Raw genomic sequence first — 56,071 nt, 5'->3', positions numbered from 1 at the left:
TTCGATTTTCGGCGGCGGGTCCGGGCGCGACTGGACGCTGGGGCGGCGCATGACCTATAATCTGATCGGGTTGGATCTGCTTGTCCAGCGCCCGTTCCTGGGCGTCGGACCCGGCAATTTCTACTACCATTTCACTGATAATGCTTATCGCTACCTGCCCGGCCGGACTTTGCTGGGGCGCGAATTGCACAACATGTATCTTTCCGTCCTGGTTCAATACGGCATTCTGGGCGCCCTGCCGTTTTTCGGTATGATCGGCTATGCCTTCAGCCGCATCAGGGCCGTATGCCGAAACCCGGCGGATGAACGGCTAGGGGTCATGGCGCAGGCGCTTGCCTACGGGTTCGGCGCCTATCTGATCGCCAGCCTGTTCCTGCCGAATGAATACACCAAATATACCTGGCTGCTGCCGGCTTTGTGCACTGCGCTTTATCGTGTGAATGTTCAGGAGCTTGCGCGGAAATGAGAATCCTTGTCGTTGTCAGCGAATTTCCGAAACTCACCGAGACCTTCGCCTATCGCAATGTGGTCGAATATGGCCGGCTTGGCCATGATGCCCGGATCTTTCACATAAAACCCTTCCGAAAGGCAGAGATCGTGCACGGCTTCATCAACGAACTGCTGCCGCGGGCCTTCACTTTTCCCTTTCTCGGCGGCCGGACCCTCGCGGCGCTTCTGGCCGAAACCTTGCGCAGGCCCGGCCTCATGGCGCGGCTCGTCGCACAGATAGCCGTGGCACACAGGCGCGAGCCCCGGCGCGGGCTTGCGGTGGCGGCTCTGTTTCCCAAGGCGGTCGCGCTTGGCCGATGGTGCCGAACGAACGGAGTCCAGCATATTCACGCGGAATTTGCCGGCCACCCCGCGAATGCCGCACTGATCGCATCCCGGCTTGCGGGAACAGAATTCAGCTTTTCGGCCCATGCCAACGACATTTTCGTATCGCAGGCGCTTTTGCCCGAAAAGGCGCGAAAAGCCGCGTTCGTCCGGTCCATAAGCGCCTATAACATTCGCTGGCTGACCAGACTGGCCGGGTTTCCGGCCGACAAGTTGCGTCTGATCCGCTGCGGCGTCGTTCGCGAGACGCTGGATGCGCCAGCGCCGAACCCGCCTGCAACCGACGGGTTGCGAATTCTTTATGTAGGATCGCTGATCAGGAAAAAGGGCGTCGCGCATCTTCTGGACGCCCTCGCGCTGCTTCCGGCAGATATGCGCTGGCAGGCCCGCATCGTCGGTGGCGGCGATCTGGCCAAGGCACTGCAAACCCAGGCCGCGGATCTTGGGCTGTCCGAAAAGGTTCGGTTCGACGGCCCGCAACCCGCCGAGATCGTGGCAGAGGCCTATCGCGATTCCCATGTGCTCGTGGTGCCGTCGATCCCCGGAGAGAATGGCAGGGTAGAGGGGATTCCGGTTGTCCTGATGGAGGCGATGGCGCATGGCCGGGCGGTCGTTGCCAGCAACCTTTCGGGCATTCCCGAACTTGTCGAACCCGGCCGGACCGGTTGGCTTACCCCACCGGGCGATGCGCCGGCGATCGCCGCGGCGCTGGGCGAGATTGCCCGGAACTGGGATGATGCCGCCGCCATCGCCCATGCCGGGCGTGGCCGAATCGCGGACGAATATCTGATCGAGGAAAACGCCGCGGCCCTTGCGCGGGAAATGGAGCGTTCTTGCCGATGACAGTCTTGTTCTGGGCTTCTGCGATTGCGTTGTTTTACAGTCTCTTCGGCTATGGGATGCTTCTTCTGGCCCTGTCGCGGCTTCGCCCAAGACGAACCCCGCCCGCCGGTCCTGGGGACCCGCCGAATGTCAGCTTCCTGGTGGCCGCCTATAACGAGGCGCCGGTGATTGCCGACAAGGTCGAGAATACTCTTGCGCTGAACACAGGCGGGGCGGACATCGAGTTGATCGTCGTCTCTGATGGTTCGGCGGACGAAACCGCCGAGATCGTGCGCAAGGTGGACGACCCCCGAATCACGGTGCTTGAACCCGGTCGTGTGGGCAAGGCGCAGGCGCTTGCCCAAGGACTGAAATGCTGCACCGGCGACATCGTCGTCTTTTCGGATGCCAACGCAATTCTTGAAAAGAATTCCCTGACCGCGATGCTGCGCCACTACGCAGACCCCGAGGTCGGCGGCGTGTGCGGACAGATCACGGTCGAGGGCAAATCGGGCGGTATCGGTTTTGCCGAAAGCCTTTTCTGGCGCTATGATCAACAGCTCAAACACGCTGAGTCGCGCCTGGGCGGGGCCATCTCGGCGCAGGGCTCGGTCTATTCGCTGCGTCGCGCACTTGTCCGTCCGCCGGCGCCGGGATGCACCGACGATTTCGTCATATCGGTCGGCGCCGTCGCGCAGGGCTATCGCCTGGTTTTCGAACCCGATGCCAGCACCGTCGAGAACGTCACCGAGAATGTCGGCAACGAGATGCGTCGGCGCATCCGTTCCAGCGAACGGGGCTGGCGCAGCCTGCTGCAAAACGCCGGCCTGATGAATCCACTGCGCCACGGCTGGTATGCATGGCAGCTTTTCTCGCACAAGCTGATGCGAAGGCTGAACCCTTTTTTCCTGATCCTGCTGTTCGTTTCGAACCTGGCTCTGATGGGTCAAAACCTCTTTTATCTTGCGACCGGACTTTTTCAGATCGCCTTTTACGGGGTCGCGGCAGCCGGACTTGTCTGGCCGCATCTTCGCCGCAACAAGCTGGTGGCTTTGCCTGCCTTCTTCACCTTCGCTCACATCGCGTTGCTGATAGGAATCCTGCGCTGTCTTTTCGGCAGGCAAAGCGTCTTGTGGACGCCATCGCGCGATGGCGGCTGACCCCGCCTCGGGAAAGCGCGCCGTTTTCGTGCTGGGGCTTCAGCGCTCGGGCACGACCTGGGTGGCCAACATGCTGCACGGTTCGGGATCTGTCGCGGCCGTTGCGGCCGAGGATCATCGCGGCGTTCATGAAAGCCTTTTCTTTTCCCATTTTGCCCGCGTCTTCACGCCGCTTTCGGATCGCGATACATGCGCGGCCTTCCGCGCGGCCTTTGTGTCATCCGATTACTGGCTGCTGGGCGGGCTGCCCGATGAAACCCTTGATGACATCATGTCATCGGCCAAGGACCACGCTGCGGTATTCGAGGCGATGATGGATGCCGTTGCCGATCGTCAGCAGGCGCCGCTGTGGCTGGAAAAGTCGCCCCATCACACCCTGCTCGCGCGGGCCCTTGCGCAACGTTTTCCCGCCGCGCGGTTTGTCTGCGTCATCCGGGACAGCCGCACCCTGATCGCGTCACGGCTTTCGGCTTATGGGCGCAGTCCACGGAGGGGACCAGGGCGGTTGGTCGATATCGTGCGAGGCGCACTCGCCAATGCACTTCATACCCGCTATCTGCGCCGCTTTGCGGCTGATGACCCGCGCGCGCATCTGGTCCAATACGATGCGCTCGCCGCCGATCCCGACGGGGGGCGGGCGGCGCTGGTCCGGGCGCTCGATCTTCCGGTGTCACCTGACGCGCTTGTCAGCCGTTTTGCGGCCAATACCAGCCATGATCGCGACCCTTCGACCCGACGTCTGTCCCGCACCGACCGCGCCGCCGTGGCGCTTGGGGACGCATTGGGCCGAATTCTGCCCATTGCCCTTCTTGGCGGGATCGAACGCAAGCGGCGGCAGGCCCGCGGCGCCGACTGGCCGGATTGGGTCTGGAAGCGCAGTGGGTTCAGACCCTGATGGCGTCAACGCAGCCGGACGCGAAACGCCGTGACCGCGACGCCAAGCACCGCCGATCCCGCCAGACCCGAAACCAGCAAGCCGGACAGGGCCGCGCTTTTGCCGTCCAGGGCAGTCCATTGCGACAATAGGGGGCCAAGCCATGCGCCGGCCGCGATCGCCAGGCTTGCCGTCAGCGAGGTGGCCATCAACGGGCGACTGATGCTGGCCGGACGCAGGTCAAGGAACACGTTTTGCCGCCTCAGCCACAGCGCGATTATCAGGACGGGCCCGATCGGGGTGATCACCAGCGACAGCGGAATTCCGGTCAGTCCCAGCCAAGGCACCAGGATCCGGAAAAGCACGGCGCGGATCACCATATCCGCGATCGTGGCGACCAGCGCGATGCGCACGACGGGAAGCGTGTCGTCTGCCAGCACCCGGACATACAACATCCGCACGACCAGCGCGCCGAGGGGCGCAACCGCCATCCAGCGTGTCAGTGTCACGACTTCGGCCCGGATTTCGGCGGCTTCGAACGCGCCGTAGCCCAGCACCAGTTCAATGATACCGGGGGCGTTCACCACCACACCCACCGTCACCGGCAACATCAGCGAGATGCCTGCCCAGACCGCAATGTTGAACCGCGCATCCAGTTCCCGGGTCTCTCCTGCGGCGCTGCGCCGCGACAGATCGGCGAAGACGACCAAGGTCAGCGCCATGGCCAGTGTATTGCCCAACAGCGCGCCCAGACGTTGCGAATATTCCAGCATGGCAACCCCGCCGGGGCCGGTCCACGCGGCGAACGCCGTTTCCAGCCACAGCACCACCATTGCGCCGCCCGCAAGCACGACGGCGGCGGCGGCACGCCGTGAGACCGAACCGGAACGGCGGATGCCGGTCTGTATGGGCGCTGTGCGGCTTAGCCGCAGAGCCATCAGAAGAAGCATTCCGGTAACCAGGACTGCCCCGAACGTATAGGCGCCTGCCGCCAGCTCCGCGAGACCGCCTGTGCCCAGAAGAAGGGCCGCCGCCACGGCGGCACGGGGCAATTGCCGCGACGCCGCAGCGCCTCCGAACTGCTCGCGGACATTGCAATAGGCGGCCAGCGCGACAGTAGCGACGGTCGCCGGCAATGCCAGTGACAGAATTCGCATGACGCGCGTCGCCAGTGCCGCGGTTTGGGCATCGAATTGTGGCGCGACCGATGCGACGATCCATGGCGCCCCGGCAATGAAGATCGCAGCCAGTGCCGTGCCCGCCAGCAAGGCACCGCCCCCCGATCGCATGATGATATGCCAGATCCCGGCGCCGGCGGCGGCCTGCGCCGCGATCAGCGGAATGAAAACGGCCACGACGATCTGGTTGAGCGCCTCGGTCACGGCGGTGATCAGGCGCCGCCCCAGAAGGAAGGCGTCGGCCTGCGGACCGACGCCCATGCGGCGCGCAATCAGGTGAGACACCAGAATCGCCAGCAACAATCCCAGAAACTGGCCGGCAAACTGCGCGCTGCCCGAACCCAAGAGAGACTTGCGCCGGGCCTGCGTCATCGCTGTCATCGGATTTATATGCCTGCTTCCTGTCCGGCCAGTTCGGGCTGCCTCGACTCGATTGACCAGGCCACGCGAGGCGGAATGATCACCCTGCCCAGAGCATACCGTTCAATGACAAATGCGTCGACTTCGTTGACGGGCTTGTAGTTGAAAATTCCCGGCGCTCCGGACTGTGTCAACTTTACGCGCGCCCGGCGCAAGGCGCCGGAATGCAGGCGGATCGCCAAATGCCCATCCGATGGCAGGTCAACCCCCCTCACCGACAATGACGACATATCGATGCGATGAACGAGCGACGGCTTGTTCTGCACGATATCAGAAAGATAGATGTCCTTGAACGCCGAGGTCTTCCCGGTGGAAAATCTTTTCGCGAATTTCACCGATTTCTTCCCGATCCGATGCAGGATGGAGCTTCCGATCCGGACCAGCAGCGAAAGCTCGGCTGCAATATTCACCGGACGATTGACAGCCAGATTGTTCATTCGCGCGCGTATCCGCTTGCTGGCGCCGTGACCGAAGCACGCCTGGGTCGGACCGATCAGCCCGGGCCGAACGTCGAACCGCTTCTCGTATCCCTTGATGCGCCGACTCTCGATCGCCGCGATCTCGGGGCGCACGGGGCGCGGTCCGCAGATATTCATGTCGCCACGAATGATATTCACAAGCTGCGGAAGCTCGTCCAGCCGGACCTCGCGCAGAATCTTTCCAAGTCGAGTTTCGATATTCGCATCGGCGGGCAGGGTGCGATCTGCGGTGATCGCCCGCGCGCGCTTCGGGCACAGGGTCCGGAACTTGATGATCTGGAACGGGCGTTGATTCTTTCCCATCCGCGGCCCGAAATAAAGGATATTCGGACCCTGGGTTATCAAGAGCAGGAAGGCCAGAAGTAGAATTGTCGGGCTGAGTGCAACCAGAAGGAGGGTCGCAACGGCAACATTATAGAGGCGATAACCAAACGGCCACGTATCGCGAAAGCCAATGACGGAACTCATAATAACCTCGATACCGCTAAATTTTTATCTTTCTGATCTTGCAGGCTGGGAGGGCGCTAAGTCAACTCCACGTGAACGGCTGAAACCCGCTTTCTTGCTACCCGAGGACCGCGAAAAAGCGCCGATCAGCGCAGGCCTCTCCTCTTCCAGAAAGAGATGGACAAGGATTTCGGAAATTAAAATATTCATTCAGTTAGGGATAGGTGAAATTCAGGCAACGGTCTTGGGTGGACGGCGCCAGTAGCGTCGTCCATTTCGTGGCAGAAAAGTTTCTGGCAAGGCAAGTGCCGGAGGCTCTTCTTTAAGATTAATTTAAAAACATATTTCCTCCGTGGGTTGAGGTAATCCCAAGCAAATGCAGTTGCTGATTCGCTCGACCCTGGGCCACGACCGGCATCACCCCCGGGATTGTCGATTCTGCCAACCGCAAGTTGAAGCCGTGACCCGGGCGTTTCGAAAAAGTTGGTCACGCCGTTCATCGGTTCCCAAGACGTCGCTGCGCCCTGTGCGCCAATCTGCGAGTTGGTGACGTTGACCGAGCCTGTCGCATCTTCTGGATTTCGCTATGAAAGGGCAAACAGGAGGGCGCAGCATGAACCGCAAGAAGGTCACATTGGCCGAGGTCGCGCGGGTGGCGGGCGTTTCACGGGCGACGGTCTCGCTGGTGGTGCGGAAATCGCCGCTGGTCGCCGATCATACGCGCGAAAAGGTCGAGAAGGTCATGGCCGATCTCGACTATGTCCGCGATATCGGGGCCGCAAGGCTGCGCAACAACAGCAGCCGCACCGTGGGTGTCATCGTGCCGAACCTCGTCAATTCCTTCTTCACCGAATTCCTGTCGGGGGTCGAACAGGTCATGGGCGAGGATGACAGGGTCGTTCTTCTGGCCAACAGCCAGGACGATCCGGTGCGTCAGAACGACATCCTGCAGAGGTTTCGGGGTCATGGCGTCGATGGCGTGATCCTGTGTCCGGCCGAAGGCACCGATCCGGATCTGCCTTTGCGCCTGCGGCATCGCGGCGTGCCCGTGGTGCAGGCCTTGCGGGAGGTCGGCGAAGGGATCACGGATTATGCCGGCGCGGACTACCTCGAGGGCGTGCGCTTGGCGATCCGGCACCTGGTCGGCGGGGGACATCACCGGATAGCCTTTCTGTCGGTGGCCGCGCAGACATCGGCGCGAGAAGAGCGTCTGCGCGGTTTTACGGCCGCGCTTGGCGAAACCGGGGCCTCGTCGGCGGGGATCGTCGAAGCCGAACTGACCTGGGAAGGGGCCGCGCAATCGGCGGCGGCGATGCTGGCGCTGAAGACCAGGCCGACGGCAGTGCTGTGTTTCAACGACGTGCTGGCGGCGGGTCTGATGCTGGGCCTGCGCCGCGCGGGGTGCGAACCGGGCCGCGATCTCGCGGTGGTGGGGCTGGACGATCTGCCTCTGGCCCGGTTGACCTATCCACCCTTGACCAGCGTTGCCATGCAGCCGGACTGCATTGGTGTCAGGGCCGGCCACTTGCTGGCCCGCCGCCTGGCCCAGGCGGATGCGCCGGTTCAGCGGTCCGTGATTCTGCCGAGGCTGATGATAAGAGGAAGCAGCCATCGTGATTGACTTTCCTCCGCACCGATTTTAGATCGTTCTAAACAACGGGAAGCGGCACATCGGCAGGGGAGAGCAGATGTATCAGTTCAACTTCCAGCCCGTCTTCGAGAACCTCGACCTGCTGCTTTACGGGGCGCTGCTGACGGTGCGTTTGTCGCTGGCGGCGATGGTGCTGGGGCTGGCCGTGTCGGTGATGGGTGCGGTTGGCAAGACATCCGGCATCCGGCCGCTGCGCTGGCTCATCGACGTCTATGTCGAGGTCATTCGCAACACGCCCTTCCTTGTCCAGATCTTCTTCATCTTCTTCGGCCTGCCGGCCATCGGCATCAGCATGTCGCCCAACACCGCGGCGCTGGTCGCCCTGGTCATCAATGTCGGTGCCTACGGGACCGAGATCATTCGCGCCGGCATCGAATCGATCCCGCGCGGCCAGATCGAGGCGGGCCGGGCCCTGGGCCTGACCCCGGTGCAGATCTTCAGGTATGTGGTGGTAAAGCCGGCGCTGCGGAACATTTATCCCTCTCTGACCAGCCAATTCATCTACCTGATGCTGACCTCCAGCGTGGTCTCGGTCATCTCGGCCAATGATCTGGCCTCGGCGGGGGCCGATCTGAACGCGCGGACCTTCGCAAGTTTCGAGATCTATCTGGTTCTGACGGTCATGTATTTTCTGCTGGCCCTTGGCTTTTCGACGCTGTTTGCCACGATCCGCCGCGTGTTCTTCACCTATCCTGCGAGTCGCTGATGATCCGCGAATTCTCGGCCTCTGACATCCTGTTCATCGCCTCGGCGGCACGCTGGACCCTGATCCTTTCGGCCATTGCGTTTCTTGGCGGCGCCATCGGCGGGCTGGGCATCGCGCTGGCCCGGACATCGGGCGGCACGCTGCTTCGGCGCGTCGCTGCCGGATTCATCCAGATCTTCCAGGGCACACCGTTGCTGATGCAGTTGTTTCTGGTCTATTTCGGGCTGGCCGTCGTGGGGCTGCCGATCAATCCGCTGCTGGCAGCCGCTGTCGCGCTGACCTTTCACGCCAGTGCCTATCTGGGCGAGATCTGGCGCGGCGCCATCGAGGCCGTGCCCTCGGGTCAGACCGAGGCATCGATGGCGCTGTCGCTGTCCTACACCGACAGGATGCGCCATGTCGTGCTGCCGCAGGCGATGCGGCTGGCGGTGGCGCCGACGGTCGGCTTTCTGGTGCAGCTGATCAAGGGAACCTCGCTGGCCTCGATCATCGGCTTTACCGAACTGACCCGCGCCGGTCAGATCATCAACAACGCCACCTTCAAGCCATTTCTGGTGTTTGGCACGGTGGCCGCGCTTTATTTCATCCTGTGCTGGCCGCTGTCGCTGCTGGCGCGCAGGCTCGAGGCGCGGATGCGCCGTGCCGTCACCCGCTAAACCCATCTCGTCACGGAGGAGAAACTTATGAAACTGACCCGTCGTCTGTTCACGACCCTTGCCGCCTCGGCGCTGGCTGCCGGGCTGGCGCTGCCCGCAACTGCCGCCGATCTGGCCGCCATCGAGAAGGCCGGCACCATCAAGATCGGCATGCTGGTCGATTTTCCGCCCTTCGGCATCCAGGACGCCTCGGGCAATCCCGATGGCTATGATGCCGATGTCGCCAAGGCGCTGGCAAGATATCTGGGCGTCGCGCCACAGATCGTGCCGGTGACGGGGCCGAACCGCATCCCCTACCTGCTGTCGGGGCAGGTCGATGTGCTGGTCGCCTCGCTCGGCATTACCGAAGAACGCGCGCGGAAAGTCGATTTCTCCAAGCCCTATGCCGGGATCAGCATCGCGGTCTATGGTGATAGCGGGCTTGAGGTCAGCGACGCGTCCGGTCTGGCAGGCCAGTCGATCGCCGTCGCCCGCGCCTCGACCCAGGACAGCGGCGTGACCGCCATCGCGCCCGATGGCACGGATATCCGCCGCTTCGACGACGACGCGACAGCGGTCCAGGCGCTGATGTCGGGTCAGGTCAAGTTGATCGGCGTGTCGAACGTGGTCATGTCGCAGATCGGCAAGGCCACCGGCGATCGGTTCAACAAGAAGTTCGACCTGTCCAGTCAGGTGCAGGGGATCGCCGTGGCGCCCGGATCGGACGCGCTGTTGGAAAAGGTGAATGCCTTCGTCGATCAGGCGACGACCGACGGCACGCTGGACAAGATCCACGAGAAATGGCTGGGCGAGCCGCTGCCCGACTTCGTGAAGCAAGCCCAGTAAGTCAGGCGCCGCCCGGCCGGATGCGGCCGGGCGTTCCGCGAAGGGAAAAGGATCATGACCGAAAACGCCATCACCATGCGGGGCGTCAACAAGTATTACGGCGGATTTCACGCCCTTGTCGATGTAGACCTGACGGTCAGGCGGGGCGAGCGGATTGTCATATGCGGCCCGTCCGGGTCGGGCAAATCCACGCTGATCCGAACGATCAATCAATTGGAGCCGATCGAATCCGGTTCGATCGTCGTGGACGGGGTGGAACTGAAAGCGGGCGGCGACAACGTCGCGAAGATCCGGCGCGATGTCGGCATGGTCTTCCAGTCCTTCAACCTGTTCCCGCACATGACGGTCCTGGAAAACTGCATGCTGGCGCCGATGAAGACGCGCAAGGTGACCCGCGCCGAAGCCGAGGCGACGGCGCGGCAATATCTGGATCGGGTGAAAATCCCCGAACAGGCCGAGAAATATCCCGCCCAGTTGTCCGGCGGGCAGCAGCAGCGCGTGGCGATCGCGCGGGCATTGTGCATGAAACCGCGGATCATGCTGTTTGACGAACCGACCAGCGCGCTGGATCCGGAAATGGTCAATGAGGTGCTGGAGACGATGATCGACCTGGCGCGGGACGGGATGACCATGCTGTGTGTCACGCATGAGATGGAATTCGCTCGCGCCGTCGCCGACCGGGTGATCTTCATGGACAAGGGCGTCATCGTCGAGGAAAACGCGCCCAATGAATTCTTCGGCAATCCACAGAACGAACGCTTGCAGACCTTCCTGGGCCAGATCGCATGAGCCGCCCCCCCGTTCTGGCGCTGGCCGATCTGAAGCCGCAGGACATGGCCGAAAGGCTGCGCGCGGATTACGATGTCGTGCACGACATCGACGTGGCGGGCGATGCCGAAATCGTCCTGACGGCAGGCAATATCGGGCTGTCGGCCACGCAGATGGCGAAATTGCCCCGTCTGCGCCTGATCGCGGTGAACGGGGTCGGAGTCGATGCTGTCGATCTGACCGAGGCGCAGCGCCGCGGCATTGCCGTGACGACCACGCCCGACGTGCTGTCGCTGGCCGTGGCCGAGATGGCGCTGGCGCTGGCGTTGGCCTGCGGTCGGCGCATCGCCGAGGGCGATCGCTTCCTGCGCGCCGGAACCTGGGCTGCGGGTGCCAAGCTTGCGCTTGGCAGCTCCGTGCTGGAACGCCGGGCCGGGATCCTGGGCTATGGGCGGATCGGGCGCAGGCTGGCCGATCTGCTGCGCGGAATGGGGATGCAGGTTTTCTATACCGCACGCGCGGAAAAGCCCGGCGCGCCCGATACCTTTCGCCCTGACGCGCGGCAGTTGGCGCGCGATTGCGATGTCCTGTTCGTGACGGCGGCGGGGGGCGCCGGGACGCGCGGTCTGGTCGATGCCGACGTGCTGGCGGCGCTTGGATCCGAAGGGATCGTCGTCAATGTCGCGCGCGGCCCGGTCGTGGATGCCGAGACGCTGGCGCGGGCATTGTCCGAAAGGGTCATTGCCGGGGCGGGACTGGATGTCTTCGACGACGAGCCATGCGTGCCGCGGGCGCTGCTGGGCGCGCCGAATTGTGTGCTGACGCCGCATGTCGGCTCGGCCACCGCCGAGGCGCGGCGCGCGATGGCGCAACTGGTGCTGGACAACATCCCGCCCATGTCGCCGGCCGGCCGCTGCCGACGCCATACGCGACATGACCATGCGCTCTCTCTGCATCGGAGGGCCGCTGGTCGAATACTCGGCGTGTCCGGATGCGCCCTCGACCTTCGACCCGCGCGCGGGCGGAGACACGTTGAACACCGCGATCCATCTTGCGCGGCCAAGCGCGCGGGATCAGGTCCGCTATCCGTCCTGCCTGGGCGCCCTTTTCCCGGAACAGAGGGCAACAGCATGACGGTATCCGCTTTCGACGTGGCCTCGGCCGCCGAACTTCTTCTGAAGGCACGCGGGCAGGGGTCACCCGTTGCCGTCACGGCGCCCGAACCGGCCGATCGCACGGCGGCCCGCCAGGTGCAAGAGGCGGTGATGGCAGGGCTTTGCGATCCCGGCGGCGTCTGGAAGATGGCGCTGCTTGGCGGCGTCACCCGCGAGGCCGCGATTCTGCCGCGCGCCTTGTTGCACGAAACCGGGACCAGGCCGATCCTGCCCGGCCACGCCGCGATCGAGGTCGAAACGGCGCTGATCCTCGACCGTGATCCCGGCCCAAGGCCGACGCTCGACGCCATTGCCGAAATTCGTCTGGCGTTCGAGTTCGTCGCCTCGCGTCTCCGGGGGAACTGCGCACCTCTCTGGAAGATGGCCGACAGTTTCAGCTCGGCCGGCATCGTGATGGGTGAACCGATCGGCGGCTGGCGCGACGGGCTGCCCGATCGGCTTGGCATTGCGCTGACGATTGACGGCCTTCCGGCTGCCGCAACCGAGACGCCGGCCCCGATTTCGGATGCGCTGGATTTTCTGGGCTGGCTATCAAGACACGCCGCAGCGCAGGGACGAAGGTTGAAACAGGGCGACGTGATCATCACGGGCGCCCGCATCGGGCCCGTTCCATTGGCCGGAGCATCGCGGGCACGCGCCGTTGCGCTGGGCGCTTCGGTAAGTCTTGGTTGACGAGGTCAGCAGGGACAAGGCCAGCGGAAAGTCCGGCTGCGCCATCCGGTCACTTCTCGCGATGCAAATGACGATTCGGCGCCTGCGATAGGGGGATTCCACGTAAAAAATATTCATAAATCAATTATTTTAATGGTTTGGGAGAAGGAAGGCCGCTTCATCCCACGCCCTGTCCGCCGCGCGCCCTCGGTCTGTTCCGATGAAACGGGCCGGGAACGGTCGCGCCGCCGACCGCTATTGGTCCTGCGGCATGAGGCCGATGCATTCCTGCGTCGCGGCGTCCACCGCGTCGCGGGAATACGGCATGGGGACATAGTTCCCGGCGGCCCAGAGCGGGGCCAGGTCGTCGTAGTGGCTCTGGCCCGGCACGCCGGATTGCCCCGGTGCGTTGATCCAGACGCTGTTGTCCCATTGTCCCACATCCAGAACCATACGCACCGACGCACCATTGCTGACCCGGAAATCGGATGCCTCGTAGTGACCCATCATGACGGTTGTGCTGCTGCCGCCGGTGGCGAGTGGGCCGACATCATGTGTGGCGCCCAGGGGTGTCAGCGCGTGGTCGAAATAGCCGTTGTGCAAGTCGCCCCAACGCCATTGTGTCACATCCCTGCCAAAGATTGACCGCGTGTCGTCCCATGCCGCAGCAAGAGTATCCGAAAGGATCTGGCCATGCCCGGGATCGTCTTGCAGCATCCGCGCAAGCGTGGGGATATTGCCGGGCGCCAGATATTTGCGCAGTTCCGGATCGGGGGCGAACTTTTCCAGCATCGCGGGACGAAGATGGCGGGAAAGCCAGATCTCGTAGAGCAGGGCAGCGGCACTGTCCGCCGTCGCGTGGCCGTCCCAGCCACGCAGAAGATCGGCAGCCGGGCCGTCGGGCAGCAGCGCGATCAGCGCCATCGCGATGGCCGAGAAAGTGTCGGTCTGCAATGCGCAATTGCCCGCGATGTCCCGTGCGCGGTCCGCAGAGATCACCTCGGCGATACGATCCGCGCGGCCGTCCTCGAACCACTCGAAGCCGATCGGATGCGCGTCATGGTCCCAACTCGCCGGCAGGTTCATCTCATTGGCGGAATGGACGAAGCCGCTGACAGGATTCTCGACTGCGGGAAGATCGGCGGCGGTCATGTAGCCCTGCCATTCATGCGCGCCATCGCCGGAAACGGGCATCAAGCCACGCCAGCCGGTGCGCCTTGGCACATAGGCGGCGGGCTGCCAGCAGATGTCGCCCGCACAATCGGCATAGATCATGTTGACCGACGGCGCACCCCAGGTGGTCAGCGCCTCGCGGAAGGCCGGCATCGTCGTCGCACGCATGGATTTGAGGCTTGCCATGTAGGGCGCGGTGCCGGGATCGGTGAACACCGTCCGGATGGCGACGGCGGTGCCGCCCTCGTTGAAGACGACCGGCCCGTGCCGGGTGAAAAGAAGTGGCAGCGTCTGGTCCGCACAGCCCTTGACCGCGAAGATTTCGTCGACGCGTGACATCTTTTCGGTCCCCTCGCCGTATCGGTAGGCGGTTCCCGCATCGTCGGTCCGGTATATCATCACATCCTCCTGGTCGGCGCAGAAGATCGTGAGGCTGAAGGCGGCGCTGCCGTTGTGGCCGGCCATGATGCCCGGGGATGAGGGTTCGCCCGCCCCGATGAGGTCGAGGTCCGGCGCGCTCAGATGCACCATGTAGCGCAGCGACGGCGCGGCATGAAGTCTGTGCGGATCGCTTGCCATGATGGCGCGGCCCGTATCGGTCCGTGCTGGGGCGATGGCCCAGTTGTTCGATCCCTCCATTGACGGTGCGCGCCTGACGGCCCTGCGAGCATCGACGGAGGACCACAGGGGCGCGTCCTGCAGCGGGGCGTTCAAGCGGTCTTCGCTGAACGTGACGGGGGCGGTGGCCAGTTCATAGACGGCAAGCGCATCGGCGGGCAGGGCCGCGTCATCGGCCTTGTCCCATTCCTCCCGGGGCACGGACGGGGACAGTGGCACACGCAGAAGGTCGGTCGCGGGGTCGGCCAGTCCGTGCACCTGCATCCGCGCCAGTTCCGACGCGGCGTTGCGCATGAGGCAATGGGTGCGGATGCGCACCACATCCTCGGGCGCCCAATAGGCGGGCCTGGTGCCGAGGCGTTCGAACTCGGGCGGAAGGGGCAGGGTGCCGTCGTCCACCAGATCGACGGCAGCATTGATGCCTTGCGCGAAGGCGGTGCAAATCCGTTCCGCGTCATCGCCATATGCGGCCCATTCCGGCGCCATGTCGCCGCGATACAGGAACAGGCGCGCCGCCCGGTCCTGCATCAGATAGCCGGGGCCAAAGTCGGCGGCCAGCAGACCCAGCCCGCGCTTGCGCCACAGGTCGATCTGCCACAAGCGGTCCCGCGCGGCATTGAAGCCCTGCACGAAGAAGGCGTCGCGCGTGCTTCGCGCGCGAATATGCGCCAGGCCCCAGCGGTCGATGGAGATGCTGGCAGGGGCCGAAAGGCCGGGGAGGGTGAGGTCCAATCGTCTTCTCCTTCAGAAGCGGCTGATGGCGCGGGCGGCCTGCTGGCCGGGGGGGACGACACGCTGCACGAAATCGGCGGGCGTCCATTCCGCCAGCGAGCCCGCGATGTGTATCGCCGCGACCGGATCGCCATTTGCGTCCATGATGGGAAAGCCGGCGGCGATTTCGCCCGACAGGATCTGGCTGATGGCCAGCGCATATCCGTCCGCGCGGGTCTGGGCGATCCGGGCCATGATCTCGTCCACGTCCGTGATCGTATGGGGCGTGAAGGGACGCCGGTCCGACGCCTCGACGATGGCCCGCGCACGATCCGGCGACAGGCGCGACAGCATGGCCCACCCGCCCGAGGTGCAGAAACTCGGCACGCTGTGGCCCACCAGCGTGGCGTTCAGGGTCTGGCGTTTGGTTTGCAGACGGATGGCGTAGATCACGCGGGCATTGTCGAACAGCGACAGGTCCACCCGTTCGCGCACCGCTGTGCGCAGTTCCTGCAAGACCGGCGTCGCCAGCCGCACCAGCGGGTCGAGCCGCAGATAGTCCAGCGTATGATCCAGCAGGCGTATTCCCGGCAGGAATCCGTTTCCGTCCGAATCGCGGCGAATGTAGCCCAGCACGCGAAGGGTATGGATCATGCGCTGCGCCGCCGAGCGGTCGATCCCGGCGCGCTCGGCGACCTGGGTCAGCGTCAGCGGGCCATCCGCGTGGTGAAAGGCCGACAGCACCGTCATCGCCTTTTCCACCGACTGCACGAACAGCGCGCTGGCCCGCGCCGCGTCGGTCAGGTCGCGCCGTCCGGGTTCTGCCCGCGTCGTATTTCTGGGCATGTGCTATCCTTCGTGACGGCGCTGTTGACTTGACGTAAGGCCAGCTTCTACAATTTCTATACGATGCAGTTGTATTGCTTGGCAATACTTAGGTCCTTACGGACCGATCGCGGGGAATCGAAGGGATTGGGCATGTCGAGGCGCGTGGCGCTGGCCGGTTTTCTTCATGAAACCAACACGTTCGCACCGACGAAGGCGCGGATGTCGGATTTCGTGCAGGGCGGTGGATACATGCCGATGGCGCGCGGGCAGGCGGTGATCGACCAGTCGCGCGGTATCAATCTGGGGATTGGTGGCGCGGTCGAATTCGGCGAATCGGCGGGCTGGGACATGGTGCCCGTGCTGTGGGCCGGAGCGATCCCGTCGGCGCATGTTTCGCGCGACGCCTATGAAAGCATCACCGAAGAGATCATTTCGGGCATCCATGCCGCCGGGCCGCTGGACGGCATCTTTCTTGACCTGCACGGCGCGATGGTGGCCGAGCACGAGGACGATGGCGAGGGACGGCTGCTGGCCCGGCTGCGTGCGGCGGTGGGTGACGTGCCCATCGCCGCCGCGCTGGATCTGCATGGCAACATCACCGCTCGGATGGTCGAGGCGGCGGATATGCTGGTGGGCTTTCGCACCTATCCGCATGTGGACATGGCCCGGACCGGGCATCGGGCGGCGGCGCATCTGGATCGCCTGATGGCCGGCACGAGACCTGCGAAGGCATTCCGCCGCCTGCCTTTCCTGGTGCCTATCGCCTGGCAAAGCACGCGCGGCCAGCCCGGAAGGGATATCTACGATCTGGTCGCAAAGACCGAATGCAGCGACGTCACCAGCACCTCCTTCTTCTTCGGTTTTCCCGCCGCGGATTTCCCGGGCTGCGGCCCGACGGTGATCTGCTATGGCGAAACACAGGCCCCGGCCGATGCTGCGGCCGACCGGATCGAACGGGCGGTGCGCGACGCCGAGCCGGCGCTGGCCGGGCAGACATTCGACCCCGACGAAGGTGTGATCGAGGCCATGCGGATCGCGGCGGACGCGCGCCGCCCCGTGATCATTGCCGACACGCAGGACAATCCCGGCGCCGGGGGCGACAGCAACACGACGGGAATGCTGCGCGCGCTTGTCCGGCAGGGGGCAAAGCGCGCCGCCCTTGGCCTTCTGGTAGATCCAGGGGCGGCCGCCGCCGCCCATGCGGCTGGCGAAGGGACAGAAATCGACCTCGCGCTTGGCGGCTTTTCCGGGATCCAGGGCGATGCGCCCTATGAAGCGCGTTTCGCCGTGGAAAAGCTGTCGGAGGGCAAGCTGATCGCATCCGGCCCCTTCTATGGCGGCGCACCGCTGGATCTCGGCCCCTCTGCCTGCCTGCGCGTTGACGATGTTCGCGTGGTCGTCACCAGCCACAAGGCCCAGATGGCGGATCGCGAGATGTACCGCTTCGTCGGGATCGAACCCGAGACACAGGCGATCCTGGTGAACAAGAGCTCGGTCCATTTTCGCGCCGATTTCGACCATATCGCCGAGACGATCCTGACCTGCACCGCCCCCGGACCGATGCCGCTGAGCCCGGCAAGCCTGCCCTTCCGGCGACTGGCGCCCGGAATGCGGCTGGAACCGCTGGGCGAGGCGTTCAGGCCGCAGGATTCACCATGAACCGACAACCGCGTCACACAAGGCAATAAAGCCGGGCGCATTTTCATCAACCACGGGAGGTTACGGATGAAGCACTTCAATCTGAAAGGGACGCGGGCGCTGCTGCTCAGTGTCACGCTGGCGGGATCGGCCCTGTTGGCGGGCGGCGTGGACGCGCAGACGCTGCGGGCGGTCATGCATTCGGACCTGCGGGTGCTGGACCCGATCCTGACCACGGCCTACATGAGCCGCAACCACGGTTACATGATCTTCGACACGCTTTTCGCGCTTGACGCCAATCTGGAACCGCAGCCTCAGATGGTGAAGGATTACGAGGTCTCCGAGGACGAGCTGACCTATACCTTCACCCTGCGCGACGGGCTGAAATTTCATGATGGCGCGGATGTGACGGGCGCGGACGTCGCAGCCTCGATCAAGCGTTGGGGCGAGCGCGACGGAATGGGCCAGGTGCTGATGTCCTTCGTGGACAGCATGGAACAGGGCGCAGAGCCAAACCAGTTCGTCCTCACGCTGAAAGAGCCTTACGGGCTGGTGATCGAAAGCCTTGCCAAGCCTTCGTCGAACGTGCCCTTCATCATGCCCGCGCGGCTGGCCGAGACGCCGTCGACCGAACCGATCCCGGAACAGATCGGATCCGGCCCCTTCAAATGGGTGGCGGACGAATACCAGCCCGGCGTGCGCGCGGTCTATGAGAAGAACGAGGATTATGTCCCGCGCGACGAGCCGCCAAGCGCCGCCGCGGGGGGCAAGGTGGTCAAGGTGGACCGCGTCGAATGGGTGGTGATGGCCGACGACCAGACGGCGCTCAACGCGCTGCAGGCGGGCGAGATCGACTTCTGGGAACAGCCCCCCTCCGACCTGTTGCCGATCCTTGAGGCCAATCCGGATCTGACGGTCAAGAACCTCAATGCGCTGGGATTCCAGACGATCATGCGGCCCAACACGCTGAATCCGCCGATGGACGATCCTCGGATCCGCCGGGCCGCCATTGCGGCGGTGAACCAGAAAGACGTCCTGGATGCGCTGGTCGGGACGCCTGACCTCTACAAGATCTGCGGTGCCATGTTCGTCTGCGACACGCCGCTGGCCACCGACGTGGGGTCCGAAACGCTTGTGCAGGGCAATGGCATGGACAAGGCCAAGGCGCTGCTGAAAGAGGCCGGATATGACGGCACGCCAATTGTCATCATGCAGCCGACGGACGTCGCATCGCTACGCTCGCAGCCCATCGTCGTCGCACAGGCGATGCGGGATGCGGGATTCACCGTCGATCTGCAGGCGATGGACTGGCAGACCCTGGTGGGCAAGCGCGCAAGCCAGGCGCCCATCTCTGAAGGCGGGTGGCACATGTTCATGACCAACTGGGTGGGCGCCGACGTGTTCAATCCGCTGGTCAACAACATGGTCAATGGCAAGGGCAAGGACGGCGGCTGGTTCGGCTGGCCGGACGTGCCCAAGCTTGAAGAGTTGCGTACAGCCTATGCGACCGCACCCACGCTGGAGGAACAGCAGAAGCTGGCCGCGGAGATCCAGAAAATCGCCTATGACGAAGGCATCTACGCCCCGATCGGCCAGTATTTCGTGCCTACGGCCTGGTCCAACAGCCTCGACGGCGTCCTGGACGCGCCCGCGCCGCTGTTCTGGAGTATTACCAAGAACTGACGCCGCGCGCGGCCCCCGCTGGCGGGGCCGCGCTTCCGTTCGAAAGGCACCGCCGCCATGATCTTCTACATTCTCCGGCGTATTCTGGCTGCAATCCCGGTGATGGGATTCGTCGCGCTGTTCGTGTTTTTGCTGCTGCGCCTGACGCCGGGCGATCCCGCGGCGATCATCGCCGGAGACACCGCCACCCCCGCGCAGCTGGAGGCGATCCGCGAATCGCTGGGATTGAACGAGCCCGTTCTGGTGCAGTTCTTCGCCTGGATCGGGCAGCTTCTGCGGGGCGATTTCGGCACCTCGATCCTGTCGGGCAAGCCGGTGATCCAGCTGATTGCGGACCGGATGGAACCGACCATCAGCCTGGCGCTGACCACGATCATCCTGTCTGTGATCATTGCCGTCCCGCTGGGCGTCATTGCCGCATGGAAACAGGGCACGCTGATCGACCGCTTCGTGATGCTGCTGTCGGTGCTGGGTTTCTCGGTTCCGGTCTTCGTGATCGGCTATCTGATGATCTCGCTTTTCTCTATTCAGTTGGGCTGGTTCCCGGTGCAGGGATTCAAGCCGATCGGGGACGGTGTCGGGGCCTTCTTTCATCGCATTGCCCTGCCGACCTTCACCCTGACGCTGCTCTATATCGCGCTGATCGCGCGGATCACGCGGACCTCGATGCTGGAAATCCTCGGCGACGATTATGTCCGCACCGCCCGCGCCAAGGGCCTGCCGGAGCGCAAGGTGCTGATGCGCCATGCGCTGCGCAACTGCTCGGTTCCGATCATCACCGTCATCGGGATCGGTTTCGCTCTGATCATCTCGGGCGTGGTGGTGACGGAATCGGTGTTCAACCTGCCCGGGCTGGGCCGGCTCACCGTGGATGCGGTCCTGAGCCGAGATTATCCGGTGATCCAGGCGGTGATCCTGCTCGCCTCGCTGGTCTATGTCGTCATCAACCTGCTGATCGACATCGCCTATGTGCTGCTTGACCCAAGGATCCGCTACGCATGACCGATCACTCCGCCGCCGCCCTCGTTCCGGTCCGCGTCTCTCCGCTGGGCCGCGCGCGAGAGATCGTGTTCTCCAGTCCGATGGTGATGCTTGCCACGGTGATCCTGGTGCTGATCGTTCTGTCCGCGATCCTCGCGCCCTGGATCGTGCCGCATGATCCGGTGCGCCTTGCGCCCGCCGCCCGGCTGAAGCCGCCGGGCGGAGAATTCTGGCTGGGCACCGACGCCTTCGGGCGCGATCTGTTCTCGCGCATCGTCTATGGGGGGCGGATTTCGCTGGTGGTGGGCGTCGCGGCGGCGATCATCGCGGTGGCGCTGGGGCTGTTGCTGGGTCTGCTCGCGGGCTATCTGCGCTGGATCGACGCGGTGCTGATGCGGATGGTGGACGGACTGATGGCGATCCCATCCATTCTTCTGGCCATCGCCATCGTCTCGCTGTGGGGGGCGGGTATCTGGACGGTTCTGGTGGCGATCACCATCCCCGAAGTGCCGCGCGTGGTGCGGCTGGTGCGCTCCATCGTGCTGTCTGCGCGCGAGGAACCCTATGTCGAGGCCGCCATCGCCGCTGGATCTTCGACCGGGCTGATCATGCGCCGGCATCTGGTGCCGAACACCATCGCGCCGCTGATCATCCAGGGCACCTATATCTGCGCCAGTGCGATCCTGACCGAAGCGATCCTCAGCTTCCTGGGGGCGGGGATCAACCCCGAGACGCCAAGCTGGGGAAACATCATGGCGGAAGGGCGGATCTATTTCCAGATCAACCCCGGTATCGTCCTGTGGCCCGGACTGGCGGTTTCGGTGGCGATCCTGTCGATCAATCTTCTGGGCGATGCGGTGCGCGACGCGCTTGACCCGCGAATGGCCAAGCGGGGGATCGAACGATGAGCCTTCTGGAAATCTCGGGCCTCAGGATCGCGCTGAACGGCGATGCGGATCAACAGGTGGTCAAGGGCCTCGATCTCAGCATCGAGCCGGGACAGACGATGTGCCTCGTCGGCGAATCCGGGTCGGGCAAGTCGCTGACGGCGCTGGCCACGATGGGCCTGCTGCCGTCCGCGCTGAAGATCATCGACGGGTCGATCAGGCTGCAAGGCGAGGAATTGACCACCGCCCGGCCGTCGCGGATGCGCAATCTGCGCGCCACGGTGATGTCGATGATCTTTCAGGAACCGATGACCGCGCTTAACCCGGTGGCCCGCGTCGGCCAGCAGATCGAGGAGGTGCTGGAATTCCATTCGGACCTGTCGCAATCGCGCCGCAAGTCCCGCGTCAAGGAGATGATGGAGGCGGTGCACCTGCCCGATGTCGACAAGATGTATCGCAGCTTTCCCCATCAGCTTTCCGGCGGGCAGCGTCAGCGGATCATGATCGCGATGGCGCTGGTGATGCGGCCGCAACTGCTGATCGCGGATGAGCCGACGACGGCGCTGGACGTGACGACGCAGGCGCAGATCCTCAGCCTGATCGGCGAATTGCGCGAAAAGCAGGGATCATCGGTCCTGTTCATCACCCATGACATGGGCGTCGTATCGGAAATCGCCGATGACGTGACGGTCCTGAAACTTGGCGAGGTGATGGAGACCCAAAGCGTCGAGAACCTGCTGCGCCATCCGCAGACGGATTACAGCCGCGATCTGTTGCGCTCGGTCCCCAGCCAGGTGCCGCGCCCGGCGCGTGATGCGGTGTCGGACCGGGTGGTGCTGGAGACGCGCGACCTGAGCAAGACCTATGGCGGCGCTGGCTGGTTCGGCCGTGGCCGCGAGGTGAAGGCGGTGCAGGACGTGTCCATCAGCGTCACGAAGGGCCGGACCCTGGGGATCGTGGGCGAGAGCGGGTCGGGAAAATCGACCGTGGCACGCTGCATCATGCGGCTGATCGACCCGAGTTCGGGCGCGATCATGGTGGGCGGGCGCGACATTGCCACGCTGTCGCAGAAAGAGCTGAAACCGCAGCGCAAGAAAATCCAGATCGTGTTCCAGGATCCCATGCGGTCGCTGAATCCGCGGATCGAGATCGGACACTCGATCATCGAGGGCCCGCTGAATTTCGGCATGCCGCGCGACAAGGCGATCCAGCGCGCGCGCGAATTGCTGACGCTCGTGGGTCTGCCCGCCAGCGCCGTGGACCGCTTTCCGCATCAGTTCTCGGGCGGCCAGCGTCAGCGGATCGCCATCGCCCGCGCGCTTGCGATGGATCCGGATGTGCTGGTGGCTGACGAGGCGGTGTCGGCGCTGGACGTGTCCGTGCAGGCGCAGGTGCTGGACCTGCTGGCCGAACTGCAGCAGCGGCTGGGTCTGGGTATCCTTTTCATCACCCATGACCTCGGTGTGGCGGCCCAGATCTGCGATGACGTGCTGGTCATGCAACATGGCCGCGCGGTCGAATACGGTCCCGCAGCCGAGGTGCTGGGCAATCCGAAACAGGACTACACCAAGGCGCTGATCCAGGCCGCGCCGGGCCGCCATTGGGATTTCGCCAATTTCCGCCCCTTCGCCGAGGCGGCCGAATAAGGAGACGATATCATGACCATCCTGCCCATCATCGAGGACAGCGCGAGCGAGCTGACCGCGATCTTCAAGGACCTGCACGCCCACCCCGAGATCGGGTTCACAGAACATCGCACGGCCGGTGTCGTGGCGGACAAGCTGCGCGAATACGGCGTGGACGAAATCCATACCGGCATCGCCGGCACCGGCGTCGTGGGTATCGTCAAGGGCAGCCGCGAGGGCCAGCGCCGCATCGGCCTGCGCGCCGACATGGACGCGCTGCCGATTCACGAATTGACGAACCTGCCCTATGCGTCCCGGACTGCCGGCGTCATGCATGCCTGCGGCCATGACAGCCACACCACGATGCTGCTGGGCGCGGCCAAGCACCTTGCGGCCACGCGCGATTTCGCGGGCACCGCGGTGCTGATCTTCCAGCCCGCCGAAGAGGGTCTCGGCGGTGCGCGGGGGATGCTGGCGGATGGCCTTTTCGAGCGTTTTCCCTGCGACGAAATCTACGGAATGCACAACATGCCCAATGGCCAACCCGGCAAGGTCGGCATCTGCAAGGGCGCGGCGATGGCGGGGGCGTCCTTCTTCGACATCACCGTGCAGGGCCAGGGAAGCCATGCCGCCATGCCGCAGCAATCGCGCGACCCGCTGGTGATCGCAAGCGCGCTTGTGAACAGTCTGCAAACCATCGTCGCGCGAAACGTGGCCCCGCTGGATACCTGCGTGCTGTCGGTGACGCAGATGCATTCCGGATCGGCCTATAACATCGTGCCGGACACCGCCACGCTGGCGGGCACGATCCGCTATTTCAAGGATGAGGTCCGCGAATTGACCGAAGCCCGTATGAAGGAGCTTTGCGCGGGCTTCGCGAGGGGCTACGGGGTCGAGATCGACATCGACCTGCGCAACATCTTCGACGTGCTGATGAACGACGGCGATCTGTCGGATGCCTATCTGGAAGCCGCCGCCGATATCGTCGGGGCTGAAAACATCTGTGGCGACGAAGAGCCCGCCACGGGATCCGAGGATTTCGCGGACATGCTGAAGGTGGTTCCCGGAGCCTATTGCCGGATCAGCCATTCCGGCACGGTCGGGTTGCACAATCCCGGCTTCTTCCTTGACCCGCAGGTGCTGCCTGTCGGCGCCTCGATCATGGCGCGCATCGTCGAACGCCGCCTTGCCGCCTGAAAGGACATCGCATGAACCCGCTGGAACTGCCCTTCGACACCGACGACATGCTGAAGGGCCTGGCCCCCTGGATCGAGTGTGAAAGCCCCACCTGGGACGCCGTCGCCGTCAACCGGATGATGGATCTTGCGGCCTATGACATGGCCACGATGGGCGCCGAGGTCGAGCGTATTCCCGGCCGCATGGGCTTTGGCGGATCGGTGCGCGCGCGTTTTCCGCATCCCGACAGGGGAAAGCCCGGGATCATGATTTCGGGGCATATGGACACCGTTCATCCGATCGGCACGCTGGATGTGCTGCCCTTCCGGCGCGAGGGCGATATTTGCTATGGGCCGGGGCTCATGGACATGAAGGGCGGCAACTACATCGCGCTGGAGGCGATCCGCCAGCTTGCCAGGGCGGGGATGCAGACGCCGCTGCCGGTGACGGTGCTGTTCACGCCCGACGAGGAGGTCGGCACACCCTCGACCCGCGATCTCATCGAGGCGGAGGCGGCGCGCAATGCCTATGTTCTGGTCCCCGAGCCGGGCCATGACGATGGCGGGGTGACGATCGGACGCTATGCCATCGCGCGGTTCAATCTGAAGACGAAGGGCCGGCCCAGCCATGCCGGTGCGCGGCTCTCGGACGGCAAATCCGCCATCGCCGCGATGGCGCGTCGCATCATCGAGATCGAGGACATGACCGGACCGGATTGCACGTTTTCCGTCGGGGTGATCCGAGCGGGGCAATGGGTCAATTGCGTGTCGTCAAGCTGCGAGGCCGAGGCGCTGAGCATGGCGAAGCGCCAGAATGATCTGGACAGCGGCGTCCAGCGGATGCTGGCCCTGCAAGGAAGCGAAAACGGCGTGGAGTTCATCGTCGAACGTGGCGTCACCCGGCCCGTCTGGGAACCCGACACGCCTGGAACGGCAAGGATCTTTGACATTGCCAGGGACATCGCGAAGGAACTTGGCTTCGAGATGAAGGGCCGCAGTCAGGGTGGCGGATCCGACGGCAATTTTACCGGCGCGATGGGGATCCCCACTCTGGATTCGCTTGGCGTGCTGGGCGACGGGCTGCATACGCTCGGTGAACACATTCGCGTGGACAGCCTGACCACGCGGGCGAAACTGATGGCGGCCTTGCTGATGCGGCTGGAACGAGCCTGACATTCCGTTGCGCCCAGTGGCGTGACCCCATGCGACAGGTCCCGTGGATGGTCCTGTCCCGCCGGTGCGGATCGCCCGTGGGGTTGGCGATGGCGCCGTGGCAACGACCTTGCCCGCGGTCATTTTCCCCCGGGCCTTTGCCCTCTGGCGCAGTTTCTCCGATCCATCGCTGTCGCCGCCGCAACCCGGATCAGCGCGGGGCCACCGCGGCCGGACGCGCAGGCTGGACAAGGCGCAGCCCCTCGCTGCTCCAGGCCGCGCTGACATGTTGCGCCTCTGTTCGCAGGAGGTCAGCGAAACGGGCGGCAAGGTTGCTCATCGGGCGACGGATGGGTTCGATCAGCATCAGGTCGATATGCATCTCTGGCCCGATGATCGGGTTCACGCTCAGGGCGCGATGCCCGCCGTCTTCTGCCATCATGACGGCGGGCAGGATGGTCACCCAATCGCTGTTGGCCACGAAATCCAGCGTGCCGAGCATCGTGTCCAGCTCAAGCAACTGGCCGATCCGGATGGCATTGGTCGTGCAATAGCTTTCTATCGTGTGCCGGCGGATGTTGTTGCCCCCCGGAACGACCAGCTTGAGCGGAGCCAGATCGCGCAGGCAGACGGGTGTCAGCGGCCCGACATCGCCGCCTGCGCGCGACACCAGAACCTCGGGCGTGCGCACGAAGAAGCTGCCGCGCAATCCGGTGGCGGAACTGTCCGAGGGCACGATGGCGAAATCCAGTTCGCCGGCCTGCACCGTTTGCGTCAGGCTGGCGCTGTAGCTTTCGGTGATGCGGACGTTCACGTTCGGTGATTCCCTCAGGAACCTGTCGAGAACGGGCGAGAGAACGCGGCTGGTGATGGTCGGCATCAGGCCGACATGGATCTCGCCCGTCTCGCTCTTGGCGAAACGCGTCACATCGCGGCGCGCCGAGGCATGAACACGCAGCACCTCGAGGCAGTTGCGGTAGAAACTGTCGGCTGCCGGAGTGGGCGTCACACCGCCGCGTTCGCGCAGGAAAAGTTGCACGCCAAGCATGTATTCCAGATTCCGCATATGCTGCGACACGCCCGATTGCGTGGCGTTCTCGCGCTCGGCCGCGGCGGTGAAGGATCGTTCCTCATAGGCCGCGACGAAGATCGATATGTCCCTCAGGCTGCATCGCGTATCCATTCTTCATCTCCTCCTCTTGTGGTGCTTGCGGACCGGAACGGCCCCCTCTCACTTGCCATCAGGTTTTCAGATTGTCTCCAGTGAGCATTGTGATGTCTCACGCAAGTGAAGCACGTTAGAAATATCTAAAGGTCCGGGATTCGTTCGGCAAGTCTGATGGTGTTTCATGCTGCTCCACTTGATGAAATCAGAGGTGAAAGCCCGTTCTAGCCGCCAGCTTGACAGGATGAGGACGCCATTTGATATTTCAGGTGCGCGACGAAAATGCGTTTCCGCGCAAGATCGGGCCCCGCGGAATGTCGGAATGCGGGCGATCCAGGGCCGCAGGGAACCGAAGGGTGAGGGGAGGCAACCGTGCCGCACAGGATCGGTTTCATAGGGCTTGGCGTGCTGGGCAACGCCATCGCACGCAACATCGTCGCGAGCGGATCAGATGTGCTGGCTCATGACATGTCGATGGCGGCCCGGAAAACGGCGCTGGCCGACGGCCTGGCGCTGGCCACGGATCTCGCCGAGGTCGGCGGGCGGTGCGATCTCGTCTTCACCTGTCTGCCGAATGGCGCCGCGATGCATGCGGTTTGCACCGAACTTGCCGAAACCGGCGGGGTCGGCGGCCAACTGGTTGTCGATCTGAGCACGCTTTCCATCGCCGACAAGGAGACGGCGCGCGACATTCTGATGCGCGCGGGACGGCGCCTTCTGGATTGTCCGATCAGCGGCAACCGGATCATGGCGCTGGACAGGAAGCTGACGGCATTTTGCAGTGGTGAGCGCGACGATTATGACACGGTGCGCGGGACGCTGCTGACCTTCTGCCGAAAAGAACATTATGTCGGCGCCTTCGGCAACGGCTCGAAGATGAAGTTCTGCGGCAATATCCTCAACCTGGTTCACAATACCGTCGCAGCCGAGGCGATGGTGCTGGCGATCAAGTCCGGCCTGGACCCGCAATTGTTCCACGAGGTCATCAGCGGCAGCGGATCCAGCTCGGCCATGTTCGAGGTGCGTGGCAAGCTGATGGCCGAGAACGACTATGCCCGGGAAGGCATGAATTTCTCGGTGCCGCTGAAGGATTCGCGCATCATTTCCGATCACGCGGTCAGCGTCGGAATGCCGATTCCGCTGTATCAGGCCGCCTTGCAGTTCTACCACGCCGCCGCCGCGCAGGGATTGGCGCATCTGGACGCCGCGGCGGTCTGCCGCGTGATGGAACGCAACGCCAATTGCGAGCGCCCGGCATGAATGCGGCGCAACCTGCCTATCGAGTAATGGAGATGCCACGCCTTGCTTCCTGCGATCCTGGCGGTCACCGCGCCGCTCTTCGTCATCATCGGCCTTGGCTATCTCTGGGCGCGCTTCAAGATGCCCTTCGACGCGCGGACGATCGGCGCACTGGTGCTGCAGGTCGGCACGCCCTGCCTGATCTTCTCGACCCTGACCGGGACCGGGGCGGCCTTGTCGGAGATGGGCAAGATGGTGCTGGCGGCGATTCTGGTCATCGCGGCATCGAGTGCGTTGGGGGCCCTGGCGCTTCGCATCGCTGGGCAACCGCTCAACACCTATCTGCTGGTGGCGATGCATGGCAATTCGGGCAACATGGGCCTGCCGCTTGCTTCCATGGCCTTCGGCGCCGAAGGGCTGACGCTGGGCATCGTGTATTTCACCGTCGTGGCAATCTCTCAGAACACGCTTGGACATGTCGTCAGCGCCGGCCGCTTCGACCCGAGGGCGTTTCTGCGCCAGCCGGTGGTCCATGCCAGCGCGATCACCGTCTTCGTTCTGCTCAGCGGTGTCACGGTGCCGGGCTGGATTGCCAGGACCACGGAACTGCTGGCCGGAATCGTCATTCCGACCATGCTGATCCTGCTCGGTGTCTCGCTGTCGCGGCTGACGGTCGCGGATCTGAAGCTGGCCGCGGCAATGGCAGTGATGCGTTTCGGCGTGGGGGCGGTTGCCGGCGTCGGGCTGATCCTTGCGCTGGATCTCGGCGGAGCCGAGGCCGGGGTGGTCTGGATCATGGCCACCATGCCGGCGGCGGTGGTCAGCGTGATCTTTGCCGAACGCTACGGCCATTCCCCCGAAAAGGTGGCCGGCACGATCGTCGTCTCGACGGTGGGAACGCTGGCGGGCCTGCCGCTGATCGTCTGGATCGCGATGGTGCTGGCAGCATGACGCAAGGAGGAAGGACAACCGGATGGAACGCGAACTAGCGCGGACGGGCGGCGTTATGGCGCGGCTCAATTTCAACTCCGCGGTGGCGCTTGCGGTCGTGGCGCTTGGAATCCTGATATGGGTTCTGGTGCCGTATCAGGTCGCCGAACCGCCAAGCTTCTTCGGACGCAGCAGCGTCGGGATCAGTCCCAAGCTGTTTCCGCAACTGATCGCCATCGGCATGATCTTCATCGGCGCATGCTATTTCTATGCCAGCCTGTCGATGCAGCAGATCAACGGGTTCAGCGGCCTTCCCGTCTCGGCCTATGTCAACCTCGCGGTGGTGCTGGCGGCTATGCTGGCCTATGTCGCGCTTCTGCGTCCGCTGGGCTACGTCGCCACCAGCATGGGCGTGGCAACGGCCATCTCGTTCTATTACGGCTCGCGCAATCTGGTCGGCATCGGATTGACCGGGATCGCCGCACCTCTGGCCATCTATTATCTCTTTACCCGGTTTCTCAGCGTCTCGCTGCCACCATTTCCCTGGGGATGACGATGTTCGACATGCTGACCGAAGCGACGCTGATGCTGATGCGTCTCGATGTGCTTTTCATGATCTCCGGCGGCCTCGTCCTGGGAATGCTGGTCGGCGCGCTGCCCGGGTTCACCACGGTCATGGCGATGGCGATCGTTCTGCCGATCTCGTTCTTTCTGGAGCCGATCCTGGGCATTCCGTTTCTCATCGGCGTCTACAAGGGCGGCATCTTCGGCGGCAGCATTCCTGCGATCCTGGTGAACATTCCGGGCACCGGTGCCTCGATGGCGACCACGCTGGACGGGCCGGCCATGACCCGCAAGGGACAGTCCCGCAAGGCGCTGGAAATCGCGCTGGTCGCCTCTGCCGTGGGTGATTTCCTGTCGTCTTTCGGCACCATCCTGGTGATCGGCCTGATCGCGATGATCGCCCTGATGATCGGCCCGCCCGAAATCTCGGCGATTCTTCTGCTGAGTCTGCTGATCATCGTGGTTTCCAGCACGGGCAGTTTTCTCAAGGGCATGGTCATGCTGCTGATCGGCATGTTCCTGGCCACGATCGGCCAGGACCCGGTGGGCGCGATGGCGCGCTTCGATTTCGGCTTCTATCCGCTGCAGGCCGGCATCGACCTGCTACCCCTGATCATCGGCCTGTTCGCCATCCCCGAGATCCTTTTCGCCATCGAACATCGCCGCGCCAGCGTCGTCGATCCAAGCCATACCAAGGCCCAGGGAGAGCCTTTGCGCTGGCACGAACTGATGACATGCCGACGCACGATCCTGCGCTCTACCGCGATTGGCGGTTTCATCGGCATGGTTCCGGGCGTCGGCCAGGTGGTGGCGGCCTTCATGGGCTATTCGGCCGCCCAGAGCGCGTCGTCGCATCCCGAAACCTTCGGCAAGGGCGATATCGAGGGTGTGGCCGCCCCGGAAGCCGCGAACAACGCGGTGAACGGCCCGACCATGGTGCCGCTGCTGACGCTGGGCATCCCGGGCGACAACATTACCGCCATCCTGCTGGGTGCCTTCGTGGCACAGGGGCTGCGGCCCGTTCCGCAATTGTTTCAGGAACAGGGCGTGCTGGTCTATGCGATCCTGTTCTCGATGCTGCTGGCCTGCGTGCTGCTGCTTGTCATCGGCTATCTGCTGACGCCGATCTTTGCCCGCGTGGTCAGTATCAACAAGGCCTATCTGGTGCCGCTGATGCTGATCTTCGCGGTGGGCGGAACCTATGTCTATCGGTCGAATCCGATGGACCTTTATTTCATGATCGGCTTTGGCCTGTTCGGATATGTGGCGCGCAAACTGCGTTTCGACGTCACGCCCCTGGTCATGGGCTTCATCCTGACGCCGCCGCTGGAATACGCGTTGGCACAATCCATGATGCTGTCTCGGGGCGATCTGCCGGGCTACCTGATCGGCACGCGACCGATCGCGCTTGCGATCCTGTTGCTGACCCCCGTGCTGATCATCTGGCTTGGCTACCGGCAGAGCAAGCAGAGGCGCGCGCTTCGATAGGGTCGCGCGATGCAAGTGACGAACCATTCACAGGAGGAGGACCCACGATGGGAATGATAAGAAATGCGATCCTTGCGATCGCCGTGACAATGGGACTGGCAGGAACGGCGGCAACCGCCCAGACCTATCCCGACCGACCGATCACCATGATCATCCCGCTTGGTGCGGGCGGTTCGCATGATCTGAACGCGCGGGTAATCACCTCGGTACTGCCGCAGATCCTGGGCCAGCCGGTGGTGGTGCAACTCATGCCGGGGGCGGGCGGACAGACCGGCACCGCCGCGGCGGCTTCGGCGCCCGCCGATGGCTATACGTTGCTGTTCACACATAACTTCATCGACGAATTGCAGCAATTCGTCACCAAGCTGCCCTATACCCCGAACGAGGATTTCGTGGCGGTTTCCCGCACCAACACCGCACAGCCCGTGCTGGTGGTGCGCAACGACAGCCCCTTCCAGACATTCGAGGAGTTGATCGAATATGCCCGGGCCAATCCCGGCGAATTGCGGTTCGGTCACAGCGGGAACTGGGGGGCCTTCATGGTGCCGGGGCTTGCGCTCATGCAAGAGGCGGGCGCCGATGTCACGCTGATCCCGTATCAGGGCGGCGGCCCGGTGATCCAGGCGCTGCTGGCGGGCGACATCGACTTCACCTTTGCATTCTCCTCGGTTCTGGCGGGGCAGGACCTGCGCCCGCTGCTGGTCGTCGGCGAAGAGCCACTTCTCGACGGCGTGCCGACAACTTCCGATCTGGGCTACGACATGGTGTCAGACATCGGCGTCATGCAGCGCGTCGTTCTGGCACCGGCGGGCGTTCCCGAAGACCGTCTCAAGATCCTGCGTGACGCTTTTGCCAAGTTGAACGAGGATCCGACCTATCGGCAGCTTCTTGGCCGGCTGGGCGAGAACGCCTCGATGATGGACGGGGCCGAGTACGACCAGGTTCGTCAGCAGCAGGCCGAACGCTACAAGGCGCTGGTGGATTCGTTCGGCGGATAGTAGCAGGACGCCTTTTGACGCATGACCGGCGGTCCTGGCGGGGCCGCCGGTCTTCCCTTGCGATCAGCCGTTTCTCCAGCATTGGACCAGCGCGTCATAGGCTGGATAAAGCCGGGTGAAATCCTGACCGAGCAGACCTTCCTGCCCGGCTTGTGCCAGCAGGTCCGCGGTCAGGCCGACATAGGCCGACGGTTGTTCCAGATCGTCGAAAAGCGTCCTGGCCATGGCAAGATCCTTGGCCAGGTTGCCCGCCTCCGAGCGTCCGTCGAAGCCGCCGCTGACGATATGGTCGGGAAAGCGCCGTTCGCTGACGAAGCTGCGGGCATTGCCGGCATTCAGCACCTCGACCGCGCGATTCAGCGGAATGCCCGCACGTTCGGCGGCGCGGCAGCCCTCGGACGTGGCCAGAAAGATGGTGTGGCAGATCATGTTGTGGATGAGCTTCATCGTATGCCCGGCGCCCGAGGGGCCGAGGTGAAAGATCTGCGTGGCGATCAGGTCGAGGACCGGGCGGACGCGCGCCAGTGCCGTGGGCGCGCCGCCGATCATCAGCGTCAGTCGCCCCGTCGCGGCACCAGCGGCGCCGCCGCTCATGCCCGCGTCCAGATACTCGACCCCGGCGACCGCGGCACGGTCCGCCAGAAGCTTCGTGGCCCCGGGATCCGAGGTGGTCAGGTCGATCATCACGCGCCCGTCCGGACCGTCCAGCAGACCCGCCTCGAACAAGGCCGCGATCTGGGCGCTGCCGGGCACTGCCAGCAGAACGATTTCGCAGCCGGCCGCCGCCGCGATTCCGGATTGCGCACCGGGAAAGCGCGCATGGGCAGAGGCGTTCGTATCCCAGACGGCGTGCAACAGCCTTGCCGCGTCGAGATTGGCTGCGATCCCGCAGCCCATGTTGCCCAGACCGATGACGCCGCATCGCGGCGGGGTCATTCCGCCGCCCGTTTGTCGGCTTCGGCCATGTCGGCAAGTTGCGCGATCGAGCTGTTCGACAGCGGCAGATCGACGGGCGCGCCAATCTCGGCCGACAGGTCTGCCGCGCGATAGGTCTCCATGACCATGCGGGCATGGTCCGGCTGAACCATCACCGGGCGGTCCAGCAGCACGCTTTCCAGGAAATGCAGCGTCTCGGGACCCATCTGGCCGGCAAAGACATGGTCCACCTGTTCGCCCGGCATCGTCGACATGGGATAGCGGGTGCCGTCGGACACGGTGTTCAGCCATTTGTCGCGGTGGGTATCGTCAAGGAACAACGCGCCTTCGGTTCCCGTGATCTCGATCCAGGTCGCGCAGAAATTGGGATAGCTGGGTGGCAGGTTCCAGCCGCCGCCGATCACGACCAGCATCCCGTTATCCATGGTGACGGTCCTCCACATCGTGTCGTAGGAACCGTTGAGTTCCTTCATGTAGCCGTAAGCCCCCTGCGAATAGACCCGCACGGGTTTCGCCGGTTCCAGCATCCAGAACACGAAATCCAGATCATGCGTGGATTCCATGGCTGCGGGCGACAACCGCACGCGCGAAGCGATCTTCTTGCCCAGCGACCGCGAAAGGTGTCGGCTGACCATCACGTTGACCACCTTGCCAAGCGTGCCATCGGCGATCTTCTTCTTCGCGTAGGCAACCTTGGTGTTGAATCGCTGCGAATAGCCGATCGTGAATTTCAGATTGTTGTCCCGCGACAGCTGGATCAGTTCGTCCGCCTCCCAGAATTCCATCGAAATGGGCTTTTCCAGCAGCACATGCTTGCCGGCCTTCAGGCAGTCGCGCGCGATGGGATAATGGGTCTGCTCGGGGGTGGTCGAGATATAGACCACCGAGATGTCCGGATTGGCGATGATTGCCTTGTAGTCCGTGGTTGCCGTGGCCGGATGGGTCAGGGTGCGCACTTCTTCCAGGCGATCGGGGCGGATCTCGCAGATATGCAGCTTGTCCACCAGGGCCGAGTTGGCAAGCGTTTCCGCGCGAATGCCGCCGCACCAACCGGCGCCGATGACGGCGACCTCAACCTGTTTCATGTCGTTCCTCCCGTTTGCGCTTTTCCGGTGCAAGCCCGGCTGTGTGGTTCTAGCAATCGCTGACAGCGAAGGTCATGATTTGTCTGGAGAGCGATGATCAGCTTTTCTGATGCGGCTTAGACCAGCGGGGGCGCGGTCGTGTCGGGCGCCGCGGTCTGCGCGCCGTTCATGACCACCGATAGCAGCGTGTAATAGCCGATGACCCCGAACAGATCGATCACGCCCTGCTCGCCGAACAGCCGCAGGGCCTGTGCATGACTTGCGTCCGACAGCCGTCTGGTGCGCAGAAGTTCATCGACCGTTGCGTGGACGACGCGCTCGTCCTCGCGCCGGAAATCGGGCGTCCGGGCCGCCGCCAGCGCCGCGATGATTGCCGGGTCTATGCCCTCTTGCCGGGCGATGGGCGCGTGGATCGCCCATTCGACCGGCTGATCCCAGAAACGCGCCGTGCACAGGATCGCCAATTCCGTCAATCGACGCCCGATCACGCTGTCATAGCGCAGATATTCGCCCACGCGCTGCACGCGGTCCATCAGTTGGGGGCTACGCATGAGCGGCACGAAGGGGCTGACGATGGCCTTGCGCGGCCCCTCCAGCATGGGCTCTACATGTCTGCGCTGCGCGTCGGTCCAGTCGACTTCGGGGATCGGGGGGTAGCGGTCGGGGCCAGGCGGTTTCAACCAAGACCCTCCCACATGGCGGCAAGGTCGCTACTGGCGTCGATATTGGGCAGGCGTGCCGCCACCGCATAACGCCCGCTGCTGAACAGTAGCGGGCTGGCGGCATCGTCGAAAGAGGCGCGCACCACGCGGCCCAGCAGGATCACGTGATCGCCGGCCGGGATGCTGCGATCGAGATCGCATTCGAACAAGGCCAGCGCGCCCTTCAGCACAGGGCACCCGCCATGCCCGTCGGCACAGGCGATGCCGGCGAACTTGTCTGCCCGGGGGGTGGCGAAATGGTGCGACAGATCCGCCTGCTCCTGGGTCAGGATGTTCACGGCGAACACCCCGGCGTCAAGGAATGCGCGCAGGGACGGCGCCTCGTTGCGCACGCTCCACAGGATCAGCGGCGGATCCAGCGACACGGCCGAGAAGGAATTGGCCGTCACCCCGATGCGGCTACCGCCTGGCGCGCGGGTGGTGATGACGGTGACGCCGGTCGAGAACCGGCCCAGAGCCTGCCGGAACAGGCGGGAATCCGGCGGCGCCGCTTTGTCGAAAGACAGGACGTGTCGGGTCATGATGTCCTCGCAGACAGGAAGTCGCCGCCATCCTTTCAGGTTCGGCTTCGGGGGGGAAACAAGAAAATCTGCTGGCCCGCATCAACCGTGCTTCAACCTGATGAGAGCCAGAAGAAAACATGATTTCAACTGCGTCGGCATTCTTCATAATCTTTCCCGAACGGAGGTCGTGATGCAGGCAGCACAGGCAGCGGGCCGCGCTAGGTCAGCACCGGGGGATCCGGCGTGACGCGGCATGTTACGGCGGAACGATTGCAGACCCTTGCCGCCGGGGTGCTTGGGGCCGAGGGCTTGCCGCCTCAGGAGGCGGCGATCGTTGCCGAGATGATGATCGAGGCCGATCTTCTGGGGGCCGATGGTCACGGCATCTTTCGCCTGCCGCGTTATCTGGAGCGCCTGCGCGCCGGCGGCTTCAACGCCCGGCCCAATATCCGGATCGCGCGCGAGCGGGGCGCGATGGCGCTGGTGGATGGCGACAACGGGTTCGGTCATCTGGTGATGAAGTTTTGCGCCGATGAAGCCGTCAGGCGCGCGCGCAGCCACGGCATCGGCTGGGTCGGGGCGCATCACTCGAATCACGCGGGCGCGGCGGGTGTCTATGCCCTGATCCCGCTGGCCCACGACATGATCGGATTCTATGTCGCCGTGGGCAGCGCCAATCACATGGCGCCCTGGGGCGGTCTGGAAATGCTGCTCAGTACGAATCCGATCGCGGTGGCCATCCCTGCGGCGGGGCGCAGGCCGGTGTTGCTGGACATGGCGACGACGGTTGCGGCCTATGGCAAGGTCAAGCTTGCCGCGCAGCGAGGCGAGACCATGCCGCCCGACTGGATGATCGATGCCCAGGGCAACCCGCTGACGGATCCCGCGCGTGCGGGCGAGGGAACGCTCATGCCCATCGGCGGGCCCAAGGGATACGGCCTGGCGCTGATCTTCGGGCTGCTGGCCGGCACGTTGAACGGGGCCGCCTTCGGGCGCGATGTGATCGACTACAACCATGACGATTCGAGCGTCGCCAATACCGGGCATTTCGTCGTGGCCATCGATATCGCCAGCTTTGGCGATCTTGAACATTTCAAGGCCGAGGTGGCGCGCATCGGCGACGAAATTGCGGGCTCGGTGCGCCGGCCCGGTTTTGATGCGATCCGCCTGCCGGGCGAACGCGCCCTGTCCGTGCGCGAGAAACGCCTGGCCCATGGGATCCCGGTTCCTCCGGCCCTGCTGGAGAAGCTTGGCGCTATCGCCGCGGCTTGCGGCCTGCCAAGCTTGCAGGATCAGCCGGAATGACGCGCCGGACCGCCATGATCCGGCACCTTGAGGCGATCGACGAATTTGACCGGGGCAACGGTGTCGTCACGCGCCTGTTTTGCAACGCGGACATTTGCGGTGCTCAGGTGACGACCGGGACCACGGTGCTGCCCGTCGGCAAGAGCGTGGCCATGCATTATCACAACTGCGATGAACAGATCGTCATTCTCGCGGGCCGCGCCGAAGCCGAGTTCCAGGGGCATCGGCGTCCCATCGGCCCGATGGAAGTCGCCTATATTCCCAGGGGCGAGGTGCATTGCTTTCACAATGTCGGCGACCAGCCGGTGCTGATGCTGTTCATCTATGACGCCGGCGAGGTGACGCGGACCTTCGAGGCCACCGGAGAAACGGTCGTTCATCTGGGTGCGGGCGATCGCGCGCAGCCGAAGGGATAAGGCGACGGACCCGACCGCTGCAAGCCGCGCAGGCCGGCGCGACTGGTCATGTCCATCTGTTCCGGCGCGGCTTGAAGGCGCGCTTGTCCTGCCCGGATCGCGCTTTTTGCAATTCGGGCGGCCGGGCGGGGCCGGTGTGACCATCGCGGCGGTGTTTCTCTTCGGTGATAGGTCCGGCCATACCCTGCGCTGATAGACATCAGCGATTCTTTTAATTTCTGCAGGTTCATACGCCTCCTTATCCTTTCGCCAAATGCGAGGGGAGGAAACCGCATGGCGGTAAGGAATGAAGTCGGTCTCGCCATCATAGGCTGTGGCACCATCGGGCGGATCCGCGCGATCATCGCGCGGGATTATCCGGGTATCGGCTGGCTGGGCCTTTGCGACACCAACCGCGGGCTTGGTAAAAAGCTTTCGGCCGACAGCGAGGCGGATTTCTTCACGACAGATTTCCACGAATTGCTTGACCGCCCCGAGGTCTCGGCAGTCATCATCGCCACTGACGAGAACAACCACGCAGCGCCGACGCTGGCTGCGGCCGAACGCAAGCAATCGCTGTTCATCGAAAAGCCGATCGCCACCGACGCGCGAGAATCGCTGGCCATCCTGCGCGCGATCGAAGAGGCCGGGGTGGATGCGGTCATGGGCTATACACAGCGTTTCCGCCGCCGGTTCCTGACCGTCAAGGAACGTCTGGTCACCGGTCAGATCGGTGAGGTGCATTCCGTGGTGACGCGCGCGTTCATGAACAGGATGGTCCCCATCGCCACCGTCTCGCGCACGCAGAACCGGCGGCACCTGACGCCGATGGTGGTTTCGGGCACGCATTCGCTGGACATGTCGATGTGGCTGATGGAGGCCAAGACGCCGGTGTCGGTCTATGCGAAATCGACCGACAAGGTCATGTCGCGGTGGGGAACAAAGGATTCCACCTTCGGCATCTTCGAGATGGACGATGGTGCGATCTTTTCCATGAACATCTGCTGGGGCCTGCCCGAGGTCTGGCCGGGATCCGTCTACGGGCTGGAGATCGGCATCGTCGGGGCCGAGGGCGTGATCGATATCGAGGATACGCATCGCGACCTGGTTCTGGCGACGAATGTCGCGCAAGGCGGCGGCTATGTTCCCGACGGCTACGAACCGCCCGCAAGGCATGTCGATTTCCTGACCAGCTATCCGCCGGGCGACCTGCACATGAACCAGCTTTGGGGCCCCATGCGGGAAGAAACGGTCAATTGGTATCAGCGTCTGTGCATGGGCGTGCCCACGCCCCATGCCACCGCGCAGGACGGCCACCGCAACCTGATTTTGACCATGGCGATGGATCTCTCGGCGCGGCGTGGTCGTGAGGTGCGCCTGCCGGTCGATCCGGACGAATTGATGGCCGAGGACTGACCCCAGCACGCACCCCGCCATGCCGAAACCGGATGGCGTTCATCAAACCTTCTCGTTTCTCTTGCTGCGCGGCGCGTCGGTAAGATCGGGCAAACACAGTGGAGACAATCATGCAGCTTGGGTTTTTCACCATGCCTATCCACCCCCTCGAAAAGGATTGGCGCCAGAGCCTGCGCGAGGATCAGGAGGCATTCGTCCTGGCCGACGAACTGGGCTTTGCAGAGGGATATGTCGGCGAGCATGTCACCGACGTGGCAGAAAACATCACTTCGTGCATGGTTTTCATTGCCTCGCTGGCCGGCCGCGTGCGGCAGATGCGGCTCGGGACCGGCACGGTCAACCTGCCCAACAACCACCCGGCACAGGTCGCCGCGCAGATCGCCATGCTGGATCATCTGCTCGATGGCCGTCTGAACTTCGGCATCAGTCCGGGCGGATTGCTGTCGGATTCCGAGATCTTCGGCAACCTCGACCACGACCGCAATGCGATGTTTCTCGAAGCGATCGACATGATCCTGGCACTTTGGTCCAAGGACGCGCCCTATGATCTGCGCGGCAATTTCTGGAACATCTCGACCGAACGCACGCTGATGGCCGAGATCGGCCAGGGAATCGTCGGCAAGCCTTTGCAACGCCCGCATCCGCCCATCATCGTGACGGCCGTCGCGCCTTTTTCCAAGGGCGTCACCGCCGCCGCTGCACGTGGCTGGGATCCGATCTCGGCGAATTTCCTGATGCCGAAATGGGTCGCTTCGCACCGCGGCTGCTATCTGGACGGATGCAAGCAGGGCGGAAGGCCGGGCGATCTGGCCAACTGGCGGGTCGCCAAAAGCATCTTCGTGGCCGACGACATGGCCACCGCGCGCGATTATGTCACGCGACCGGACAGCCCCTATCAGTATTACTACCGGTCGCTTCTGACCAAGCTCAAGAAGAATGGCCGGGCGAACCTGTTCAAGGAAGACCAGAGCATGTCAGACGACGAAGTGACGCTGGATTACGTCATGGAACGCCTGGTGACCTACGGCACCCCCGACAAGGTCGCCGAAGAATTGCTGGCGTTCCGCGAACTGACCGGGCAATTCGGCACCCTTCTTTATGCGGGCCATGACTGGGCCGACCCGGAACTGGCGCGACGTTCGAAGATCCTGATGGCGGAGAAGGTCCTTCCGCTCGTCAACAAGGCCGAGAAAGATCAGCTGAAGGCCGCGATATGACCCGTGCCATCGTGAAATCGGGTGAGGCGAGGCTTTCGGTCAAGGTCGAGGGCCCGGTCGGCAAGCCCTGGATCCTGCTGTCGAATTCTCTGGCGACCGACCTGCACATGTGGGACGGCCAGATCGGCTTTCTGGCCGAAACGCATCGCGTGGTTCGCTATGACACGCGCGGACATGGGCAAAGCACGGCGCCGCAGGGGCCCTATGATCTCGACATGCTGGTGGAAGACATGCTGGCGGTTCTTGACCATGTCGGCGCCGACCGCGCCGACGTGATGGGATTGTCGCTGGGCGGGATGACGGCCCTGGGACTGGGCCTGGCGCATCCGGATCGGGTGCGGCGCATGGTGGTTTGCGACGCACGCGCCGACAATCCGCCGCCTTTCGTGGCCAGTTGGGACGATCGGATCGCCGCAATCGAAAGGGGCGGCATGGCGGCCATCGTGTCGGGCACGCTGGAACGCTGGTTCACCGGCCGGGCCTCTGCCGATCTGCGGGTGCGGGCCGAGGCCATGATCCTCGCGACCGCGGTGCCGGGTTTTGCCGGTTGCGCCCGCGCATTGCAGGGGCTGAACTATCTTCATCGGCTTGGTGAGCTGACCGTGCCGGTGCGATATGTGGTTGGCAGCGAGGACATGGCCGCGCCGGTGGCCGCCATGCAGGCCATGGCGGATGCCACCCCGGGCGCGCGCCTGACGGTTCTGCCCGGCCTGGCCCATATCCCCGCCATGGAGGATCCGGCTGCCTTTCAGGATGCCGTGATGAACTGGCTTCGCGCATGAGGAGAAGAAGGGGATGCTGAACATCGCGATTGCGGGCTTTGGCTGGTGGGGACGTCACATCCTGACCCGCCTGCAAGGCCATGACAGACTGAGCGTCCTGGCCGTCGCCGAGCCCGATCAGTCGCTTCATGCCGATATCCGCGCCATGGGGGCCGAGGCCGTGAGCGGCTTTGACGGAGTGCTGTCCGATCCGCGCGTGCAGGCCGTGGTGCTGACCACGCCACACATGATGCACGAGGAACAGGTCGTCGCGGCGGCGCGGGCGGGTAAACATGTGTTTTGTGAAAAACCGCTGGCCATGACGGCCGCCAGCGCCCGCTGCGCCGTCCTGGCCTGCCGGGAAGCCGGCGTGGTGTTGGGGATCGGGCACGAGCTGCGTTTCGATCCGGCGATGCGGCGGCTCAAGGCGCTGGTATCGGCTGGCGATCTGGGCACGATCATGCACGCCGAGGCCGCCTTCAGCCACAACAAGCTTGCCGGACTGCCGGGGGACGGGTGGCGCACGTCGAAAACGATGTCTCCCGGCGCCGGCATGACCGGCATGGGCATCCACCTGACCGATCTGATGATCTGGCTGTTCGGCCCGGTCGAGACGGTTCAGGCGCAGGTCCGCGACCGCACGCTGGGATGGCCGACCGGAGACATGGTCGTTGCCCAACTGGGCTTCGCGGCGGGTAACACCGCCCATTTCCAGGCCATCCTCAACACGCCGCACTACATGCGTTTTGCGGTATTCGGCGCGGATGGCTGGGCCGAGGCACGCTATTCCAGCCATCCCGACACGCCGGGCGGTCAGATCGAATGGTCGCTTTGCCGAAAGGGCGGCGCGCCGGAACGCGAGGTTCTGGACTGGAGCGATGCGGTCGTGTCCAATCTGACGGCCTTCGCGCAGGCGGTGACAGGGCGGCACGACTATCCCTGGAGCGATGCGGAACTGATCGGCAACATCGCCGTCTACGAGGCAATCGTGCAGTCATCCGACAGCGGCGAGACCGTGCGGCTGGGGTGAGCTTTCGGTCCGGCCAATGCCGATAACAGCCTGCCTGGCCCGGCCGGGTGGATCGTTCCCCCGCCTTCCTTCATGATTTTCAGGCGTCCGGCAGGGACCAGCCCGCATCCGCCATCCGCTTGCGCAGCGTAGCGAGATCGGCCTGTGGCAGGGCGTCCAGCGGTGGGCGCAGCACGGCAAGCCTCGGGTCGTTCATCTGGGCCGCCAGCAGCGCCTTGACTGCCGGGATCAACGGAAAGCCCGTCACGATCGTGCGCAGCCGGGCAACCTTGTCCTGCAATGCGTCAGCCTCGGGCGTGCCAAGGGCATCGATTAATGCGCCGATCCCGCCGGGATTGAGGTTGCCGGATGCGGTGATGCATCCCGCACCGCCGAGGGCGTGAGATTTCACAAGCATCGCTTCCGAAGACGGGAAGATGCTGAACCCGGGAAAGCGGCGAAGCATCGCCTCGGTATTCGGCCAGTCGCCGGAACTGTCCTTGATGCCAAGGACCGTGTTCGGGAAATCGCGGATCAGCCGCTCGATCAGATCGTGCGGAATGCCGACGCCGGTATTCTGGGGGATATGGTACAGCCACAGCCCCAGTTCGGAAGAACCGACGCCATCGATGACCGCGGCATACCAGGCGTAAAGCCCTTCGACCGAAACGGGCTTGTAATAGAAGGGCGGCAACGCCAGAACCCCGCCGCACCCAAGCGACAGCGCGTGTCTGGTCAGCGTGATCGTATCCATCAGTGATGGCAGGCCAACCCCGGGCATCAGAACGTCGGCCGGAACACCTGCGGCCACCAGTTTTTCCAGCAGCGCCATGCGTTCGGCGAGACTCAGCGAATTCGCTTCGCTGGTGGTGCCGAACACCGCCAATCCATTCGCGCCATTGGCCAGCAGCCATTTGCAGAACTCGACGAATGCGTCGCCATCCGGAGAAAGGTCGGCCCGGAAGGGCGTGATCGCAGGAACGAGAAGCCCGGTGAAACGTTTGGGTTCCATGGTCTGGTCCTTTCGGAATTGCGCTGATTGCCCAGGGCGACAAGCGGATCGATCAGGTCGGGCGTGCAGCCTGTCAGGTCTTGTCCTGCGGATATGCGAGACGCCTCGAGGCTGTCAACTGAAATATCAGTGTTGACACTCGGCCGTCCCTGATGCCATTTTCTGCAAAAGCCGCGACGCGGTTTGTTCCCGCGAATCCGGGTTCTCTGGCAGAAGGGACCATGATCAGAACATGCAGAGCGCCGAGAAACCCCGCGATCTGGCGAGGGACAGCGTCTATCAAGAGCTTCGGTCCGAGATTTTGATGTGTCGGCTGCGGCCGGGCCAGATGCTGCAGGAACGCGACCTTGTGGCGCGACTGGGGATCAGCAAATCGCCCATCCGCGACGCATTGCTGAAGCTGGAGCAGCGGGGCCTGATCGAGGTTCTGCCGCGCAAGGGCTATCGTGTACGCCAGATCGATATCAGCGACGTCCGCGACATGTATGGTCTTCGGCTGATCCTCGAACGCGAGTGCATTTCGCTGATGATGGACACGGCCAGCAAGGATGTTCTTGAACGTCTCGATGATTTCGCCGAGGCGCCGTCCAGCCCCGATCTGCCGACCTGGATCGATTACAACCGCGCCTTTCACACCTATATCGCGGCGCATTGCGGCAACGCCCGGCTTGCCATGATCGCGCAGGAAATCATCGAGCAGTTCGACCGGCTGACCTATGTCAGCGTGACAAGCTCTGACGATCTGTCGCTGGACAAGTTCGAGCGCGAGCATCGCGAGATCATCGGCGCCATCCGCGCGGGTGACAAGCGGCAGGCCATCGCGCTGGCGGGACGCCATGTTCAGAGCTCGCGCAAGAGGGTTCTCGATAGTCTCGGAAGTGCCTCGATCGTCGATACCTCGCCCGTGCCAGGCTGACGCCTGCGCACCATCAACAGCAAGGAGACGGGACCATGTCGAAGAACCTCCTGCCGGATTGGCCGGCCGAACTTGTCGAAGACATGAAGGTCAACGAATATAGCGGCGTCGTTGGCAGCGTCCTGGTATCGGAAACCGACGACCTTCGCGTCTGGCACCTGCATCTGCCCGCCGGCAAGCGTTGCAACTTTCACCGGCACGTCCTCAATTATTTCTGGACCTGCCACGCGCATGGCAAGGCGCGCGGCTATTTCGAGGACGGCACGATCAGGGATGTCGTCCATTTCCCCGGCGACACCAGGCATTTCGAGTTCCCCGAGGGAACCCACATGCTGCACAGCGTCGAGAACGTCGGTGATACCGACCTGCTTTTCACAACCGTCGAATTCAAGAAAAGCGCCAATCCGCCCTTGCCGGTGCCCGACAGCGTGCGGCTGACGGAAGCCGTCTGACAGACGAAATCGAGAGATAGCCGCCCCATGTATGCCCCCCCCGGAGTCAAGACCAGCCCGGCCGTGAACGTGTCCGAAACCATGAAGGCATGGGTTCTGGGCGAGCCTGGCGAACTCAGACGAATCGAAAAGCCGACGCCCGTGCCTGGGCGGGCCGAGGTCCTGGTCCGCATCGATGCCGTGGCGATCTGCGCCACCGATCTTGACGTCATCTCGACCGGCCCGCCCGCGATGATCCAGGGCGGATTGCCCTTCAACAAGAACTTCACGCCCGGCCATGAATACATGGGCACCGTCGCCGCGCAGGGACCGGGCGTCGACGAATTCGCCGTCGGCGACCGCGTGACTGTGGAAATCCACGCCGGGTGCGGGCAATGCAAGCGTTGCCGGATGGGCATGTACACGTCATGCCTGAATTACGGCCTGAATTACGGAGATGTGGACAAGGGCCATCGCGCGAATGGCTTCACGACGGATGGCGGTTTTGCCTCCTACGCGGTCAACAACATCAACACGCTGATCAAGATCGGCGATACGATGTCCGACGAGGAAGCGACGCTGGTCGTCACCGCGGGCACGTCGATGTACGGTCTGACCGAACTGGGCGGCCTGGTCGCCGGTGAAAGCGTCGTGGTCTGTGGACCCGGTCCGATCGGCCTGCTGGGCGTCGCGGTGGCCAAGTCGCTGGGGGCGCACCCGGTGATCCTGACCGGCACGCGCGACAATCGGCTTGAGGTGGGGCGCGAACTGGGCGCCGATCATGTGGTCAATGTTCGCCAGGAAGATGCTGTCGAGGCGGTCAGGAAGATCACCGGAGGCAAGGGGGTCGATTATGTGCTGGAATGCTCGGGTGCACCGGGGGCGATCGACACGGTCGGCAGGATGCTCAACCGCGGCGGCAAGATCTGCCTCGCAGCCTTTCCCCACGAAGCCGACAAGGTCGATGTGGCGCATCTGGTGCGCAACAACATCTACATCTACGGCATCCGTGGCGAAGGTAAATCCGCCACCCACCGTGCCCATGCTTTCATGGCCGACAAGCGATTTGACGCCACCAGGATCCATACCCACACCTTCGACATGGAGGATCTGCCCGAGGCCTTGCGCTATGCACGCGAACGTGTCGAGGACGCCATCAAGGTCGTCGTCAAGAACCGCCACTGACCGACCGGCCGTCGTCGTCGCGAATGGATCAAGGGAAATCAATTCCTGAGGAATGGGTTTCCGCATTTATGGCCAATATGCGCATTTCATGCGTCTCATTTTCCATGACTGAATATTTATATTTGAGTTGGATGATTTTGCGAGGGTCGACGCGTCTTCGTGGATACCAGGGGTCGCCGCCTCCGATTGCGGGATAAGCCGGCGGAACGCTGGCCTAAAATCATGTTTTAAAGCAATAATCCGATGCTCCGGGGCCGACACGGTGCCCGCAAGGCTGGCGCCTGACCCTTGAACTCTTTTCGGAATCCGGTGGCTGATGGTTTCTCTTCGGCGTTTCCCGAGCCGTGACCTGTCATCAGGAAAACATATGCCAGCCCATCACTATTCTAATGCGTAAATTATTGACGCGCGGCTCTTCGTTCTGCCAGGCTTTTTCTACCGCCTGAATATGCTGTTTCCGGTTCTTTTGCGATACGGAACTGCGCAAGAGACGCGGCGGTCACATAGGGAGGAGGTCACATGAAGAACGGATTCGATCGCCGCGCGTTCCTGGGGGGCGCCGGGATGGCGACGCTCAGCATCACCTTGCCGGGCATTGCCGCGGCGCAAAGCTATCCGGCCCGCCCGATTACCGTGGTGATCATGTATGCCGCTGGCGGTGGCACCGATGTCCTGATCCGCAAGCTGGCGGACGAAATGGCCAAGGCGCGCGGATGGAACGTCAGCATCGCGAACCGGCCCGGTGCCGTCGGCGGCATTGCGACGCAATATGTCAGCGCGCAGCCTGCGGACGGCTACAACATCCTTGGCGCGGCGAACTACAACAAGTTCGTGCGCGTGCTGGGGCATGTCCCGGCCTCGCCCGCGCCGTGGGAGCAATGGGCCTTCATGAAGGCCGGCAATGCCATTGCCAGCTGGTCCGTGCCCGTCGATTCGCCCTTCCAGACCTTGCAGGACGTCATCGACGCGGCGCGGGAGAAGCCGGGACGGATCAGCGTGTCCACCTCGGGGACCGGCGGGATCTGGCACGAGATGGCGCTTCTGATCGCCGCGTTCGCCAATATCGAGTTGCGCTATGTGCCCTATCAGGGCGGACAACCGGCCACGCTTGCCGGTCTGCAGGGCGAAGTCGACATTGCCGGCGGCGGGGTCCACGAGCATATCGAACTGGTGCGTGCGGGGCAGTTCCGCATGTTGCAGCAAACCGGGACGGAAGACATCGTGCTGGAAGACGGTACCGTGTTGCCGACGGTTGCCAACCTGATCCCTGACCTGGCCCCCTTCCTGCCGATGGGCGCCACCTACAACATGATGGTGCGCCGCGACACGCCGCCCGAGATCCTGGGCGAGATCCGGAATGCCTTCGTCGAGGCCGCCAATTCGCAGGACTTCCGCGATTTCCTCGCCGCGCGTTTCTTCCAGCATGATGTCAAGGTGGGGGAGGAGGCCGATCGCGAAGCGGCGCGCATGGAGGTCGTGACGGTCGACCTGTTCAACCGGTATGCCGACCAGATCGGTTCCGACGTGCTTTCGGCTGACGAACTCGGCCTGCCCGGACCGAATGGGTTCAAGGAATGGTGGCCGCCGCAAGGCTACATGCCGCTCGACCTGTGAGGGGCGTCGATCATGAGCCAGACCAACCAGAGCGAATTTGCCGGAGAAGAAGAGGGGGCTGGCTATGCCGCCCCCTCGGTGGACATGATCGCCGCCGTTCTTCTGACCCTTCTTGCCGGCTGGTACAGCTGGGAAGCACTGGGCTTTCGTGCACCCGGCGGCTGGCGCACGGCGCCCGGACTTCTGCCTTTGGCCGCGGGCCTCAGCTTGATGGCCATGGCGGTGGGTCTGGGCCTGACGGCATGGCGCCGACGGGGACGTGACGGTGCGACCGGCAAAGCCCGTCGCGATGCCGGGCACGGCGCCGACATGTTGCGGACCGCGATGCTGATCGGCGTGCTGTTCGTCTACCTGCTGGCGATGGATTCCATGACCTTTGGTCTGCGTGGCTATGTTGCCGGCGTCTTTCTGGTCGTCGGGGCGTTCGAAATCACCACCGTCCTGTGCCTGAGCGCGATGATGATGCTGTTCTGGAACGGCCGGCTGTGGATCATCGCCACGGTTTCGTTTGGCTGGACCGCCTTTCTCAGCATGACCTTCCGGAACATCTTTCAGATCGCTTTGCCGGGATGATCCGCGATGATTGATGCCTTCATTCAGGTGCTGCAGCCCTGGCTGCTGCTTGTCGCGTTCGGCGGGGTCAGCCTTGGGATTATCTGGGGGGCGCTGCCGGGCCTGTCGACCACCATGGCCATGGCGCTGCTGATCAGCCTTTCGACGGGGCTGGAGCAGTCCAGCGCGATCGTCTTCATGCTGGGTGTCTACACCGGCAGCGTGTTCGGCGGTGCCATCTCGGCCGTGCTCATCAACATTCCGGGCACCCCCGACGCTGTGCCCACGATGATCGAGGGCCACGCGCTGGCCAAGAGAGGCGAGGGCGGGCAGGCACTGGGCATGGCGATCGCCGGGTCCTTCGTGGGCAACTGGGTCGGAATTCTGCTTCTGGTCGCCTTCATTCCGCTGGTTCTCAGCTTCGCCCTGCAGTTCCGCTCGTGGGAAATGGCGCTGCTGGGCATGATCGGCATTTCGATCTGCGGCTCGATGGCCTGCGGGGCGATGCCCCTGAAAGGATGGATCGCCGGCTGGCTGGGCATCCTCGTGGCGCTGGTGGGCTTTGATCCGATCCACGCGGTGCAGCGCTATACGTTCGGTGTGCCCGAACTGATGGACGGGGTGAACTACGTCTCTGTGCTGATCGGGCTGTTCGGGCTGACCGAAATTCTCAAGGTCATGCCCAGCCGCGCGCAGCCGGTGGTGCCGGAGTCCGTCGGCCGGGTGATCCCCTCGCTGCGCAAGCTGGCGCGCTACTCGGTCGCAGCGGTGCGCTCGGGCGTGATCGGTGCGGTGACGGGCGCCATTCCCGGTGCAGGGGCCAATGTGGCCTCGTTCCTGTCCTACGACATCGGGCGGCGCATGGCCTCGCCCGAGGAAAAGGCGAAATGGGGCAAGGGCAGCTATGAGGCAATCGTCTGTGCCGAAGTGGCCAACAATGCCAATATCGGCGGCTCGATGTTGCCCACGCTGACGCTGGGCATCCCCGGCAACGCGGCGGCGGCGGCGCTGCTGGCGGCGCTCGCGCTCAACAACATCGTGGTCGGCCCGGCAATCGAGGTGGATCATCCCGGACTGATCTATTTCATCTATGCCGCGCTGATCGTCGCCAACCTGCTGATGTATGTCGCTGCGATCGGATTGATCAAACCCTGCGTCAAGCTGTTCAGCCTGCCGCGCGCGGTGTTGCTGGCATTGATCGTGCCGATCTGCGTGATCGGGGCCTATTCGGTACGTCTGAGCATGTTCGATGTCTGGGTGATGTTCGTCTCGGGCCTGGCCGGGCTGGCGCTGCGACAGCTGAAGTTCCCGGTCGCGCCGATCGTGCTGGGCGTGATTCTGGCACCGATGGTCGACGAGAACCTGCGCCGCGCGCTGCTGGTCTTCGAGGGACGTTCCTTCGGATTCGTTGTCCAGCAATGGGTCGGCACGGTGCTGGTCATCGCGCTGCTTGCGATCTTTGCCGAAGGGCTGCTGCGACTGCGCCGCAGTCCGGGCATCCCGCAGGGCGAACCGGTGGAGCATCAGGGATGAGCACGGCCAACAGGGCGGCGGGCCGTTTCACGGGCCGCAAGGCGCTGATAACGGGGGCAGGGGGCGGCATTGCCCGCGCCCTTGCGCTGCGTCTGGCGGAAGAGGGGGCAAGCCTGGCGCTGACCGACCTAGACCCGGCACGCGCCCATGATGCCGCGCAAGCCGTGCAGGCAATCGGCGGCAGCGCCGTCTCGCTGGCCGCCGATGTCACCGACCGCGCGGCAGTCGAGACCATGGTCACCCAGTCGGCCCGCGCGATGGGCGGGATCGACATTCTCGTAACCTGCGCGGGCGGATACACGGCCTATACCCGCTTCGACGAGATCGATCCCGACGACTGGGACAGGGTGATCGCCCTGAACCTGCGCAGCGTCTTCCTGTGCTGCTCGGCCGTGCTTGCGCATATGAAACAAGCGGGCCGGGGGCGGATCATCAATCTGGGTTCGCTTGCCGGCCGGTCGACCAGCGCCGGCTCGTCGCCGGCCCATTACGCGGCGGCCAAGGCGGCGGTATCGCTGATGACGCAATACCTGGCCAAGGACACGGCCCCATATGGGATCACGGCCAACACCGTTGCGCCCGGCACCACGCGAACCGATCGGGTGAATGCGCTGCTGACGCCCGAGAAAGAGGCGGCCTTTGCCCGCATGACGCCGATGGGACGGCTTGCCGAACCCGCGGACATCGTGGGAACCATCGTCTTTCTGGCCAGCGACGATGCGGCCTATGTGACGGGAACGACGATCGACGTGAACGGCGGCCGATTGATGCTGGTGTGAATGATGGCGAGGACAGCAAAAATGCGCGTGGGGGGATATCAAGGGCCGAAATCCGTGTTGACGGCCGGGCTAAGCCGCTTTTGCGAGAGCCTTGCGGCAGAAGGTCTTGACACCGAGCGGGTCGATGACGTCACCCAGAGCGGCGAAACGGCGCGGGCGCTTTTCGACGGGATCGAGAGCGGCGCATTCCAGGCGGGCTACATGGCCTCGGGCTATCTGACCGCGCGCGTGCCGGAACTGGCGGTCATCGACCTGCCATTTTCGCAGGGCGATCGTCATGCGGCCTATGCGGCGCTTGACGGACGCGCCGGGGCCATCCTGCGCGAAGCCGTTCACGGTGCGACCGGCTATCATGTGCTGGGTTTCTGGGACAATGGCTTTCGCCATCTGACGAACCATCGCCGTCCGCTGCGAAGCCGCGCCGATTGCAACGGGTTGGTGGTCCGCACGCTCGACAACCGGATCTACCGCGAAACCATGGCGGCGATGGGTTTCACCCCTGTGGTCACCGATGTCCGCGATCTGCGTGAGGCGGTGATGACAGGCCGGGTCGACGCACAAGAGAATCCACTGACGAATTCTGTCGTGTTCGAACTGTATCGCGACCACCGCCATCTCAGCATGACCGGACATTTCTTCGGTGTCGTCCTGTTTCTGTGCCACGCGGACTGGTTCGGTGATCTGCCGCCCGCCGCCCGCCGCGCGGTCGAGGCCGCGGCGGCAACCGCCACCGTCCGGCAACGTCGTCTCGCCGAGGCGCAGGACAGCGACGCCCTGACCATCCTGCAGGCCGAGGGGGTCGAGATCCTGCCGCGATCGGCACTTGACATGGCCGGGTTTCGGGCCGCCTGCGCCGCCATCATGGATCGCGAGCGTGCCAAGCTGCCGCCGGAACTCGTCGCGGCCTATCTGGGGCAATGAACGTGTCCGGCAAAGGCGGGATTCAGGCCGTTTCTGTCAGCGCGTCGATCACCGCGCATTCGGGACCATCTTCTCCGGTACACCGCGAAACCGTCTCGGTCAGCACTTTCTCGATACGCTGAAGATCGGCGATCTTTGCGCGCACCGCCCCGAGGTGGCGGGCTGCAAGGGATTGAACGTCGGCGCACGTGCCTGCCTTGCCATCCACCAGCCCCAGCAGGTCGCGGATTTCCTCCAGCGTGAACCCCAGATCGCGCGATCGCATCACGAAGCGCAGGCGCGCGACATGGGTATCGTCATAGCTGCGATAGTTCTTCGCCGTTCGCGGCGGCTGGGGCATGAGGCCGATGTTTTCGTAATAGCGGATGGTTTCCAGGTTGCACCCCGTCAGACGCGCCAGATCTGAACGACGCAGGACACTCACCGTTCCGTGACCGGATTTCATGATTCCACTCATTGAGCCTGTATCAGCTACAGAGCCTAGGTTCGGATGATCAAACGGGCAAGGGTGATTCGACGATGGCGGAAACGACGACCGAAGCCGAGGTTCCGAGCCTCGAAGAGAGGCAGGCCAGTGATCGCAAGGTCTGGGCGTCAACCGGCGGCGCGCTTGCCGGTTCGCTGGCGATGACCTCGTGCTGCATTCTGCCGCTGGTGCTGATCAGCTTTGGCATCGGCGGCGTCTGGATTGCCCAGTTGACGGCGCTTTATGCCTACAAGTGGTACACATTTGCCTTTGCCAGCGCCTTCATCGGCTATGGTTTCTGGAAACTGCATCGGGCCGAACAGGGCGAATGCCGCGATGGTGCGGCCTGCACCCGGCCGAAGAACCGCCGCGTCATGAAGGGAACGCTTTGGCTGGCCACGATCGTCACAGCGATCGCCATGATCTTTCCCTATGTCACGCCTTACATCCTGAGCTTCTGAAAAAGGAAAAGTCATGAGAACCCTGACGTTATCGCTGCTGGGCCTGTTTGCAGCCACCGCCGCCCAGGCGGCTGAAAGACAGGCCAGCATTGTGGTGAGCGAGCTGACCTGCCCGTCCTGCCCCTATATTGCCGCCAATGCGGTCAAATCCATCGACAGCGTTGAAATCCTTCAGAGCGACTATGATCAGGCGGCGGAAAAGATCGTCTTTCTGGTGCGCTATGACGACGCCGTCACCTCGCCCGAGGCCATCGCAGCGGCCCCCCTGCAATACGGGTATCCCGGCCGCGTGCTTGAGGACGCATCGGGGTCGTGACGCGGCTCGGGACCGGGACCGATGGGAAGCAGATATTTGCTGCAACGCGGCCCGATCGCCGGCTTGATCGAAACGGGCGCGGTCTGATCGCAAGAAGGACGGAACCATGAAAGATTTGAACAGGACCCCGAAAGACGGAACCTACGATCTGATCGTCATCGGGGCGGGGTCGGCCGGGTTTTCGGCCTCGATCGCCGCCGCCGAGGCGGGCAAGCGGGTGGCGCTGGTCGGGCACGGCACCATCGGCGGAACCTGCGTCAATGTCGGCTGCGTGCCATCCAAGGCGATGATCCGTGCCGCCGAGGCGGTTCACGCGGCATCGGCCGCCGGCCGGTTTCCGGGCGTCGCGCCCTGCGCGGCCCGGGTCGACTGGCCGGCGTTGGTGTCCGGCACCGCCGAACTTGTGGCCGCGATGCGACAGAAGAAATATTCCGACCTGCTGCCGCAATATGAAACCGTCGACCATATCGACGAGGGCCCTGCGCGGCTGGTCGAGGGCGGTGTCGAGGTCGGCGGGCGCCGCATGACGGCCGAACGCATCATCGTCGCCACCGGATCGCGCCCGCACATGCCCGATATTTCGGGGCTCGGCGCGGTCGATGTGCTGGACAGCACCGGCCTGCTGACGCTGCCTGAACGCCCTGACAGCGTGATCGTGCTGGGCGGCGGTTATATCGGGGCCGAACTGGCGCAGATGGCGTCGCGGCTGGGGGTCAGGGTGACGCTGGTCACTCGCTCGCGGCTGTTGCCGGGTGCGGAACCCGAGGTGGGCGAGGCGCTGACACAGGCGATGCGGGCCGAGGGTATCCGTGTCGAGACCGGCCTGAGCTACCGCGAGGTCGCCGCCCACGATGGCGGCGTGGCGCTGACCATCGAGCGGGGCGGCAAGCCGGTGACGCTCACCGCCGCGCGGCTGGTTGCGACCGCCGGGCGCGTGGCCAATACCGACGGTTTGGGGCTGGAGGCGCTTGGCATCCGGACCGACCGGCGCAGAGCCATCGTGGTCGGCCCCGACATGGCCACCACGCGGCCCGGCATCTATGCCGCCGGCGACGTCACCGACCGCGACCAGTTCGTCTATATGGCCGCCTATGGCGCCAAGGTCGCGGTCAACAATGCGTTCGGGCTGGAACCGATGCGCTATGACAACGCTGCGATGCCTTGGGTCGTGTTCACCGACCCGCAGGTCGCCGGCGTCGGCCTGTCCGAAGTCCAGGCGGGCGCAGCGGGGCACGAGGTCAAGACCAGCGTCCTGGCATTGGACAACGTGGCCCGAGCGCTGGCAGCGCGCGACACCCGCGGGCTGATCAAGCTGGTTGCCGATGCGCGGACCGACCGGCTGCTGGGCGGGCAGATCGTGGCACCGGAAGGGGCGGACACGATCCAGACGCTGGCCATGGCGCTGAAGGCGGGCATGACCACCAAGGCGTTGGGCGAAACGCTCTTTCCGTATCTGACGACCGTCGAAGGGTTGAAACTGGCCGCGCAGACCTTTGACAAGGACGTGGCCCGACTCAGTTGCTGCGCGGGATAGGATCCGTGCTCTTCACCACCTGCCGCCGAAGCGGTGCGGTGGTTTCTGGCCGCGGCGGCTTGGATGATCCTTCGGCGGTCATTGGCCGGTTCCGCGTCTTGCCCGCAGTCCGAAAGGAAGCGTCTCGATGGGAGTCGCAGAAACGTAAGATGACTTGGTCGACGCTTCATTGGGACCGGACTGACGTCGTTTTCGTCGTGCTGCGCCCGCAACGCCGATCCTGAGCTCTTCTCAACCTTTTCGGCACTGGCAGGCGGCGCCACACCGTTGAACATCCACGTGTAGAAGTCTGTATTTCAAACAGATATCTCCCGGCAAATGAAAACATCGCGGATGGCCAATCATCCCCGCAAGAAAGGTTACGCAATAAGATGTTGAGTATCTCTCTTCACGGACAGCGCAGCATCGTGACCGGTGGCAGTTCGGGGATTGGTGCAGCAACCGCGAAAGCTCTGGCTGCCGCGGGCGCCTCGGTCCTGCTTACCTATCGTTCCAGCGCCGAGGAGGCAGAAGCGGTCGCAAAAGAGGGCCGCGAGGCCGGCGCCACAGTTCATACGCTCCAAGTCGACATCGCGAAGCCTGACGATTGCGTAAGGCTCTTCGAAGAGGCCGACAGGCTGCTCGGCGGGGTGGATATCCTGGTAGCGAATGCCGGCGTGCAAAAGGACGGAGCTTTCACCGATCTGTCTCTAAAGGACTGGAACAAGGTGATCGAAGTGAACCTGACGGGCCAGTTCCTTTGTGCGCAGGAGGCGGTGCGCAGGTTCCGTCGGCAGGGAGGAACGGACGCTTCGACGGCACTTGGCAAGATCATTTTCAACAGCTCGGTACACCAGGCCATTCCCTGGGCGAGCCATGCCAATTACGCGACCGCGAAGGGTGGGCTCAAGCTGCTGATGCAGAGCATGGCACAAGAGCTGTCTTGCGAGAAAATCCGCGTCAACGCGATCGCCCCGGGGGCCATCAAGACGGATATCAATAAGGAGGCTTGGCAGGATGAAGAGGCCGAACGGCAGCTCCTGAAGCTGATCCCCTATGGCCGCGTCGGGCGGCCCGAGGATGTAGCCCAAGCTATTGTTTGGCTTGCCTCCGATGCCGCCGATTACGTCGTCGGGACGACGCTGTTCGTCGACGGCGGCATGATGCTCTACCCGTCTTTCCGCGAGGGCGGATAATGAGCACGCGAACAGATGGCTACCTCCCGTTGCGAGACTATGCGCTGCTGGGTGATTGTCACGGGGCCGCGCTTGTCGGCCGAGACGGGTCGGTGGACTGGTTCTGCCCGGGTCGGTTCGACGCGCAGCCGGTCTGCTGGCGACTGCTTGACGCGCGCAAAGGAGCCTTCTTCCAGATCGCGCCCGCGCACTCATACGAGGCGACGCGGGACTATGTGCCGGACACCAACATCCTGCGCACTGTTTTCGCGACCGGCGAAGGAACGGTCAGCGTTACCGACTTCCTGCCGGTGGGACGCAACCCGCAGGGCGCGCGCAAGGACACCCGGGACAGCTTCGTCGACCTCTCGGCGCCGGGTTGGCTGGTGCGTATTATTGAAGGGCTTGAGGGGCAATGCAACGTGACCGTCCGCTACTACCCCGGCGCCTGCGTCTTCGATCACAACGCGGCCGTGACGCCAGCACCGCTCCTTTTTCGGGACGGCGATCCGGGTGTGGATTGGTTCGACCGGGAGATCGTCGTTGCGGCAGGTGATCGTATTGCCTTCGTGCTGGCACCGGAAGGCGCCGAGCCCGCTCGGCACGTGCCTGAGCTGTTGGAGGTGACGACAGCCTTCTGGAACGAATGGTGCGCGCTGTCCCAATACGACGGGCCACATCAAGCCGCGGTGCGCCGCAGCGCCCTTGCGCTCAAGGCACTGACCTATGCCCCTAGTGGCGCCATAGTTGCCGCGCCCACGACATCTCTGCCCGAGGAAATCGGTGGCGTTCGGAATTGGGATTATCGCTACAGCTGGCTTCGCGATTCTGCGTTTGTCCTGCAGGCCTTGGCCGGATTGGGATATGACGGTGAGGCTGGCCGTTACTGCGAATTCCTCGGCCGATGCTGCGTGGATACCCTGCCGAACCTCCAGATTCTCTATGGGATAGAGGGGAAGGCGCAGCTGAAGGAGCGCGAACTGCATCATCTCGAAGGCTACGCACGCTCTTCGCCCGTGCGGGTTGGGAACGCCGCCTCGGATCAGTTCCAGCTCGACATTTATGGCGAGGTCGCAGACTGGGCGCAGGCCTACTGCGCCTTGGGTGGGCCGATAGATGATGCGCTCGAAACCCTGCTGAGGGGGATCGCCGACCATGTCGCGGGTCACTGGCGCGAACCGGATCAAGGTATCTGGGAGATGCGCGGGGAGCCGCGCCAGTATGTCCATGGCAAAGCAATGGCATGGGTGGCCCTCGACCGGGCCATCCGTCTGCTTGGGGCCCGGGAGGAATGGACCCAGGCGCGCACAGAAATCTTCGAAGCTCTGAAGGCTCATGGTCGCCACGGCCCGGAGGGGGCTTTCCGCCAGACCTTTGAGGATGGGGGCATGGATGCCGTGCTGCTGCTTTTGCCGCTGCTTGACTTGCCGCCGCTTGGCGACACGCTGGCCCTGACCGTGCAAGAGGTGGAAAACATCTTGCGCGAGGGCGATTTTGTCAGACGCTACAGTCTAGTTGATACAGACGACGGTCTCGATGGTGCGGATGGCGCATTCCTCATTTGCTCTTTCTGGCTGGTGGACGCCCTGCTCTGCAGCGACCGGGCGGGTGAGGCGCGGGAGCTGTTCGACCGCCTTCTCGGTAAGGCCAACAGTGTCGGCCTCTACGCCGAAGAAATCGACCTTGGAGATGAGTCCTTTCTCGGAAATTTCCCCCAGGCCTTCACGCACCTGGCCCTGATCAACAGCGCCATCAACCTGCAGCTTTTTGAGGCAGGAGGAGCGGACGCCCTGAGAGGGACACATGCCGATCGTCTCCGACGGGTTGTGTCGAGCCGCGGAGGGGGCTCTCCGCGAGAGGCCGATGAAGGGTCCAACAAGGTTGCAACCGAACGGTCGCTTCTCCACCGAAGCTTCTGACTGAGCGGTGCTGACAAGCCCGCTCCGAAACCTGATACGCGAATGTCCGGGAAATCGTTGAGACATTTCCGAACATCAAATTCTCTAGGAATAGGAGACTTTACATGGGAAATACCTACGACCTGATCGTCATCGGCAGCGGCACTGCCGCGTCAACCGTAGCGCGCCGTGTCAGCGCTGCCGGTCGGAGCGTGGCGGTGATCGATTTCCGTCCCTATGGTGGCACCTGCGCCCTGCGCGGATGCGATCCGAAGAAGATGCTGATCGGCGGCACCTCCGCCGCCGATTGAACCGTGCCGGGTTTGCCGGAGGCTCCAACTTCTGAGTAGGATGGAGCATCATGAGCAAGACGACGAACAAGTTTTCCCCTGAAGTGCGTGAACGCGCGGTGCGGCTGGTCTTCGATGGCGAGGGGCAGCATGGATCGC

53 protein-coding genes (1 of these 53 cut by a window edge) are annotated in these 56,071 nt (G+C 63.8%); 42 read left to right on the top strand and 11 right to left on the bottom strand.

Features of this window, described 5'->3' with window-relative positions; translation table 11 throughout:
• The 4 genes in view from AC13CR_RS02130 to AC13CR_RS02115 are tightly spaced (each overlapping or abutting the next) and all read left to right on the top strand, a layout consistent with a single transcriptional unit that may run on beyond the window.
• On the top strand, positions 1-466 hold the final stretch of the coding sequence (locus AC13CR_RS02130) for an O-antigen ligase family protein (RefSeq protein WP_292957182.1). It extends 932 nt beyond the left edge of the window; the window shows 466 of its 1,398 coding nt (coding positions 933-1,398); its start codon lies off the left edge, out of view; the stop codon is at positions 464-466.
• Positions 463-1,677, top strand: coding sequence for a glycosyltransferase (locus tag AC13CR_RS02125; RefSeq protein WP_293015050.1), 1,215 nt, complete (start codon positions 463-465; stop codon positions 1,675-1,677). The genes AC13CR_RS02130 and AC13CR_RS02125 overlap by 4 nt, the downstream gene beginning before the upstream one ends.
• The gene (locus AC13CR_RS02120) at positions 1,674-2,816 is read left to right on the top strand and encodes a glycosyltransferase family 2 protein (RefSeq protein ID WP_446233506.1); all 1,143 of its coding nucleotides are present in this window, start codon (positions 1,674-1,676) and stop codon (positions 2,814-2,816) included. The genes AC13CR_RS02125 and AC13CR_RS02120 overlap by 4 nt, the downstream gene beginning before the upstream one ends.
• Positions 2,806-3,711, top strand: coding sequence for a sulfotransferase family protein (locus AC13CR_RS02115; protein ID WP_446236132.1), 906 nt, complete (start codon positions 2,806-2,808; stop codon positions 3,709-3,711). The genes AC13CR_RS02120 and AC13CR_RS02115 overlap by 11 nt, the downstream gene beginning before the upstream one ends.
• A gap of 5 nt (positions 3,712-3,716) precedes the next feature.
• Here the strand turns inward: AC13CR_RS02115 and AC13CR_RS02110 are convergent, their stop codons facing one another.
• Positions 3,717-5,249 carry a lipid II flippase MurJ gene (locus AC13CR_RS02110; RefSeq protein WP_292957193.1) on the bottom strand — a complete coding sequence of 511 codons (1,533 nt, stop codon included), beginning with the start codon at positions 5,247-5,249 and terminating at the stop codon, positions 3,717-3,719.
• A 5-nt stretch (positions 5,250-5,254) separates the two neighbouring features.
• Positions 5,255-6,235 (bottom strand): sugar transferase, encoded by a 981-nt coding sequence (locus AC13CR_RS02105; RefSeq protein ID WP_292957196.1) that lies wholly within the window; start codon positions 6,233-6,235, stop codon positions 5,255-5,257.
• Between the two features lie 592 nt (positions 6,236-6,827).
• Here AC13CR_RS02105 and AC13CR_RS02100 point away from each other — a divergent pair.
• The 6 genes from AC13CR_RS02100 (at position 6,828) to AC13CR_RS02075 (ending at position 12,667) form a co-directional block, all read left to right on the top strand.
• Positions 6,828-7,835, top strand: coding sequence for a LacI family DNA-binding transcriptional regulator (locus AC13CR_RS02100; protein ID WP_292957199.1), 1,008 nt, complete (start codon positions 6,828-6,830; stop codon positions 7,833-7,835).
• A 67-nt stretch (positions 7,836-7,902) separates the two neighbouring features.
• Entirely contained in the window at positions 7,903-8,571 is a 669-nt protein-coding gene (locus AC13CR_RS02095) for an amino acid ABC transporter permease (RefSeq protein ID WP_292957201.1), read from the top strand.
• Positions 8,571-9,227, top strand: coding sequence for an amino acid ABC transporter permease (locus AC13CR_RS02090; RefSeq protein ID WP_292957204.1), 657 nt, complete (start codon positions 8,571-8,573; stop codon positions 9,225-9,227). The genes AC13CR_RS02095 and AC13CR_RS02090 overlap by 1 nt, the downstream gene beginning before the upstream one ends.
• 27 nt (positions 9,228-9,254) lie before the next feature.
• Complete coding sequence (locus AC13CR_RS02085; protein WP_292957207.1) at positions 9,255-10,052, top strand: transporter substrate-binding domain-containing protein; 798 nt, start codon at positions 9,255-9,257, stop codon at positions 10,050-10,052.
• Positions 10,053-10,106: 54 nt separating this feature from the next.
• A complete protein-coding gene (locus tag AC13CR_RS02080; protein WP_292957210.1) occupies positions 10,107-10,841 on the top strand; it encodes an amino acid ABC transporter ATP-binding protein in 735 nt (244 codons plus the stop codon).
• On the top strand, positions 10,838-12,667 hold the full coding sequence (locus AC13CR_RS02075) for an NAD(P)-dependent oxidoreductase (protein ID WP_292978062.1): 1,830 nt from the start codon (positions 10,838-10,840) through the stop codon (positions 12,665-12,667). The genes AC13CR_RS02080 and AC13CR_RS02075 overlap by 4 nt, the downstream gene beginning before the upstream one ends.
• Positions 12,668-12,901: 234 nt before the next feature.
• On the opposite strand, the gene AC13CR_RS02070 is transcribed toward AC13CR_RS02075, so the two are convergent.
• Complete coding sequence (locus AC13CR_RS02070; RefSeq protein WP_292957216.1) at positions 12,902-15,169, bottom strand: penicillin acylase family protein; 2,268 nt, start codon at positions 15,167-15,169, stop codon at positions 12,902-12,904.
• A gap of 12 nt (positions 15,170-15,181) precedes the next feature.
• Positions 15,182-15,994: an IclR family transcriptional regulator gene (locus AC13CR_RS02065; protein ID WP_292957219.1), complete on the bottom strand. Its 813-nt coding sequence runs from the start codon at positions 15,992-15,994 to the stop codon at positions 15,182-15,184.
• A gap of 132 nt (positions 15,995-16,126) precedes the next feature.
• Here AC13CR_RS02065 and AC13CR_RS02060 point away from each other — a divergent pair, with 132 nt between their 5' ends.
• The 7 genes from AC13CR_RS02060 to AC13CR_RS02030 all read left to right on the top strand — a co-directional run bounded on the left by AC13CR_RS02060 (position 16,127) and on the right by AC13CR_RS02030 (position 25,138).
• Positions 16,127-17,635, top strand: coding sequence for a M81 family metallopeptidase (locus AC13CR_RS02060; RefSeq protein ID WP_446233816.1), 1,509 nt, complete (start codon positions 16,127-16,129; stop codon positions 17,633-17,635).
• A gap of 66 nt (positions 17,636-17,701) precedes the next feature.
• A complete protein-coding gene (locus AC13CR_RS02055) occupies positions 17,702-19,297 on the top strand; it encodes an ABC transporter substrate-binding protein (protein ID WP_292978061.1) in 1,596 nt (531 codons plus the stop codon).
• A 57-nt stretch (positions 19,298-19,354) separates the two neighbouring features.
• Positions 19,355-20,299 (top strand): ABC transporter permease, encoded by a 945-nt coding sequence (locus AC13CR_RS02050; RefSeq protein ID WP_292957227.1) that lies wholly within the window; start codon positions 19,355-19,357, stop codon positions 20,297-20,299.
• Entirely contained in the window at positions 20,296-21,186 is an 891-nt protein-coding gene (locus tag AC13CR_RS02045) for an ABC transporter permease (RefSeq protein ID WP_293015060.1), read from the top strand. The genes AC13CR_RS02050 and AC13CR_RS02045 overlap by 4 nt, the downstream gene beginning before the upstream one ends.
• Positions 21,183-22,811, top strand: coding sequence for an ABC transporter ATP-binding protein (locus AC13CR_RS02040; RefSeq protein ID WP_292957233.1), 1,629 nt, complete (start codon positions 21,183-21,185; stop codon positions 22,809-22,811). Before AC13CR_RS02045 ends, AC13CR_RS02040 begins: the two co-directional genes overlap by 4 nt.
• Positions 22,812-22,823: 12 nt before the next feature.
• A complete protein-coding gene (locus AC13CR_RS02035; protein WP_446232265.1) occupies positions 22,824-23,987 on the top strand; it encodes a M20 aminoacylase family protein in 1,164 nt (387 codons plus the stop codon).
• A gap of 11 nt (positions 23,988-23,998) precedes the next feature.
• A complete protein-coding gene (locus AC13CR_RS02030) occupies positions 23,999-25,138 on the top strand; it encodes a M20/M25/M40 family metallo-hydrolase (protein WP_292957239.1) in 1,140 nt (379 codons plus the stop codon).
• A 190-nt stretch (positions 25,139-25,328) separates the two neighbouring features.
• On the opposite strand, the gene AC13CR_RS02025 is transcribed toward AC13CR_RS02030, so the two are convergent.
• Positions 25,329-26,300, bottom strand: coding sequence for a LysR family transcriptional regulator (locus tag AC13CR_RS02025; protein WP_292957242.1), 972 nt, complete (start codon positions 26,298-26,300; stop codon positions 25,329-25,331).
• A 354-nt stretch (positions 26,301-26,654) separates the two neighbouring features.
• Here AC13CR_RS02025 and AC13CR_RS02020 point away from each other — a divergent pair, with 354 nt between their 5' ends.
• Genes AC13CR_RS02020 through AC13CR_RS02000 form a run of 5 tightly spaced genes read left to right on the top strand, consistent with a single transcriptional unit; the run spans position 26,655 to position 31,501 of the window.
• Entirely contained in the window at positions 26,655-27,542 is an 888-nt protein-coding gene (locus AC13CR_RS02020) for an NAD(P)-dependent oxidoreductase (protein WP_292957245.1), read from the top strand.
• A gap of 42 nt (positions 27,543-27,584) precedes the next feature.
• Positions 27,585-28,472: an AEC family transporter gene (locus tag AC13CR_RS02015; RefSeq protein WP_292957248.1), complete on the top strand. Its 888-nt coding sequence runs from the start codon at positions 27,585-27,587 to the stop codon at positions 28,470-28,472.
• 22 nt (positions 28,473-28,494) lie between these two features.
• Positions 28,495-29,004: a tripartite tricarboxylate transporter TctB family protein gene (locus tag AC13CR_RS02010; RefSeq protein WP_292957251.1), complete on the top strand. Its 510-nt coding sequence runs from the start codon at positions 28,495-28,497 to the stop codon at positions 29,002-29,004.
• The gene (locus AC13CR_RS02005; RefSeq protein WP_482900712.1) at positions 29,001-30,503 is read left to right on the top strand and encodes a tripartite tricarboxylate transporter permease; all 1,503 of its coding nucleotides are present in this window, start codon (positions 29,001-29,003) and stop codon (positions 30,501-30,503) included. Before AC13CR_RS02010 ends, AC13CR_RS02005 begins: the two co-directional genes overlap by 4 nt.
• 47 nt (positions 30,504-30,550) lie before the next feature.
• Positions 30,551-31,501 (top strand): Bug family tripartite tricarboxylate transporter substrate binding protein, encoded by a 951-nt coding sequence (locus tag AC13CR_RS02000; RefSeq protein ID WP_292957256.1) that lies wholly within the window; start codon positions 30,551-30,553, stop codon positions 31,499-31,501.
• Positions 31,502-31,564: 63 nt separating this feature from the next.
• Here AC13CR_RS02000 and AC13CR_RS01995 read toward each other — a convergent pair whose 3' ends face one another.
• The 4 genes from AC13CR_RS01995 to AC13CR_RS01980 all read right to left on the bottom strand — a co-directional run bounded on the left by AC13CR_RS01995 (position 31,565) and on the right by AC13CR_RS01980 (position 34,765).
• The gene (locus tag AC13CR_RS01995; RefSeq protein WP_292957258.1) at positions 31,565-32,437 is read right to left on the bottom strand and encodes an NAD(P)-dependent oxidoreductase; all 873 of its coding nucleotides are present in this window, start codon (positions 32,435-32,437) and stop codon (positions 31,565-31,567) included.
• Positions 32,434-33,522: a Gfo/Idh/MocA family protein gene (locus AC13CR_RS01990; protein ID WP_482900711.1), complete on the bottom strand. Its 1,089-nt coding sequence runs from the start codon at positions 33,520-33,522 to the stop codon at positions 32,434-32,436. Before AC13CR_RS01990 ends, AC13CR_RS01995 begins: the two co-directional genes overlap by 4 nt.
• Before the next feature lie 116 nt (positions 33,523-33,638).
• Entirely contained in the window at positions 33,639-34,202 is a 564-nt protein-coding gene (locus tag AC13CR_RS01985; protein WP_292957264.1) for a carboxymuconolactone decarboxylase family protein, read from the bottom strand.
• Positions 34,199-34,765 carry a flavin reductase family protein gene (locus tag AC13CR_RS01980; protein WP_292957267.1) on the bottom strand — a complete coding sequence of 189 codons (567 nt, stop codon included), beginning with the start codon at positions 34,763-34,765 and terminating at the stop codon, positions 34,199-34,201. Before AC13CR_RS01980 ends, AC13CR_RS01985 begins: the two co-directional genes overlap by 4 nt.
• A gap of 225 nt (positions 34,766-34,990) precedes the next feature.
• On the opposite strand from AC13CR_RS01980, the gene AC13CR_RS01975 reads away from it, so the two are divergent.
• The 6 genes from AC13CR_RS01975 to AC13CR_RS01950 all read left to right on the top strand — a co-directional run bounded on the left by AC13CR_RS01975 (position 34,991) and on the right by AC13CR_RS01950 (position 40,871).
• Positions 34,991-36,052 (top strand): Ldh family oxidoreductase, encoded by a 1,062-nt coding sequence (locus AC13CR_RS01975; protein WP_292978539.1) that lies wholly within the window; start codon positions 34,991-34,993, stop codon positions 36,050-36,052.
• Between the two features lie 14 nt (positions 36,053-36,066).
• Positions 36,067-36,468 carry a cupin domain-containing protein gene (locus tag AC13CR_RS01970; protein WP_292957273.1) on the top strand — a complete coding sequence of 134 codons (402 nt, stop codon included), beginning with the start codon at positions 36,067-36,069 and terminating at the stop codon, positions 36,466-36,468.
• A 273-nt stretch (positions 36,469-36,741) separates the two neighbouring features.
• The gene (locus AC13CR_RS01965) at positions 36,742-37,863 is read left to right on the top strand and encodes a Gfo/Idh/MocA family protein (RefSeq protein ID WP_292957275.1); all 1,122 of its coding nucleotides are present in this window, start codon (positions 36,742-36,744) and stop codon (positions 37,861-37,863) included.
• Positions 37,864-37,973: 110 nt separating this feature from the next.
• Positions 37,974-39,080 (top strand): LLM class flavin-dependent oxidoreductase, encoded by a 1,107-nt coding sequence (locus tag AC13CR_RS01960; protein WP_292957278.1) that lies wholly within the window; start codon positions 37,974-37,976, stop codon positions 39,078-39,080.
• Complete coding sequence (locus AC13CR_RS01955) at positions 39,077-39,862, top strand: alpha/beta fold hydrolase (protein ID WP_292957281.1); 786 nt, start codon at positions 39,077-39,079, stop codon at positions 39,860-39,862. The genes AC13CR_RS01960 and AC13CR_RS01955 overlap by 4 nt, the downstream gene beginning before the upstream one ends.
• A 13-nt stretch (positions 39,863-39,875) precedes the next feature.
• Positions 39,876-40,871, top strand: a complete 996-nt coding sequence (locus tag AC13CR_RS01950; RefSeq protein ID WP_292978543.1) for a Gfo/Idh/MocA family protein — start codon at positions 39,876-39,878, stop codon at positions 40,869-40,871.
• 79 nt (positions 40,872-40,950) lie between these two features.
• Here the strand turns inward: AC13CR_RS01950 and AC13CR_RS01945 are convergent, their stop codons facing one another.
• Positions 40,951-41,862 (bottom strand): dihydrodipicolinate synthase family protein, encoded by a 912-nt coding sequence (locus AC13CR_RS01945; RefSeq protein WP_292957348.1) that lies wholly within the window; start codon positions 41,860-41,862, stop codon positions 40,951-40,953.
• A gap of 232 nt (positions 41,863-42,094) precedes the next feature.
• Between AC13CR_RS01945 and AC13CR_RS01940 the strand changes: the two genes are divergently transcribed.
• From AC13CR_RS01940 to AC13CR_RS01905, 8 genes are all read left to right on the top strand, one after another.
• Positions 42,095-42,778, top strand: coding sequence for a GntR family transcriptional regulator (locus AC13CR_RS01940; protein ID WP_292957351.1), 684 nt, complete (start codon positions 42,095-42,097; stop codon positions 42,776-42,778).
• 35 nt (positions 42,779-42,813) lie between these two features.
• The gene (locus AC13CR_RS01935) at positions 42,814-43,230 is read left to right on the top strand and encodes a cupin domain-containing protein (RefSeq protein WP_292957354.1); all 417 of its coding nucleotides are present in this window, start codon (positions 42,814-42,816) and stop codon (positions 43,228-43,230) included.
• A 27-nt stretch (positions 43,231-43,257) separates the two neighbouring features.
• Entirely contained in the window at positions 43,258-44,394 is a 1,137-nt protein-coding gene (locus AC13CR_RS01930; protein ID WP_482900710.1) for a zinc-dependent alcohol dehydrogenase, read from the top strand.
• A gap of 519 nt (positions 44,395-44,913) precedes the next feature.
• Complete coding sequence (locus AC13CR_RS01925; protein WP_292958444.1) at positions 44,914-46,008, top strand: Bug family tripartite tricarboxylate transporter substrate binding protein; 1,095 nt, start codon at positions 44,914-44,916, stop codon at positions 46,006-46,008.
• Between the two features lie 12 nt (positions 46,009-46,020).
• A complete protein-coding gene (locus AC13CR_RS01920; RefSeq protein WP_292958442.1) occupies positions 46,021-46,581 on the top strand; it encodes a tripartite tricarboxylate transporter TctB family protein in 561 nt (186 codons plus the stop codon).
• A gap of 6 nt (positions 46,582-46,587) precedes the next feature.
• Positions 46,588-48,093 (top strand): tripartite tricarboxylate transporter permease, encoded by a 1,506-nt coding sequence (locus AC13CR_RS01915; protein ID WP_292958433.1) that lies wholly within the window; start codon positions 46,588-46,590, stop codon positions 48,091-48,093.
• Positions 48,090-48,872, top strand: a complete 783-nt coding sequence (locus tag AC13CR_RS01910) for an SDR family NAD(P)-dependent oxidoreductase (RefSeq protein ID WP_292958431.1) — start codon at positions 48,090-48,092, stop codon at positions 48,870-48,872. Before AC13CR_RS01915 ends, AC13CR_RS01910 begins: the two co-directional genes overlap by 4 nt.
• Before the next feature lie 21 nt (positions 48,873-48,893).
• Entirely contained in the window at positions 48,894-49,793 is a 900-nt protein-coding gene (locus AC13CR_RS01905; protein WP_446236518.1) for a TRAP transporter substrate-binding protein, read from the top strand.
• 22 nt (positions 49,794-49,815) lie between these two features.
• On the opposite strand, the gene AC13CR_RS01900 is transcribed toward AC13CR_RS01905, so the two are convergent.
• Complete coding sequence (locus AC13CR_RS01900) at positions 49,816-50,238, bottom strand: MerR family transcriptional regulator (protein ID WP_292958427.1); 423 nt, start codon at positions 50,236-50,238, stop codon at positions 49,816-49,818.
• A gap of 74 nt (positions 50,239-50,312) precedes the next feature.
• On the opposite strand from AC13CR_RS01900, the gene AC13CR_RS01895 reads away from it, so the two are divergent.
• From AC13CR_RS01895 to AC13CR_RS01870, 6 genes are all read left to right on the top strand, one after another.
• Positions 50,313-50,720, top strand: coding sequence for a mercuric transporter MerT family protein (locus AC13CR_RS01895; RefSeq protein WP_482900709.1), 408 nt, complete (start codon positions 50,313-50,315; stop codon positions 50,718-50,720).
• 13 nt (positions 50,721-50,733) lie between these two features.
• Positions 50,734-51,036, top strand: coding sequence for a heavy-metal-associated domain-containing protein (locus AC13CR_RS01890; RefSeq protein WP_292958423.1), 303 nt, complete (start codon positions 50,734-50,736; stop codon positions 51,034-51,036).
• A 106-nt stretch (positions 51,037-51,142) separates the two neighbouring features.
• Complete coding sequence (gene merA / locus AC13CR_RS01885) at positions 51,143-52,570, top strand: mercury(II) reductase (protein ID WP_292958421.1); 1,428 nt, start codon at positions 51,143-51,145, stop codon at positions 52,568-52,570.
• 371 nt (positions 52,571-52,941) lie between these two features.
• Positions 52,942-53,745 (top strand): 3-oxoacyl-ACP reductase FabG, encoded by an 804-nt coding sequence (gene fabG / locus AC13CR_RS01880; RefSeq protein ID WP_293015084.1) that lies wholly within the window; start codon positions 52,942-52,944, stop codon positions 53,743-53,745.
• Complete coding sequence (locus AC13CR_RS01875) at positions 53,745-55,643, top strand: glycoside hydrolase family 15 protein (RefSeq protein ID WP_482900708.1); 1,899 nt, start codon at positions 53,745-53,747, stop codon at positions 55,641-55,643. The genes fabG and AC13CR_RS01875 overlap by 1 nt, the downstream gene beginning before the upstream one ends.
• Positions 55,644-55,747: 104 nt before the next feature.
• Positions 55,748-55,933, top strand: coding sequence for an FAD-dependent oxidoreductase (locus AC13CR_RS01870; protein WP_482900707.1), 186 nt, complete (start codon positions 55,748-55,750; stop codon positions 55,931-55,933).
• Positions 55,934-56,071 lie beyond the last annotated feature (138 nt).

The sequence above is a fragment of the Paracoccus sp. L-17 genome (assembly GCF_056857655.1).
The sequence above is the reverse complement of the archived record's forward strand: the minus strand, read 5'-3'. Positions and strand labels throughout refer to the sequence as shown.

What these genes read in the sequence shown, in the direction of transcription:
- AC13CR_RS01870 (WP_482900707.1), top strand. Translation starts at nt 55,748, where the DNA reads ATGGGAAATACCTACGACCTGATCGTCATCGGCAGCGGCACTGCCGCG.
- AC13CR_RS02085 (WP_292957207.1), top strand. Translation starts at nt 9,255, where the DNA reads ATGAAACTGACCCGTCGTCTGTTCACGACCCTTGCCGCCTCGGCGCTG.
- AC13CR_RS02010 (WP_292957251.1), top strand. Translation starts at nt 28,495, where the DNA reads ATGGAACGCGAACTAGCGCGGACGGGCGGCGTTATGGCGCGGCTCAAT.
- AC13CR_RS01920 (WP_292958442.1), top strand. Translation starts at nt 46,021, where the DNA reads ATGAGCCAGACCAACCAGAGCGAATTTGCCGGAGAAGAAGAGGGGGCT.
- AC13CR_RS02005 (WP_482900712.1), top strand. Translation starts at nt 29,001, where the DNA reads ATGACGATGTTCGACATGCTGACCGAAGCGACGCTGATGCTGATGCGT.
- AC13CR_RS01890 (WP_292958423.1), top strand. Translation starts at nt 50,734, where the DNA reads ATGAGAACCCTGACGTTATCGCTGCTGGGCCTGTTTGCAGCCACCGCC.
- AC13CR_RS02045 (WP_293015060.1), top strand. Translation starts at nt 20,296, where the DNA reads ATGACCGATCACTCCGCCGCCGCCCTCGTTCCGGTCCGCGTCTCTCCG.
- AC13CR_RS02125 (WP_293015050.1), top strand. Translation starts at nt 463, where the DNA reads ATGAGAATCCTTGTCGTTGTCAGCGAATTTCCGAAACTCACCGAGACC.
- AC13CR_RS01900 (WP_292958427.1), bottom strand. Translation starts at nt 50,238, where the DNA reads ATGAAATCCGGTCACGGAACGGTGAGTGTCCTGCGTCGTTCAGATCTG.
- AC13CR_RS02060 (WP_446233816.1), top strand. Translation starts at nt 16,127, where the DNA reads ATGTCGAGGCGCGTGGCGCTGGCCGGTTTTCTTCATGAAACCAACACG.
- AC13CR_RS02065 (WP_292957219.1), bottom strand. Translation starts at nt 15,994, where the DNA reads ATGCCCAGAAATACGACGCGGGCAGAACCCGGACGGCGCGACCTGACC.
- AC13CR_RS02105 (WP_292957196.1), bottom strand. Translation starts at nt 6,235, where the DNA reads ATGAGTTCCGTCATTGGCTTTCGCGATACGTGGCCGTTTGGTTATCGC.
- AC13CR_RS02030 (WP_292957239.1), top strand. Translation starts at nt 23,999, where the DNA reads ATGAACCCGCTGGAACTGCCCTTCGACACCGACGACATGCTGAAGGGC.
- AC13CR_RS01955 (WP_292957281.1), top strand. Translation starts at nt 39,077, where the DNA reads ATGACCCGTGCCATCGTGAAATCGGGTGAGGCGAGGCTTTCGGTCAAG.
- AC13CR_RS01935 (WP_292957354.1), top strand. Translation starts at nt 42,814, where the DNA reads ATGTCGAAGAACCTCCTGCCGGATTGGCCGGCCGAACTTGTCGAAGAC.
- AC13CR_RS01905 (WP_446236518.1), top strand. Translation starts at nt 48,894, where the DNA reads ATGCGCGTGGGGGGATATCAAGGGCCGAAATCCGTGTTGACGGCCGGG.
- AC13CR_RS02080 (WP_292957210.1), top strand. Translation starts at nt 10,107, where the DNA reads ATGACCGAAAACGCCATCACCATGCGGGGCGTCAACAAGTATTACGGC.
- AC13CR_RS02035 (WP_446232265.1), top strand. Translation starts at nt 22,824, where the DNA reads ATGACCATCCTGCCCATCATCGAGGACAGCGCGAGCGAGCTGACCGCG.
- merA (WP_292958421.1), top strand. Translation starts at nt 51,143, where the DNA reads ATGAAAGATTTGAACAGGACCCCGAAAGACGGAACCTACGATCTGATC.
- AC13CR_RS02040 (WP_292957233.1), top strand. Translation starts at nt 21,183, where the DNA reads ATGAGCCTTCTGGAAATCTCGGGCCTCAGGATCGCGCTGAACGGCGAT.
- AC13CR_RS01875 (WP_482900708.1), top strand. Translation starts at nt 53,745, where the DNA reads ATGAGCACGCGAACAGATGGCTACCTCCCGTTGCGAGACTATGCGCTG.
- AC13CR_RS01910 (WP_292958431.1), top strand. Translation starts at nt 48,090, where the DNA reads ATGAGCACGGCCAACAGGGCGGCGGGCCGTTTCACGGGCCGCAAGGCG.
- AC13CR_RS02075 (WP_292978062.1), top strand. Translation starts at nt 10,838, where the DNA reads ATGAGCCGCCCCCCCGTTCTGGCGCTGGCCGATCTGAAGCCGCAGGAC.
- AC13CR_RS01945 (WP_292957348.1), bottom strand. Translation starts at nt 41,862, where the DNA reads ATGGAACCCAAACGTTTCACCGGGCTTCTCGTTCCTGCGATCACGCCC.
- AC13CR_RS01960 (WP_292957278.1), top strand. Translation starts at nt 37,974, where the DNA reads ATGCAGCTTGGGTTTTTCACCATGCCTATCCACCCCCTCGAAAAGGAT.
- AC13CR_RS02055 (WP_292978061.1), top strand. Translation starts at nt 17,702, where the DNA reads ATGAAGCACTTCAATCTGAAAGGGACGCGGGCGCTGCTGCTCAGTGTC.
- AC13CR_RS02095 (WP_292957201.1), top strand. Translation starts at nt 7,903, where the DNA reads ATGTATCAGTTCAACTTCCAGCCCGTCTTCGAGAACCTCGACCTGCTG.
- AC13CR_RS01925 (WP_292958444.1), top strand. Translation starts at nt 44,914, where the DNA reads ATGAAGAACGGATTCGATCGCCGCGCGTTCCTGGGGGGCGCCGGGATG.
- AC13CR_RS02050 (WP_292957227.1), top strand. Translation starts at nt 19,355, where the DNA reads ATGATCTTCTACATTCTCCGGCGTATTCTGGCTGCAATCCCGGTGATG.
- AC13CR_RS01915 (WP_292958433.1), top strand. Translation starts at nt 46,588, where the DNA reads ATGATTGATGCCTTCATTCAGGTGCTGCAGCCCTGGCTGCTGCTTGTC.
- AC13CR_RS01950 (WP_292978543.1), top strand. Translation starts at nt 39,876, where the DNA reads ATGCTGAACATCGCGATTGCGGGCTTTGGCTGGTGGGGACGTCACATC.
- AC13CR_RS01965 (WP_292957275.1), top strand. Translation starts at nt 36,742, where the DNA reads ATGGCGGTAAGGAATGAAGTCGGTCTCGCCATCATAGGCTGTGGCACC.
- AC13CR_RS02115 (WP_446236132.1), top strand. Translation starts at nt 2,806, where the DNA reads ATGGCGGCTGACCCCGCCTCGGGAAAGCGCGCCGTTTTCGTGCTGGGG.
- AC13CR_RS01990 (WP_482900711.1), bottom strand. Translation starts at nt 33,522, where the DNA reads ATGAAACAGGTTGAGGTCGCCGTCATCGGCGCCGGTTGGTGCGGCGGC.
- AC13CR_RS02025 (WP_292957242.1), bottom strand. Translation starts at nt 26,300, where the DNA reads ATGGATACGCGATGCAGCCTGAGGGACATATCGATCTTCGTCGCGGCC.
- AC13CR_RS01940 (WP_292957351.1), top strand. Translation starts at nt 42,095, where the DNA reads ATGCAGAGCGCCGAGAAACCCCGCGATCTGGCGAGGGACAGCGTCTAT.
- AC13CR_RS02110 (WP_292957193.1), bottom strand. Translation starts at nt 5,249, where the DNA reads ATGACAGCGATGACGCAGGCCCGGCGCAAGTCTCTCTTGGGTTCGGGC.
- AC13CR_RS02000 (WP_292957256.1), top strand. Translation starts at nt 30,551, where the DNA reads ATGGGAATGATAAGAAATGCGATCCTTGCGATCGCCGTGACAATGGGA.
- AC13CR_RS02090 (WP_292957204.1), top strand. Translation starts at nt 8,571, where the DNA reads ATGATCCGCGAATTCTCGGCCTCTGACATCCTGTTCATCGCCTCGGCG.
- AC13CR_RS01970 (WP_292957273.1), top strand. Translation starts at nt 36,067, where the DNA reads ATGATCCGGCACCTTGAGGCGATCGACGAATTTGACCGGGGCAACGGT.
- AC13CR_RS01895 (WP_482900709.1), top strand. Translation starts at nt 50,313, where the DNA reads ATGGCGGAAACGACGACCGAAGCCGAGGTTCCGAGCCTCGAAGAGAGG.
- AC13CR_RS02100 (WP_292957199.1), top strand. Translation starts at nt 6,828, where the DNA reads ATGAACCGCAAGAAGGTCACATTGGCCGAGGTCGCGCGGGTGGCGGGC.
- fabG (WP_293015084.1), top strand. Translation starts at nt 52,942, where the DNA reads ATGTTGAGTATCTCTCTTCACGGACAGCGCAGCATCGTGACCGGTGGC.
- AC13CR_RS01930 (WP_482900710.1), top strand. Translation starts at nt 43,258, where the DNA reads ATGTATGCCCCCCCCGGAGTCAAGACCAGCCCGGCCGTGAACGTGTCC.
- AC13CR_RS01980 (WP_292957267.1), bottom strand. Translation starts at nt 34,765, where the DNA reads ATGACCCGACACGTCCTGTCTTTCGACAAAGCGGCGCCGCCGGATTCC.
- AC13CR_RS02120 (WP_446233506.1), top strand. Translation starts at nt 1,674, where the DNA reads ATGACAGTCTTGTTCTGGGCTTCTGCGATTGCGTTGTTTTACAGTCTC.
- AC13CR_RS01995 (WP_292957258.1), bottom strand. Translation starts at nt 32,437, where the DNA reads ATGACCCCGCCGCGATGCGGCGTCATCGGTCTGGGCAACATGGGCTGC.